Origin of the sequence: Bacillus norwichensis, assembly GCF_014836955.1 — a bacterium.
GTDB classification, from domain to species: Bacteria; Bacillota; Bacilli; order Bacillales; family Bacillaceae_C; genus Siminovitchia; species Siminovitchia norwichensis.
The window spans coordinates 1-54,013 of the sequence record NZ_JACSPV010000013.1 but is presented as its reverse complement, the minus strand read 5'-3'; the positions used below and the strand labels follow the sequence as shown (position 1 = coordinate 54,013).

Genomic DNA, 54,013 nt, shown 5'->3' with positions numbered 1-54,013 from the left:
TCTTCAGATTCAAGAAATACTCCCAACTTATTGTAGATACTCTTCAGATTCAAGAAATACTCCCAACTTATCGCAGATACTCTTCAGAATTCAGAAATACTCTCCACTTTCCAAATTTCCCCTCGATCTCACTTTTCTTTTATACAACGCGTATAAAAACGATTCCTACATTATGATAAATTGGATAATGAAATCGCTGTCAACTTATTGTTACTATATAAGTGTGTTTTTGATACGGATAGTGAACTTTAGTGTAAGGGCTTTCCGAAGTTTTGAAAAAAAGCAAAGGGTGTTGTAAAAATGGGACAGTTTATGGATAGTTTAGTTTCGACGTTCAGCGGTTTTATGCAAGCCGCCTTAGTTACTCTGCAAATTACGATTGTTTCTTTAATCTTAGCGAGCATCATCGGGTTGTTCGTTGCATTGATGAAACTATCCAATAAGAAAATCCTTTCCTGGATTGCGAATCTTTATATAGGGGTTATTCGCGGAACGCCGTTGATTGTTCAAATCATGTGGCTCTATTTCGGAATTACGCAAGTTGTTGTGTTATCTGCATTTTGGGCTGGAGCCATCGCGCTCGCTATTCATAGTGGGGCGTATATTGCGGAAATTTTCAGGGGAGCTATACAATCAATTGACAAAGGGCAGATGGAGGCAGCTGAATCTCTAGGTATGACGAGGAAGCAGGCGATGAGAAGGATTATTTTTCCACAGGCACTCAAGCGCTCCATTCCCTCTCTTGGGAATCAGTTTATTATCGGTTTGAAAGACTCTTCACTTGTCGCTTTCATTGGTATTACAGAGATTTTCAACCTTTCTATGAGCCAAGCCGCTGCCACCTTCAGACAGTTGGAATTTTATACAATTGCAGGGATTTATTATTTGGTTCTGATCGTCATTTTCACACTTATTACAAACAAAATTGAAAAACGGCTGGACACAGGGAGAGTATAAGATGATAAAAGTAAAAAATTTGCATAAATATTTCTTGGATTTACATGTGCTAAAAGGGATAGATTTAGAGATTAAAAACAAAGAGGTTGTTGTTATTCTTGGGGCGAGTGGGTCAGGTAAAAGTACTCTCCTTCGGTGTTTGAATTATTTGGAGGTAAAAGACGAAGGAGAACTCTGGTTTGAGGATATAAAGGTAGATCCCACAAACACTAAACTGAACAAAGTAAGAGAGGACATTGGTATGGTGTTTCAGCATTTCAATCTGTTTCCTCATAAGACAGTGATTGAAAATATCATTGAGGCTCCGATCATTGTTCGAAGGATGGAAAGGGAAAAGGCGATTCAGCAAGGGATGGAACTGTTGAAAAAAGTCGGCTTGGCTGACAAGGCTCATGTGTATCCAGAAAAGCTCTCCGGTGGGCAGAAACAAAGAGTAGCAATCGCTCGCTCATTGGCTATGAATCCGCGGGTGCTATTATTTGATGAACCGACATCTGCGTTAGATCCTGAATTGGTTGGGGAAGTATTGACTGTTATGAAGGAACTTGCTCAAGAAGGCATGACGATGGTAGTTGTGACGCACGAAATGGGCTTTGCCCGCGAGGTGGCCGATCGAATTGTTTTTCTGGATAACGGAGTCATCGCCGAAGAAAGCACTCCTGAGCAATTTTTTACAAACCCACAAAGCGAGAAAGCCAGACAATTCTTAGGAAAAGTTTTATAAAAATAGGGGGAATCAAGATGAAAAAATCAATTTATGTAATGTTGGTGGGGCTAATTTTTATGACTCTTCTAGCTGCGTGTGGGTCAAAGGGCAAAGAAACATCGTCAGGTGAAGGGAAAAAAGGAGAGGACTTTGTCTTTGCATCAAGCGGCCTCTATCCGCCGTTCAACTATTCTGATAATAATAAATTGGCCGGTTTTGATGTGGAAATTGGTACTGCGATTGCAGAAGAATTAGGAATGAATCCTCAACCTGTAAAGAATCCATGGCAAACAATCATCGCTGCTTTGCAGACGGACAAGTTTGATGCCATCATCGGAAGTATGGCCATAACGGATGAAAGATTGAAGGAAGTCAATTTTACTGATCCTTACTATGAATCGGGTGCGCAAATTTTCGTGAGTGAAGACAATGATTCTATTAAAAGTGCGGATGACTTGAAAGGCAAAACAATCGGTGTCGTTGTTTCCAGTACGTTTGAGGAAAATGCCAAAGAATATACAGACGATGTAAAAACATACGACAGTGACGTGACCGCACTGCAAGATTTGATGGTTAAAGGGCGCTTGGATGCTGTGCTTACTGACCAACTCGTTGGAATGTACGCCATCAAAGAGAACAACTTGAAGATCAAAAAAGTTGGTGAACCAATTTACTTGGATCAAATGGGAATAGCTATCAGGAAAGAAGATGAAAAACTGCTGGAAGATGTGAATAAAGCTTTGAAAACACTTAAAGAAAATGGAAAATACGGTGAAATCAGCGAGAAATACTTTGGAGAAGATATTTCAAAGTAAGAACTATAGTCTGGCCCCCTCCTGACGAGAGAAAGAGAGTGCTTGTTTATCCTAGCGCTTATGCACTCGACAGGTTGAGGGCGTGACAACTTGCGCCCGTCGGAGTCGATGGTGGCTTATTGTAAGAAAGCAGCTTAATTCAATCAATGTCTTGTGAACATACCTTAAGTAAACTTCACGCGGCCTTGCGACAACATAAATTCCTGAATAAGCTATCCTTTGGGGTATTCAGTGAACTTGCCGCTGGATGTTACAGCTTTAAAAAGAGCCATCACGGCTCTTTTTTCAATATGTTCACTAATTTATATGCCATAACACCGAGCTGAAGTTTTAGCAGGTCTTCTGTGGATTTGATATCCAGACCTGTACGGATTTCAATCTGATTCAGTCTATATCTTAATGTATGTCGGTGAATATACAATTCTTCCGCAGCTTTTTGAATGCTTTGGTTATTCTTGAAATAACTGTCCAGCGTTTCGATTAAATCAATTTCTTTATTACTAAGCAAACCGCTCATGTGTTGCTCATAAATGGACATTAAAGAAATCCCCGAGCGTTCCATTTCTAACAGCAAGTCGTACATTCCCAGATCATCGTAATGTACAATATTTACATTTTTGCTGACTAAATCACTCAATTTTACTGCGTAATGAGCTTCCTGCGCACTTTTTCCCAATTCATCCACCTGTTTGTAATCTTTTCCAATCCCTATAATCAAATCCACGTTTGGAAAATAGTACGTCCAATTTTTTAATAAATCCTTCGCGAGACTAATGGAATGTTTATATGTTTCTTCTTTGGTTTCCCCTATGACATTTGTCAAAAAGATAATGGAATTTAATTTTGTTTGAATCAAATGTTGCTTTTTTTTCTGACCTAGAATTTGATCAGTCAAATGGTACAGCCTGTCTGTCAAATTGACGTCAATTTTTTCAGGGTGTTTAAAAGTCAGATGAAAAACGGACTGATTTAAAGTGAGGTCATAACCAAGCTTCAATCCGTGGTCAATGATGATTCTTTCATTTATATAATTTTTATTGAATATGTCCTCGATAAAATTGCTTTGAATCCGTAATTGGGTTTCTTCGATCGCCTGTTTTTTCAAAAATTCCATAGCATAGATGGGGGCAGCCTGCTCTATGGCGATATCGTCAAGCTCCTGCCAATCGGACTCCGGTTTCGTCATGACAATCCAGCCATAACACGATTGCTTCGCGATGATAGGATAAACAGTGGAAATGTGATTTTTAAACGTAAAATTCACTTTAGATTCTCTTTTTAAGCTAGCAATAAGGTGTTTCGAGATGTCAATTTCGTCGCCATTGACTGGGTTCCATGTCAAATTGTCGTTATCGCTTGAATAAATGGTGTCGTAAAACTCATTAAAGATGACAATATGCGAGCTCGTCAGTTGGGCCAACCTCTCGGTCACTTCCGTTAAACTTTGGTCATTTAGTATAAGATTCGTCAATTCACGATGAATGTTTTCCGCCTGCTCAAGCAGATGCATCTGGTTGTTTACAATTTGTTCCAGTATCGCTTTGGTGATTTCGGAAAAATTGATGTCTGTTGGAATTTCAATCAACGGGAGATCATTTTCGTTGGCTAATTCAATGAAGCTAGCCGGAATTTCCTTCATATAAAAACTTGTATAGATGGCGATTCCCGACAGCAGTTTGGATTTTAGCAGCTGATGGAATACCTCAAGCTTCTCCTCGTTTTCCGATAATCCAAACCCTGTCGTAATCAAAAATTCCCCGGGCTGCAATCGGCCGATATCTTCCAGAACTTCAACAATGGTCACCCATTTTATACTGTTTTCGCCCCCTCGCTGGCCTGCTACCAATCTTGTTTTTTTCATGACTGGCAATTGAAGTGCGTTATGAATGCTGATAGCTATTTTAAGCAACCCCTTTTATACACAAAGTACAATGAATGCCGTTGTTTTTTGCATTTTGGTCGAATAGAACGGCATCTCTGTGTCGGCTATAATTTTCTTATACACATAATAACATTTTTATAGAGTAAACGCTTACGAAAATTGAGGTGGATATCATGACAAGAACATATCTCATTAAACCTGTTTTGGATTATAAATATCCCGTTATTACGCATGGTGAGGGGATCTATCTATATGACGAAAAAGGGAAGCAGTATATTGATGGTTCTTCCGGGGCCGTAACAGCCAGTATTGGACATGGTGTACAAGAAGTCATTGATGTGATGGCAGAGCAGTCCAAGAAAGTTTCCTTTGTTTATCGCTCGCAGTTTACAACTGAGGCAGCAGAGCAGCTGGCGAAAAAAATCAGTGAAATATCACCTGGTGATCTAAACTGGTCTTTTTTTGTGAACAGTGGTTCCGAGGCGACAGAAACTGCTATGAAAATTGCTATCCAGTATTGGCAAGAAAAAGGAATGAAAACAAAAAATAAAATCATCTCCAGATGGATGAGCTACCACGGAATTACAATGGGTGCTTTATCGATGTCCGGGCATATCCAGCGACGGGAACGCTTTGAACCCATGCTTGAAAACTATCCTTCTCTTTCAGCACCTTACTATTACCGGGATGCAGATCAGAGAACAATAGAGGAATGCGACGATTTTTATGCCCAAGAATTGGAGAAAGAGATTTTGAGAATAGGAAAAGATCATATCGCTGCATTCATCGCAGAGCCGATGGTTGGAGCAGCGGGAGGGGCATTGACTCCTTCAGATGGGTACTTCCAGAAAATGAAAGCCGTCTGCGATCGGTATGACATTTTATTCATTGCGGATGAGGTCATGACCGGGGTGGGAAGAACCGGGAAAATGTTCGCCATGGAGCATTTTAATGTGATACCTGACATTATAGCTACAGGAAAAGGAATGAGTGCCGGCTATACACCAATGGCGGCAGCAATCGTAAGCGAAAAAGTGATGGAGCCGATTTTGAAAGGATCCAAGATTGTCATGAGCGGCCATACTTTCAGTGCGAACCCACAATCTGCCGCCACATGCTTGGCTGTATTGAATTATATCGAGAAAAATAACGTCGTCGAAAACTCAGCGGTGAACGGAGCTTATTTAAAAGAAAAAATTCGCGAACTCGCTGAAGAAAGTGAGATCATTGGCGATGTCCGCGGAAAGGGCTTATTCGTAGGTGTCGAGTTTGTCAAAGACAAGTTGACGAAAAAATCGTTTGATCGGGCATTGGATGTTGTCAGTAGAATTGTTCAGGCGAATTTCGAAGAAGGCCTTCTTGTCTATCCGGCAAACGCGGGGACGGATGGATTAATCGGCGATGCTGTTATCTTGTCACCTCCACTTACTATTACAAAAGAAGAAGTGGATGAACTGGTCAGAAGGTTTGCGGTGGCACTTAGAAAAGTTGAGAGAGAACTTTCGAAGAATGGATGAGGGGAAGCGCGCTAGAAGCGGCCAGTATTCTCGTAAGTTGACCAGAAAATCGGAAAATTGGATAGTATTTTTGAAATATGGACAGTAAACCGGAAAAGTGGCAAGTATTTTCGAACATTGGCTAGTAAATCCAATGAATCGGAAAGTATATCTTGAAATCGGACAGTAAATTAGAAAAGTGGCAAGTATTTCTTAAAAGTGGACAGAAAATCGAGAAATTGGCCAGTGAATCAGAAATTCGGACAGTAAATCATGGAATCGGAAAGTATTTCTGAAAGTTGGCCAGTAAATCGGAAAATCGGATAGTAAATCGAAAACTTGGCTAGTATTCCTAGAAAGTTGGACAGTAAATCAGGAAAGTTAAGAGTGTTTCAGGAATGTACAGAGTAGATTCGAAAAAATTAATAGCATTTTTAGGAAGTAAAGGTAAATCCGGAAATCCCCAAGCTTTTTTGAAAATGGAACCTATTCCAGGAAAGCAAATTGTTTTTCAAAAGCATAGATATGAGGAGCGTTGGTAATGGCAAAGGTAAGATCAGTTCAAGAAGCAGTTAAATATATAAAAAGCGGTTCAACTTTGATGGTCGGCGGTTTCGGGGGGATCGGGAATCCGCCGACCTTAATCAAAACAATCTTGGAACGCGATATCAACGAATTGACTTTGATTTGTAATGACGCAGGGTTTCCTCATATTGGGATCGGCCAGCTCGTTACGGAGGGAAGGGCGGCGAAGCTTGTCGCATCTCATATTGGCTCTAATCCCAATGCTGGCAAATTCATGCATGAAGAAAAATTGAATATCGAGTTTTCGCCTCAGGGAACGTTAGTCGAACGGATCAGGGCTGGCGGTGTGGGGTTAGGCGGCATTTTAACTGATATTGGCGTGGATGGGCTAGTTGCAGAAGGCAAGGAAACAGTTGTTGTTGAAGGGAAAACTTTTCTGATTGAAAAGCCGCTTACAGCTGATGTTTCCATCGTATATGCGAAAAAAGCTGACGAGTTTGGAAATTTAATTTTTGATAAGAGTGCTAGGAATACAAATCCATTGGTAGCGATGGCTGGAAAAATCACTATCGCGGAAGCGGATGAAATTGTACCGGTTGGCGAGCTGGATCCTGAAGAAGTCGTTACACCGGGTGCGTTTGTAGATATTGTTGTAAAAAGTGAAGGGGTGAACTGGACATGGGCATGGGAGTAAGTGTACGCGAAGCCATTGCAAAGAGGGCTGCGGAAGAAATTAAGGATGGAATGGTTGTCAATCTCGGAATCGGCATTCCTACTTTGGTTGCCAACTATATTTCTCCGAATGTTAATGTTATGTTCCATGCTGAAAATGGTGTTCTGGGTACGGGTCCGTCTCCGTTAAAAGGTGCGGAAGATGCTAATTTATGCAATGCAGGCGGAATTCCGATAACTGTTGTGCCGGGTGCTTCCTATTTTGACAGTACCCTTGCATTTGGAATCATTCGCCGCGGGTTGTTGGACGTGACAATTTTAGGAGCGTTTGAGGTGAGTGAAAACGGCGATTTAGCAAATTGGATTGTTCCAGGAAAAATCGTGTCAGGAATGGGCGGCGCGGTTGACTTGGCGCAAAAAGCCAAAAAGGTGATCGTACTGATGAATCATACGGACAAACATGGCAATCCGAAGATTGTACAAAAATGCACCTTGCCTCTTACTGCAGAGAAATGTGTCAATCTGATTATTACAGACATGGCCGTCATCGAGGTCACTGAACAAGGATTAAGTTTAATAGAAGTGAAAGACCCGTACACAGTTGAAGATGTAATCAATGCTACAGGAGCGGAACTTCATGTTCCTGATTATGTAAAATAGCGCATTATGTGCGGAGAGACAGTAGCGAAAATTAAAAAATGCAACTTCCCGCATTGAAATGAGATGGGTAAAAATTGTAATGGGGGGTTATCCACGTAAGAAATGTAGCGACAATTACAAAATGACAGCTTCCCACATTGAAAGCAATTAACAAAAAATCGGAATAGTGAGGGATCCACTGGTTGAATGGAACAGCTATTAAAAAGTGGCACCCTCTCTAAAAATGAAATTACCAAAAATCAAATAGAGCGAACCAAAAAAATGGTTGTTAGGTGAATAAAAAAGGAGGTTTTACGATGCAGGATGCAGTGATCGTGGCTGGTGTCAGAACGGCGGTTGGTGCCTTTGGCAAATCATTAAAAAACGTAGAGGCCGCAGAGCTGGGGAAACAAGTTTTAGAACAATTAATGGAAAAAACAAGTTTACCTAAAAGCAGTGTAGAAGAAGTGATCTTCGGACACGGGTATGTGCATGGCGGCGGGTTAAATTCAGCCAGAATCGCGTCACAGAAGGCGGGATTCTCTGAGGAAACACCGGCTTATGTTGTCATCAAAGCATGTGGTTCAAGCCTGAAAGCCATCACAAATGCGACTGCCGCTATTCAAACAGAGCAGAACGAAGTGATTGTTGTCGGCGGAACGGAGAGCATGAGTAATGTTCCTTACATTGTCAAGAACCGCTGGGGTTCCAAGTTTGGTAATGTTGTCATGGCAGATGCGCTGATGGCAGATGGCCTAGTTTGTTCGCTTGGGAATGAACATATGGGTATAACAGCTGAACGATTAGCTGAACAATATCAAATTTCACGAGAAGAACAGGATCAATTTGCTTATGACAGCCATGTGAAGGCAGCGAAGGCGATCCAGGAAAATAAATTTTCGGATGAGATTGTCCCCGTTGAATTCCTGACAAGGGAAGGGAAACAACTTTTTACAGCAGATGAAAGTGTAAGGGCATCCATCGACAAGGAAAAACTGGCGACCTTAAGGCCGGTCTTTAAAAAGGATGGTTTCGTAACGGCAGGGAATGCGTGTCCGATGAATGATGGGGCTGCGGCATTGTTGATGATGTCCGCTAAACGCGCTGAACAAGAGGGTCTCAAGCCGCTCGTCAAAGTAAAAGCATATGCAAGTGCCGGTGTGAACCATTCGATCATGGGGATTGGACCAGTTCCAGCGACAAAAAAAGCGTTGGAAAAAGCGGGATTAACGCTCGATGATATCGGTTTGATTGAATTGAACGAAGCTTTTGCTGCCCAAGCGCTAGCTGTGATCAAGGAGCTCGGTTTGGATGACAGCCGCGTGAATGTTAACGGAGGAGCGATCGCGCTCGGTCACCCTGTTGGTGCAACTGGTGCCAAATTGAGTGTTACACTTATCCATGAGATGATCCGCTCGAAAACGAAATATGGATTGGTGACTATGTGCATGGCCGGAGGTATGGGAATTTCGGTAATCTATGAAAATATGACTTTGTGAAGGTGGTAAATCATGATAGTTAAAGAGAGGATTAATCGATGGATTGATGACAATAGACAAGCACATATAGAATTTTTACAAAAATTGGTTCAACTTGCGAGCACTCAAGGAAATGAAAAAGAAGTTCAGGAAAACGTCGCCCAATTTTTAACCAATCTTAATGTAGATGTTGATGTCTGGGAATTGGATGGTGAAAGATTGCAGAAGCATCCTTATTTCTATTCGAATCGTGTAACGTTTGAGAACAGCCCGAATGTGGTGGGCGTTTTAAAAGGAAGCGGCGGAGGAAAGTCGATCATACTAAATGGACATGTGGATGTAGTACCTGAAGGTGACCACGAACAATGGGATAATGGACCATTCAGCGGGGAAATCGTGAACGGAAAAATGTACGGTCGGGGCGCGACTGACATGAAAGGAGGCAATGCTTCCTTGATGATTGTCCTTGATGCGATCAAATCCTTGGGAATCCGTTTAAAAGGCGACGTCATTTTTCAAAGCGTTGTGGAAGAAGAGAGCGGCGGTGCTGGAACCTTGGATACAATTCTTAAAGGGTACAAAGCGGATGCAGCGATCATTCCGGAACCGACCAATATGAAAATTTTTCCGAAACAGCAGGGGTCCAAGTGGTTCCGACTCATTGTGACAGGAAGAACGGCACATGGCGGCACAAGATATCACGGGGTCAGCGCGATTGATAAAACGTTTATCGTCACTGAACATGTGAAGGAATTAGAAAAAATAAGAAACGATCGAATTACGGACCCGTTATACGACAATATTCCGATTCCTGTCCCTATTAATATAGGTGCTATCAAAGGCGGGGACTGGCCATCATCCGTTCCAGACATCGTCGAACTGGAAGGGCGCATTGGAATTGCGCCTAACGAGACAATGGAAGAAGTTCAAGCGGAAATGGAAATATGGCTGATAAGGCTGGCGGAGAAGGATGAATGGTTTAAAGAACATCCTGTTGAAGTCGAGTGGTTCGGGGCGAGGTGGGTCCCTGGAGAAATCAAAACAGACCATCCATTGATGAACTCATTGATCAACAATTTTAAAGAAGTGGCTGGGGAAGAGCCTGTGATTGAGGCAGCACCTTGGGGTACAGACGGCGGGCTTCTATCACAGGTCGGAGACACACCGAGCGTGGTTTTCGGTCCAGGAATCACGAATCTCGCGCATTTTCCAAACGAAGCCATTGAGGTAGAAAAGATATTTGAAGCGGCGAAAATCATTGCGGCGACGATTATAGATTGGTGTGAACTTGATAAGGATTATGAAAAAACTGTCAGGAGGTAAATCCTGGCAGATTTTTTCATTGGAGATATATGTGATCTTGCCTACTGAGAGAAAATACGATCCGAGTTTGGTATTGATGATCCGGCACAGGGTTGCAATAATTGTGGGTCTAGTCTAATTTTTGAGACTTGCATAAATGGTCCAGAACGGAGTGAGCATAATCTGTAATTAGCAGATATGATTTAAGCTATAGGAAAAAATGATCGTGACTTTCATGAATTGAGCACAATCCGTAATGATCTAGTTAGATCTGACTCAGAAAATGTGCTCCGTGATTGGTATAAAAGATCTTTCATGGATTGAGTATCCTCAGTAATTGGGAAGATACAATTCAACTCAGGAAAAAATAGTCTGCGTCCAGCATGGAATGATCTGTATATGTCCCGCAAACGGGGACAGGTGCATAATAATTTCCTGAGATGAACAACCTGTTCAAAATCCGAAGAATTTATCTTTCATAGTCTATACTAAAATAGTAATTTCCACTGGACAAACTATAGTTAATCATGCATAATAATGCATTGGTATGGATTTTTAAAAATTATTCTGGCATAGGTTTTTTTATATGAAAGGTGAGATACATGAGTTATCAAGCTAAAGGAACTTCTTCCCAGAATAGGCCTGTATCATTGAGGTCCTATTCTTTTGTCCAATATTTGAAATTTATCATTCCCTCTCTTATAGGTATTTATTTGTTCATGCTTCCAGTAAAAACAGAAGATGGAATTACGATTCCCGTTGCATTTTTAGCAGGTGAGATCAACAATTTATTCGTTGATTATGTTCCCGTTGCAGCAACTTGGCTAATGATTTTATCCGTTTTGGTGTCCGTTATTTCACGGGTTTTTAAACCGGCAGTTATCATGAAAAACTCCTTTCTTCATACGGTTTTTCATGTGTCTAATGGTTGGCTCGTGACTCGGATTTTGGGGACTATTTTCTCTGTGATATCAGTATTTAAAGTAGGGCCTGAATGGATTGGCAATGAAAATACGGGTGGGTTGCTCGCGTATGATTTGATTCCGGTTTTATTTACAACCTTTTTGTTGGCTGGATTTTTCTTGCCGTTATTGCTAAATTTCGGCCTGCTTGAATTGTTTGGTGCTTTACTGGCTAAGGTTATGCGTCCATTATTTAAAATTCCCGGCCGATCTTCGCTGGATTGTCTCGCTTCTTGGGTAGGCGACGGTACAATCGGAGTGCTGCTCACTTCCAAGCAATACGAAGGAGGCTACTATACAAAGCGTGAAGCTGCTGTCATTGCGACAACATTTTCAGTCGTTTCAATCACTTTTACTATTGTAGTAAACCAATATTTGCATCTGGAAGATTATTTTCTCGAATATTATGCAACGATTGTGATTGCAGGCTTGGCGGCTGCTATTATTATGCCAAGAATACCACCTTTATCTAGAAAACCAGATACAGGATATGAACATACGCATTTAAAAGTTGAAGAAGGAATTCCTTCTAATACGAACCCGCTTCAATGGGGAATCAGCGAAGCTGTTTTACAAGCGAATAAAAATAAAAATGTATCATCCATTATTAAAGAAGGTTTTAGGAACGTAATTGAAATGTGGCTTGGTGTCATACCTGTGGTCATGGCGATCGGAACGGTCGGTGTGGTTATCGCTGAATACACGCCAGTGTTCAAATATTTAGGAATGCCGTTTATCCCGATTCTTTCTATACTGCAGGTTCCGGAAGCTGCTGCTGCTTCACAGACCATGATCATCGGCTTTGCGGATATGTTTTTACCAGCGATTATTGGAAGTGGCATAGAAAGTGATATGACACGTTTTGTTATCGGCTGTGTTTCGGTTACTCAGCTTGTCTATTTATCTGAAATGGGTGGATTGCTGCTCGGTTCCAAACTGCCTGTTCATCTAAAAGATTTGATTTTGATCTTTTTGTTAAGGACAGCTATCACGCTGCCAATTGTTGTGCTCATTGCGCATTGGATTTTCTAAAATGAGGATCTGCCTTTGGAGGCAAAGAAATTTGATAAAAGCCTTTTAGCTAACGAGATGGTTTAGCTAAAAGGCTTTTTTATGGATCAAATCTTTGTATTTGACTTTTTTGCTCGTTCCTCCAGTTTGGTCTTTGGTTCCTGGTTGGCAATATCTTCAGTCATTCCTTGCGGATTCACACTTGTAACGACTCTTTTGTTGCTTTGCACATTATCATTGCGCTTCATAATTACACCTCCAGTTCATATTGTTCGGCCAATCTGGAATTTTATTCTTATGTGACATAGGTTTTGATAAACTGTACTTAAGTGACTTTTACATGAAGGATGTGAACATATGAAAGTGATAGTAGTTGGATCAGGAATTGTAGGAGCTAGTTCAGCATATCATCTGGTAAAAAAAAGCGTTGAGGTGACAGTCATTGATCAAGATCATGAGGGGCAGGCCACAAGAGCGGGAGCCGGGATTATTTGCCCTTGGTTAGAGGAGCAACCGGAACGGTATGTGCTTTACAAAGCTGGGGCATGTTACTATCCGTCACTCGTTTCAATGTTAAAAGAAGATGGTGAAACCAATCTAAGCTATGCCCGAGTAGGAGCTTTGGCTGTTAGCGATCAAAAAGAAGAGCTGGCTAGGATTGAGCAGAAAATCGAACAGCGGAAAGTGGATTGTCCAGAAGTCGGAGAGTTGCGGAGGTTATCCGCTCAAGAAGCACAAAAGCTTTTCCCGCTATTAAGAAATGATTTAGAAGCCGTTTATATTGAGGGAGCAGCCCGCGTTGATGGAATTTTATTGAGAGATGCCTTGAAAAGAGGAGCCGAAAAGCATGGTGCCCAGTTTCTATCCGGCGAAGCTAGTCTCGAAGTAAAAGAAGGAAAGATAACTGGTGTTCGTGTGAATGATGAATTCAGTTCCGCGGATGCAGTGATTATTGCCGCAGGCTCATGGATGTCCAATTTGCTTGAACCACTAGGCTTAGACATCACTGTGGAGCCACAGCGAGGCCAGATTGTACATATGCGGATTCCGGAAAAGGATACATCTGAATGGCCGGTGATTATCCCGCAGAGCAGTCATTATTTGGTTTCATTCGATGAATCTCGCGTCGTTGCAGGCGCAACGAGAGAAACAGGTTCTGGATTTGATTACCGTATGACGGCAGGCGGCGTAAAGGAAGTGCTTGACGAGGCTCTGTCAGTTGCCCCTGGACTTTCAGACGGTACAGTGGAGGACATCCGTATTGGATTTAGGCCATTTGGCAAAGACGGCTTGCCGTTACTTGGAGAGGTTTCGTCTATAAAAGGACTGATTATCGCAAACGGATTGGGTTCATCAGGCTTAACCATGGGGCCATATGCTGGGATGATCACAGCAAAAGTTGCATTGGGCGAAGAACTAGAAATGGATATCTCAGCGTACGATCCGATGAGACCCGTTACGGAAAAAATATATTAAATTCTCATTTAAGGCAGGGTTCAGTTTGATGAACCCTGCCTTAAATGGCGTCTGGATAATGGGAAATACGTGATCTAAGAAAGACGGAATACTGTCTAAAAAAGTAAAATACAATCCGAGAAGGATGGAACACTGTCTAGGAAATTAAGATACTATCCATATAATCAGAATACTGTCCGAGAAAAGCAAATACTGTCCAGATAGTCGGAATTACTGTCCAGACAGACGAAATCCTGAGCCGCTCACTCAAAAAAAAGTGTCGGCCCCCGCCGACACTTTTTCTACAGAGCTAATGGTCCCGCAGCTTTGACTCTTACAAGAATAGCATTTCCCGGCATGTAGGCCAATGGGAAGTCCTCTAATTGGATGATATCCACTTTTTCGGGGTCTGCCCCCGCATCAATAGCCTCTTGAATAGCTTCGTTTCGTGCTTCTTTTATTACTTTTTGGTAGTCTTGCTCTTCTAAAGAATAAATTCGTTCGACGGTTCCGCTTATGTCTCCAAGTGCAGCTCCAATTGCATTGGCCACAGAAGCGTGCTCTGGACGGATAACTCTGCTGGCGCCTTTCAGTGATTCTGGCATTAATGCAGCACCTCCGCCGACGAGGACGACGGGCAAATCTTCTGCACTGGTTTTCATGCGATCAATGGCATTTTCGACCATTGTAATGAAGTCGCGGTAGATATCTGAACATGGAACTTCGTTCAATCTAGTTGGATCAGTGCCTTCGATTTCCATGAATCCCGCACCAATGGCCACGTCTGTTGCGGTCAATTCTTCTCCTCCGAAAACAATCGCCTTCTCTGTGAGCTGGTATCCAACGCTTTCCGGACCGATTTTCCATGAATTCTCATCTAAATATACCCGCGTTCCCCCACCAAAACCGATAGAGTAGATGTCTGGCATGCGGTAGTTTGTACGAACGCCGCCGACTTCTACAGCGATAGATGTCTGCCTAGGGAAGCTGTTGGCCAGCACGCCAATATCCGTTGTCGTTCCCCCGATATCTACTACGATGGCATCAGGCTCTTGGGATAAGTGTGCGGCACCACGGATAGAGTTGGTTGGTCCGCATGCAATCGTATAAATAGGGTATTTTTGCGCATAGCTGTTTGTCATCAAGGTTCCGTCATTTTGTCCAAGATAGATGTGCGCGTTGATTCCTTCATCTTTCAGGGCACGTTCGAAATCCTGGGCTACTCGATTGATTACAGTCATCAAGGCTGCGTTTAAAATCGTCGCATTTTCGCGTTCAATCAAGCCGATTGTTCCAATTTCACTTGATAGAGACACTGGAATCCCAGGAAGTTCCTTCTCAAAGAAAGCCGCGACTTCTTTTTCCTGGTCGCTCAAAACTGGGGAAAAGACGCCTGAAATTGCGATAGAATCTACTTTTCCACGGAAAAGCTCCGCAGTTTTCTTCAATTCTGTATAATCCAAATCAGCAATAGGGGATCCGTTATATTCATAGCCGCCGTGAATTAACACGCTTTCCGCTTGAACTTTTGCTACCAGATCCTCAGGCCAGCCCAACATGGGAGGGACGGTCGATCCCGAAGGTAGACAGATACGGACGATTCCAACCTTGTCCAGCGATTTTCGTTCAACAATCGCATTTGTACAGTGCGTTGTTCCCAATGTCGCGACTTGAATATCTGCCACATCCACACTTGTTTCTGTAAGCAGCTTTTTAATTGATTGCTGAATTCCAGTAAATACATCTTTCGTAGTTGCCGATTTCGTGCTTCCGATGACTTGATTATCATGATCAAGAATAACGCCATCTGTATTTGTTCCGCCTACATCAATTCCAAGTCTAATCATTTGCACGCTGCTCCTTTACTAATGTTTCCAATGGAATGTAGTCATATGGGTATTTGAAATAACGGGGTCCCGCCGTTTTGATCCCTATGTCTGTCCGCCACTTTTCGTTTGCAGGAAAGGCGACAATCGCGACCCTAGCTCCATATTTTAAACCTTCCGTGGTAATAGGCATCCCTGTTTCTTCATCCAATACAGCAATGAGATCCGGTGCCATGGCTACAGGTTTTCCTTCAACTTCTGCGAGCAAGTGCTCGTTTTGGAAGTGTAGTTTACAGCCCTTTCCCTGGAAAAAGTCGATTCCATCAAAGTTTGCTTCTCCTCTTGTAAAGCCACCCTCAATCTTTCTTTGGATGAGCATCGCTTTTCCTTTAAAAAGAAGATAGCCATTCAGTTTATCGACCATTTGTGTGATGGGATGAACCTCATGCCGCTGTTCTTTTAATAAAGCTCCAATTTCCTGAGCCAATGATAGAGTTCCTGGAATGACGCTTTCTTTTGCTTGTTTTCCGGTAATTCCATAATCACAGACAATGGAGGATCCCCCCATTGAAATGGTCACATTACGTGACAATTTTTCACTCCAGTATCCGTCAGCAGGTTCGATTGTTACGATATTTCCCTGTTCATCGCCAATGGTGACGAGCTCAGGTTTCAGTCCATCCAAATGGAAGGTTACCATCTGTGCTTCTGGGAATGCACGTCCCATTGCATCACCGTCCAGAATGGGAATATTATTCATGGCAGCAACAGCCACAGGTATGAGCGAGTTTACGCCTCCGATCTCAATCGGCATTACGACATCTGTTTTCCTGCCGCACGCATTTTCAAAAGCTTTCAGAGGTGCCTCCAATTGCTCAAATGAAGGGATTTTTTCTACAAGCACGCTCGGTGAACCCATCCCTGATGCGGGAAGTACCCATTGATCGTCGGTAAGTTCATCAAGTGTGATTACCTGAACTGGCCCATATTTTTTAATAGCGGACAGTGCCATCATTTTTCCAATATAAGGATCACCGCCGCCGCCTGTTCCAAGGACAGTCGCGCCGACTGCAATATGTTCAATATCTTCTTCTGTTAACCATCTCATTGAATTACGCTCCTTTTCTTGAATAAAGCAATGAATAATGCCTGGAATATGAAAGCAATGAGGAAGCTGTCCAGAGACGAAATGGTGGTCAATGTGAACAGCTCGAGGCCGATTGGCCCTTCCATAGTTAACCAACTGATAAGGGTTCCGAGCGCCCACGCTGTCAGTGCAAGCCATTTGAATGCCTGGTCATTGTCTTCATTGAAAAGCTTTATGCCTCCCACATAATAAGCAGCTGTATATACACCGCCGATTGGCGCGATAAACATTGTCATAATTGTTAAGAAATTAATGAAATAATCATAAATGCCAAGTACAGCAAGCAATGTTCCGATAATCCCGGCAATAAGAGTTAGGAATACTTTGCTTTTTTTCGTAAAAATAACGGAAAGACTCAGCCCGGAAGAATAAGCATTGCTTGTATTTGTTGTCCACTGGGCCAAAATCAGAACTAAGATTCCCGGAATTCCCAATCCGACTGTGATCATGATTGTTGTCAGACTGCTTTCATCCATTAGGCGCGATAGAATCATCGCAATGATGATCATGAAGCTGTTTCCAAAGAAAAACCCGAAGAAAGAAGCAAGAACGGCATCTTTTTTCGTACGTGCCCATCTGGAAATGTCAGGTGAGATCGTTGCGCCCACAACGAAAATGCTAATAACAAGAGAGATGGCCATGCCGAAAGTAAAAGTATTCTCGACAGGTGCATGCAGAGCACTTGTACCATATTTATTAAGCGCCAGTCCAACTGCTAGAAAGACAAGAATGAGAAGTAATGGAACAGACCAAGAACTTAATTTTTCAATGGCTTTATATCCGATGACGGCAGTTGTCATCATCAATATTCCGCCAATGGCAGCCAGCAGTGGAACGGGCAGTTGTATACCTAACGCTCCATCGATTGCGGCATACGCATTTTCGGCAAAAAATCCAGCTTGAACACCGAACCAGCCGATTAAAGAAACGGCAATAAAAAGGGATACAAGCTTCGCTCCCGAAATTCCGAAAGTAAATCTTGATATCATGGAGGTTGATAGTCCTGTTACTGCACCAACATAGGCGCAGAATGCCGCCAATACACCCAAAATGACAGAGCCGATAATAACGGCCCATAAAGCATCATTAAATGCCATACCTTTTCCCAATTCAGCCCCGAAAAGCATGGCTGATAAATCAATTCCTACCGCGATCCAGACGAGGCTGATTGAAAACCAAGCCTTTCTTTCACTCATAGGGACGACTTCTCTTGCATAATCGTTCGTCATTCTTCAATTCCTCCCAGTAAAACTTTCATGATGTAAAGAGCCTCGTCTATTTGTTGCTTCAGTTCCTGTTCGTTATACAGCTTGATTTCCCAAAATATCCCATCCAATATGACTGAAAATTGTTTAATTAATTTTTGTGAATGGGCCTCGTCAATTTCCGGTTTGTCTCGGCGGATTAATTCCAATAATGACTCATTCATCCATTTATCGAATGTTTGAATGTGTTCCAATAAAGTTTGATGAATCTCTTCTGGTGGTGAAGTGACTAAAGAAATGTAGACATTCGTCTCTGCCTCATGTTTTTTGTGATAATTAACTGTCCCTTTCAGAAGGGCTTCAAATATAGAAAGAATCGGTTCATCATGAACGTCTTCCAGAATTTGCTTCATTTGGCCGAGATGATCTTTCAGAAGATTTTGGAAAGCGTCTAAAAACAGTGACTCCTTATTTTTATAAAAAAAGTAGATAGAAGCAGGCTTGATACCGACTTCTTTGGCAATGTTCCGCATCGTAGCTCCATGATAACTGTATAGAGAATACTGATTGATAGCGGCTCGTAAAATTTTTTCTTTTGTCAAAAAATTCACCACCTAACAAATGTTAGGTTAAGAATATATTACTTTTGAGCGAAAATCAAGAGGGGGTGGGTGGATATAGATTTACGATATTTTTTTTAGACATGGGAAATATAAAATAGTATTCATGGTCTAAAATGGCTGGCTTAGACATGGAAAATTCTCTTTCAGTCATTGAAAACGGTATCTGTTTTTCCATTTTGATATACTTTTTTTTATATATTTTTTTATCATGAAGCAAGGAGAGATTATGAGTGTCAGATTCTAATGAGGGTTCGGCTTTAACGCGAACAAAATTGACCCTGCTGGAGGGGATTGCCTTAATAGTGGGGGCCAATATTGGAGCGGGAGTTTTGAGTTTGGCCTATGGTACCAAAAATGCTGGATGGCCTGTATTGGTATTTTGGGTCGTTGTCGCCGGAGTGCTTACAACGATTTCCATGTTATATGTAGCAGAAACGACGCTTAGGACGAATAAGGCCCTTCAACTAAGTGGTTTGGCTGAAAAATATGTTGGGAATTTAGGGTCATGGCTTATCTTTTTATCAGTGGCTGTAAATGCTTTAGGGGCATTGGTCGCTTATACTTCTGGAAGCGGTCAAATTTTGGCAGAATTATTTGGAATACCGAATATGCTTGGAAGTTTTTTATTTTTCATCCCAGCGGTTGGAGTCATTTGGCTGGGGTTGAAAGCTGCTGGTGTAGCTGAAAAATTTATTACGTTCGGCATGTTGTTCTTGGTTGTTCTTTTAGTTGTGGCGTCCATCATAGGACCGGGATTGAAAGTAGAATATCTTACTTTTTATAATCCGAAGTTTGCGATTCCGGTATTTAGTTTGACTGTATTTTCCTTCTTGGCTCAATACATTGTTCCTGAATTATCTCGCGGATACTCAAAAGAAGACATTAAGAACTTACCAAAAGCAATTTCTATTGGCATGCTGATTACTGGAGTTTTATTGGCACTAGTTCCGATGGCGGCATTGGGATTAACAGGACCTGATAAGGTAACGGAAGTTGTTACAATCGCCTGGGCAGATGCGTTGGGAAGCTGGGCGTTTTTTACAGCAAACGGATTTGCATTACTGGCTATGCTGACATCATTCTGGGCATTGGGACAAAGCTATTTTACAAATATTATTGACCGTTTTAAATTTCCTTCAGAAACTGATAAAAAATATCGTGGTATTGCGTTAGCTATTGTGGCGGTACCTCCGTTTATTCTTGCATACAGTGGATTTGTTGGATTCGTCGACGCCTTGTCAATTGCGGGTGCGTTTGCGGGAATCATGATGGCGATTGTGCCAGTCATGATGCTGAATAAATCACGGAAGCTCCAAGAAAGGGAGCCGGAGTGGACCTGCGGAAAATTGTCACATCCCATTATCCAAACACTGATTATCGTTTTATATACAGGGGCAGGGCTTTACACGCTGCTCGGTATCTTTAATGTCCTACCGAAAGGCTGGTAAATAGGCGGATGCGCATTTTTCGCAAAGATAGAACAATTACTCACTTCTCAGCTTATATGAAACCGGTTCATACGATTGAGCTTGGTGAGACGGTGATAATCGAAACCCATGATTGCTACGGCGGACAGATTACGGATGAAAGTGTCTTGCGGCCGGATATTGATTTGTCTGTGATGAACCAATCGACGGGCCCATTTTATGTAAATGAACTAAAAGCTGGGGATGTTCTTGCGATCGATATTTTGGATATTGAGTTGGAGCAGTCCGGTGTGATGGTGATGTCACAAGGGCTCGGCGTGTTGGGGGATTTGGTGGATGAGCCTACAACAAAAATCATTCCAGTGAAAAACAGACAGATTTTGTTTGACGATAGACTGGTTTTTCCGACGGCACCGATGATTGGGGTCATTGGTGTTGCTCCACGTGAGGGCTCTGTTCATTGTGCTGTGCCTGGCGATCATGGCGGAAACATGGATACGAAAGACATCGGAATTGGCAGCAAAGTCTATTTTCCAGTTTTCCAAGATGGCGGATTGTTCGCTTTAGGCGATTTGCATGCCTCTATGGGGGACGGGGAAATGGATGGAACCGGTGTTGAGATTGGTGGAAAGGTAAAGCTGAAGGTGACTAAAAAGGAAGGCCTTCAACTAATCGCTCCGGTTGTTGAAACGCGAGATGCCTTTATGTTTATTTCATCAGCGAAGACCATGCATGCGGCTATTCGTCGTGGAGCCGAAATTGTAGTGGATCATTTGCAGCGGGAGCTGTCACTGGAATTTGGGGAAGCATATCGTCTGTTGACTATGCTTTGCGATCTGAAGATTAGCCAAATCGTGAACGAGCTTGTTACTGTTAGAGTGGCGGTTCCAAAGGAACTGTTCAGGGACAGAACGGCTGTGGTGATCTGACACCTAGACTTATAATTCGTTGCTCAATCTAAACCACGTTCCAATTGTTAGACATAGTTTAACAATTGGAATGTGGTTTTTTATGTATTTACCTTTATTCAACAGAAGCCCCACATTTCTGTAAGTGGTGAGATGAATGCATATTGGTATTCCATTTCGGTCGGGGCTCAAATTCCAAAGCCTCCTGCGGATGTCCCAGATTTTATCGAGTTGAGCTCGATAAAATCTGGGAGCAAGCATGCTAAGTGCATTTGATTTGGATTCAATTTAGTTTGTCATAAAATGATGGAAGTCAGAATTCACAGTGTTTTACAGCTGCTAGGTAACTTCATTAAAGTTTCATAAGAAAGTTGGGTTTTCCTTAGGGGGAAAATGAAAAGTGCGGAACTTTCAAAGGGTTTTGACTGCGGAAAATTAAATTTTTGCCAGAACGGTGATTAGCCCGAGAGGCTACTTCTGATTAATGTGGAGGTACCCGGGAATAAAATGAGCGCGCTTCCAGAAAGGATTTCAGAATGGAAGGTTTCACCGAATTGGCTAATCAGTACAGACCGATGATTTATCACATTATTCATTCGCTAAACATTTACAAAAATGAAGATGAATTTTTTCAAATCGCCCTCATTGCGTTATGGGAGGCGCAACAAAGATTTAATCCAGAGAAAGGGAAGTTCAGCACATTTGCTTATTCCTATATGAAGGGCCGGATGATGACGGAGATGACGAGGCAGTCGAAGGCTGAGGAAGTGAATGTTTACCCGGACGAGGTCTTTTGGGAGATGAAAAAGGATGATCATGAGGAGAAGCCGCTGGAGCTTGATGCGTTACTCTCATATTGTGATGGTTTGACGGACAAACAGAAGCAGTGGGTTATCTATACGTTTTATTTCGGGCTGTCCGTTCGGGAGATTGCCGAAAAAGAGAAAGTCTCACAATCAGCTATAAAAAAATGGCGGACAGGAGCGATAGAAAAAATGAGGGGGAATATTCACACAGATATGTATTAGAATTCAGATTCTCTTTCCTCTCCCACTTTCGGGAGAGGAATATTGATTGTGCAGAAAATGTGCAGATTTATCATGTAACATTTAAAAAGTTTAGGAAAAAAAACACATTAAAAAGTAATTATGGCGCTATATGGTATAATGAGTGTGATAAAAGTAATAGATACTTCGGATCAAAAGATCCTGCTTACTTCGCTAAATTTGTTTTGATGAATGTCACGTTTTAAGCGATGTACGAAAGAAAATAAAAATTAGAAAATTCAAATAAATAAACAAGGATGAAATATATGGATACGTCGTTTATCCCTCATGAAGACATAATTGAAGAAAAATACATGAGTCGTTTCTTCCAGGTATTAACGGCAAGTATTGATCGTACGAGAATGGCAGTTTCCGTCATCTTTTTATCAGTTGTTGATATCCGGGATCAGAAGGAAGAAGACATTACAGTATTTTTAGAAAATAAAATTCGACAAAGTGATGTGCTTTGTCATTTTGAAGCTCCATTTCAATGGGGCTTGATTTTGTCCCAAAGCGGTGAAGAGGAAGCATGTGCATTCCTCAATCGTTTATTTTCCGATATGAGCTTGCAGGACGATCTCTCTTTCTCGGCAAGTATTGTTGAGATTGGAAATAGCGATGCAGCTTTCGACAAGGTCGTCGAAAAAGGACGAGAATCATTGAAACTTGCCTTGCAAACTGGACCTGGGCATATTGAATATGTCAAAGATTTTAAGAAGAAGAGTCTGGTGCACCTCAAGTTGAGTATTTTAGAGGAAAATGATATTTTGCGAAATGTCATTCAAACATCATTGGAAGATTTAAAAATAGACGGATTTCAACTGGAAATTAGAACGTTTCAAGACGGATATGACTTTCTCAATTCCGACTGGTATTTATCGAGTCATCCGCACGTACTGATTATGAACGATATCTTGCCGAGGAAAAATGGACTGGAGGTTTTACATACAGTTCGCCACTTGCCTAATAATAAAAAATTTATCGTGTTTATGATGACCCAAAGGAATTCGGAGGAAGATATGGTCTACGCTTATGAAAGTGGCGTTGACCAATATCTGGTTAAACCTTTTAGCCTGCGGCTTTTTGAGGCACAGATTAAAAGGGTGTTTGAAAGGTTCTGGTCATGATGGACATCATTATCGACTGTTTAATATGGGTGATTGTTTTCTTTTTAGTGTTGCTCATCGGTTTTGGGCTCTATTTGGCATCTGAACGGATGAAAGAAGTATCACGGTTACGGAAAATAGATAGATACATAGAGGAGAAACAACATAAATGGTATCGGTATTTCAAGAGTGAGGAGCCCTTTTCAGATGAGCTGATTCCTAAACATAAGCATGAAATTGAAGGGATTGAAAAGATCTTTCTTACCTATTTGAAAAACATTTCCAGTACAGAGATACAAGACAAAATCGGTGATTTTTCCAATCAGTACCTAATGGACTATTATCAAAGACTCCTTGATAGCAGGAAATGGAGTCAAAGAATGAATGCTTTGTATCGGGTTGCCGACTTTCAATTATATCGTCTGCTCGATAAATATCGGGAGATGGGAAAAAGGAAACTAACTCATGAAGAGAGCTTTCAATTACTGAAAATATTTTCTATGTTTGAACCTGATGTATTTGTTGAGAAAATCATAACGAATACTATGAAACTATCTGAATTTGAGTATAAAAAGCTCTTAACAGGAATCGAGCCGAACACTCGCCAGCGATTGATGAATTGTTTTGACCAATTACCACCCGCTTGTCAATATTCCTTGATTGATACGATCGGAAAGAAAAGGAATATGGATTACATTCCTTTTCTTGAAGCCCAATTGGGTCAGAATGATGCTGAAATTAGAATTCGGTCTTTAAAAGCGTTGCATGAAATTGGGATCATTGTGAATTTAGATCGATATATTCCATTTGTCTCTTCAGATATTTGGGAAGAACGTCTAATGGCAGCGAAATTACTGCAAAATGTGCCGTTGAAAGGTTCGCTCTCCTATTTAGAAAAGCTGTTGGAGGATGAATCATGGCTTGTCCGTACTCAAGCAGCCCAAGCAATCGAAAAATAAGGAGATGAAAGGTCAATCCACGAAACGATGTTGAGTGAGGATTGCAAGTCATATGAGAGTTATACTTGAAGGATTAATCGCATTTTTTGGCGGGCTGATTTTCATTTATATGGCAGTCGTCATTCTGGTTTACAGCACTATGCTGGTATTGGCGCTCATTCATTTAAGAAAACAGTACATGATAGATAAAAGTGAATTTGCGGAGGATTACGTCCATGCCATGCATTGGAAGCCTGTCTCCATTATCATTCCGGTTTATAACGAAGAAGCCGGTATTATTGACAGTATTCATTCGCTGTTAAATCTCCGTTATCCACAGACGGAACTCATTATTGTCAATGATGGGTCAACTGATCATACCCAGCTGTTGGCTATCGAGAAATTTCGCATGATCCCCGTTCAAATGGACATGTTAGAACAGGTTCCAACAAAGCCTATTAAACAAATCTATCGGTCGGAAATTCATCCGAATTTATTGTTGATTGACAAAGAGAACGGTGGAAAAGCGGATGCTCTTAATGTTGGGATCAATGCTTCGCGCTTCCCCTATTTTTGCTCCATTGACGGTGATTCAATTTTAGAAGAAAGTTCCCTTTTAAGCGTGATGAAACCCATCATGAAGTCAAATGGAGATGTAATTGCGGCCGGCGGTAATATAAGAATCGCCAATGGACTTGATATTCAGTTAGGGGCTGTTTTTCAGACGGACTTATCGAAAAATGCTTTAGTTGTTATACAAATAGTGGAATATTTAAGAGCTTTCCTAATGGGGAGAATTGCATTAAGCCAATTCAATTTGGTTCTTATTATTTCTGGAGCATTTAGTGTGTTCTCCAAAAAATGGGTAATTGAAGCAGGAGGATACAATACAAACACTGTTGGTGAAGACATGGAATTAGTTGTCAGGCTGCATCGGCTGATTAAAGAAAAAAAAGAGAAGAAGAGGATCGAGTTTGTGCCTGAACCCGTGTGCTGGACAGAAGCCCCTCAAACCCTCTCCGTATTAAGAAAGCAAAGAAGAAGATGGCAGCAAGGTCTGGTACAAAGTTTATGGACACATAAAAAAATGACATTCAATCCGAAATACGGAGGAATTGGACTGATTTCGTTTCCGTATTTTTGGCTGATTGAAGGTCTGGGCCCTATCATTGAATTAGGGGGATATGTATATGTTCTCATAGCTTTCTTTTTGGGAGATATTTACTACGAATTTGCATTATTGCTTATTTTACTTTTTATTTTGTATGGAACAGTCTTTTCTGTGGCCTCCATTTTGCTTGAAGCATGGAGTATGAATACCTATCCTAAACTGAAAGATGTAGCTCGGCTGATGATTATGTCTTTGACAGAAGTTTTCTGGTATAAACCTTTGACACTCATTTGGAGATTTGAAGGGTTTATCCACTTTTTACGCGGAAAAGAAGACTGGGGACAAATGAAAAGGGTAGGTCTCTCGAAGAAAGGAACTTCAGAATGAAACGCATTTATATAGCCGGACTGTTTTTCATCCTAGCTCTAGCTTTGCCTATTATTCTTTGGTTGATAGAGCCTGGAAAAGGGCTTCGAGTAGCTATTATTGATAAAACTGTTCCAAATGAAACTTATCGAGAGCACCTCGGAATTACATGGCTTTTAAAACATTTGAAAATTACTGACGAGAACAAGAGTATATCCGAACCTGTGAGTAATTATTTTGGATTCCAGCCGGACCACAGTAAGGAAAGTTACCAAATTCGTCAGCTTCCTGATGATTATGATCCATATGATGTGATTTATTTGGCGGATACATATGGTGTTTACGAAGAAGATTTGCCATGGATTGAAAAGTCCAGAGAGGGCTCACGGTCGGGAAAAGTATATGGTGGACTTGAGGAAGAAGAGTGGAAGGCGATCACTGATCGGTTAAATAAGAAAAAGAAAAGTCTGCTGGTTGCAGAGTTTAATACATTTGCCTCGCCAACAAGTGAATCAGTTCGAAAAAGTGTCACCGATTATTTGGGGGTCGACTGGTCAGGCTGGACTGGTCGGTATTTTGATGAATTGGATCCGAGTAAAAATGAAGAAATTCCTCAATGGATACTGGATGAGTTCAAAGATTCATGGACCTACAGTGGATCCGGGATTATTTTGGTCAATGACCTAGATTATCAAGTCATCGTATTGGAGAAAGAAAAGCATTTACAAAAAGATGGTATCAGCCTTTCATTTACGGCAGAGGGAAAAAAACAGTTTGGGTTTAAAGCGAGCCCTGATTATCAATATTGGTTTGATATTGTGACGCCGAAAGAAGGCACGACAGTTCTGGCAAATTATGAATGGAAACTCACGGATGAAGGAAATCAAATACTTGAAAAAAATGGGATTCCAGCTGAATTTGCAGCTGTCTCAAAAAGTGAACATGGAGAATCTTTAAGCTACTATTTTGCGGGTGATTTCAATGATGTAACGGATGTTCCCCGTTTCTACCAAATGAAAGGCTTAAAGCAAATATATAAGGTAGCTCAAAAGTTTTCCGACCAGGCTTTTTATTGGTCTACTTATCTTCCAATGATGACATCCATTTTAGAGCAGTTCGAGGAGTCACCAAAAATGGAGAAAAAGATACGTTCCAATAACCTTCAATATAATGCAAGAATTAAAGAGGATGCTTTTGAGGTGATGCAGGATGGCAAGTGGACTCCGCTCACGATTAAAGGTGTCAATATCGGAATGGGGAAACCTGGTACCTTCCCTGGTGAAGCCGCTATAACAGAAGAGGAATATTATAGATGGCTCGAGCAGATTGGAAAAATGAATGCCAATACGATTCGTATATATACCCTGCATCCTCCCGGTTTTTATAATGCGTTGAAGCGTTACAACGACCAACATGAAGAGAAAATATATGTCCTGCATGGTGTTTGGATTAATGAAGAAAAACTAGAAGAATCATTGGACGCTTTTGAAAAGGAAAATCTGAAGGATTTTCAGAAAGAAATGAAAACCATCGTTGATGTCATTCATGGCAATAAAATAGTGGAACAGAAGGCAGGGCATGCATCAGGAGCATACCGGGCGGATATATCGGAATATGTCATTGGCTGGGTATTGGGAATTGAGTGGTATCCTTTCATGGTTGAAAACACGAATGAAAAATATCCTGACAAGGGTGATTATGATGGAAAATACTTCGAAACAAAAAATGGTAAAGCGTTTGAATATTGGCTTGCACAGCAGATGGATTTCATCACTAAGTACGAAGTGAAGCAGTATCATTGGATGCGGCCGATGAGCTTTACCAATTGGGTAACAACGGACATCTTGGAGCACCCTTCCGATTCTACTGGTCAGGAGGATATCGTCAGTGTCGATCCAAATGTTATTTATACAAAAAAAGAAACAAAGCTGACAGACCAATTTGCCTCCTATCATATATACCCGTATTATCCCGATTTCTTAAACTATGATGAAAAGTATCAAACATATATAGACCATCGTGGAAAAAACAATAACTACGCCGGGTATTTGGCAGAATTGCATGCTGCTCATCGGCTCCCTATTTTAGTGGCGGAATTCGGTGTGCCAAGTTCACGGGGATTAACCCATGAAAATCCATTTGGATGGAATCAGGGATTTTTATCCGAGAAGCAGCAAGGGGAAATCATTCGGCACTTGTTTGAGGATATTATGGAAGAAAAGCTGTTGGGCGGGCTGATTTTTACATGGCAGGATGAATGGTTCAAGCGGACTTGGAATACAATGGACTATGATAATCCAGACAGACGGCCATTTTGGTCGAATGCTCAAACCAACGAAGAACAATTTGGCTTGCTCAGTTTTGACCGCCATAAAATCCTGGTGGATGGAAAAATAGATGAGTGGAAGAAAGAGGCGCTTTATAAGAAAGATAAAGGTAGCTTGAAAGCATTATATGTGGATCATGATGAACGATATTTATACATCCGGCTGGAGCGTCACAAGAACTTCAAGGGAGATCCCCTTATTTTGTTGGATGTCATCCCGAAACAGGGGAATACGTTTATCAAAGGAAACGATGATGTCCGCTTTTCCAATGGGATTGATTTTATTGTTGACCTCAGTAAAAAGGAATCTCGAATTAAAGTGGATGCATATTACGACTTCTTTACCTATCAATACGAGCATATCTTGAAGCTAATAAAAACGGACGGGGAGCCTCCTTCCAAGAACAGCGGAGAATTTTCACCGATTAAATATGCTCTGAATAAAGAGTACTATCTTCCTGATCAAAAAAAGACAATCCCGTTTAGTTCATATGAAACCGGAAAACTAAGGGAAGGGAACGGCAACCCTGTTTCCGATAAGTATGATTCATTGGCAGACTACTTTATAAATGACGAGGGAACCATAGAGATAAGAATTCCATGGTTGCTTATCCAGTCAAAAGATCCGAGCCAAAAAGAATTCACGGGAGATATTTATAAAGACGGGATGGAAGCAAGTGCATTCGTTGATCAAATTTATATAGGAGCTTTAGATATTGATGCGGAAGGAAATCCACAGGATTCATTCCCATTCATTGAAAACAAAGTTCTGAAGGAAATGGCAGGCTACACGTGGAAAAGTTGGAATGAGCCTGCATCAAAAGAACGCTTGAAACAATCGTATTACATTGTGGAAGAGGCCTTCTCAAAATACTAGTTATTCTCAGAAGCTCGGAAAGTCGATCTCAGATTTTCCGAGCTTTTGTGTACTCTTCCTATTTTAGCAAGGGTGAATTCTCAATTAGAAAGGGGGAATTGAAAAAATGACTTTAGACGGAGTACTGCTTTGTGTGGAATGAATGAGTATCCTTTCATCAGTTCCTTTGGACTATTTTAATTCGTAATTGCATTTTTAAATTCAATCGCTGTATATCACTGTAAATCCTTACCTTTTATTCAAAGAGGAAAGGATATTTTTTTTGTATTCATTAGGATGATTGACTTAGAACGAAGGTATTATCTCCTGGAAACTGTATAGAAATTGTATAGGTTTGAAAAGAAGTTGAATAGAGAAGCTTGTTACAATTGCTGGAAAAGTGGAGTAAATAGGTGAATTGCGCTGGTTTATAGCGAAATATGTAGAATTTTTTCCGAATGATTTCATGCCTCTTTTATTCGTTTCACTCTATTCAAAATAAAGGCTTATTTCTAGTTTTATTGATTAACGAGAGGAGGTGATATGAATTTAACGAGAGGAGGTGATATGAATTATATGTAGATTTGCTTATGTTAGGCAGCACATTTTGAAAATGAAGGGAGGGCTTATGCACGATCAGGGTAAAGCTGATGGTTGTTTTTTAGTCACAACAAAATTTTTTACTATTTAGATGATGGCTATCTAGATCCGATAGTAACTGGAGGTGGGAATATTGAGTACTTCAAAGATAGTAACCAACAGATTGAAACGAAAGTTTAAGAGATACATAGTCTTTCTTGCAATGATTTTGGTTACTCTTAATGGAATGGTTCCTGCTTCATTGTCAGTTCAAGCTGTGGAAAAGACTGACATGAAAGAGTTGGAACAGCCAATTATCTCAAAAGATGTTGATGGTGAAGAAAGTAAAGAAATCCAACTGGAAACAGACTATCAATACAACATAAACATTCAGCTTCCCGAAGATGTAACTGGATATGAGTTTATCGAAATATCGGATGATTTCGATAAAAGGTTAGCTGTTCAGGATACAGCAGTCTTGATCGGCGAGGAAATTGATGATCGTGTTACTGCAACTGTAGATGGTCAGAAAGTTTCCTTAGAATTGAAGGATGAGCAAGTAAAAGAATTTGCTGGAAAAAAATTGACTCTGCAAATCACAGCCCAAGTGAGGGAAGAAGATGCGACTAATGAAGCAATTGAAAACGTCGCTCAATTTGTGATAAACAGCAACATTATCCTGGAAACGAACCCGGCGATTGTGATCCCAGTAGATTCGAAGAAAGAAAATCAGGAAGCTGACCTTTCGGCAGAATCAGACGAAGAGGATCAAGAGACGCCAAATGAAGCAGTAGAAGAAGAAAAGGATAATGAACCTGAAGAGAAAGTCGAAGCAGATGTTCAGGACATTCAGACTAATAATCAAGCTTCCGCCAAGAAGGAATCTATTGCTCCTTTAAATCAAGTACAAGCAGCAGATGGTATTACCATTAACGATACTGATTCTTATTCGATCACTAATATAGACGGTGAAAAGTACATCATCCAATATGATGGGACTAATCCGTCTGCACCTCCCAAAGGAAAAGTCAAACTTGATAACGCTAATATAAATAACTCATTAGCCTTAGGCAAAAATGAAGATGTTTTTTATGCCAATGCAGGTGCAAATTTATATAGAATACATCCCAATGGTAAAACTGAGCTCATAACAAGTTTAGAAGGGACCACACTGGCAGGTGCAATATCACCAGATGGTACAAAGTATGTTTATTTCTTGCTGAAAAATGGACAAATATACATTTCATCTGTCGACTTAGTCACAAAAGAAAAGAACAGCGTGCCTATCCAAGACAAATCTGGATTCGCAAGTTTTGGCGGAGGAGATTTAGCTTTTGATGCAGATGGAAACCTCTGGTTTTCAAGATGGAGCGATGATCCAGTAGAATCTGTTTTAGCGAAAGTGGATGTAGAAGAGGGCATATTAGAAAGTGTTATTCCGATTGTTGCAGATAATGGTGAAAAATTCACAAGGTCTGGAGCGCTGAGCTTTTTACCGAATGGCAAATTTTTATTACTAGGTGCGTATGAAATTGTAAGTGATATTAATGAAAATGTCTTTTATCTATTTGAACTCGATCCTGCAACGGGGATTGCAACAGAATTGACGGAAAACTACACGGGAACGACAGATTTTGCTTCGCGAGTATATCCTTCGATTAAGCCTGACTTAGTAATTGAAAAAAAGAATGACCCTTCTGATGAGGTCTTTCCGGGAGATACTATCACTTATACGTTGAAGGTAACAAACACCGGAACTTTAGCATCGACCATGACGAAAGTATATGACGAATTGCCTGAAGGTACTTCGTATGTACCGGGCACAACTACATTGAATGGTGAGAAAGTAGCAGATGTTGCTGGGGCAAGTCCTATTTTTACAGGGATGCCGATTGGTTCATCTGGTGAATCCCTTGAGGGAGTATTATACGCGGGAGAAGAGAATGCGGCAGTTGTTACGTTTCAAGTGAAAGTGAATGAAGATGTGCAGCCTGGAACAGAGGTTAGTAACACAGCTACAGCCGGTGGAGACAGCATAGCAGAGATTCCTTCCAATGAAGTAATAAATAAGGTGGTAGAAGCCCCGGATTCTCCAGACGCTTGCGCGGCACCAGTGGCTCTGATTAATGGTAGTTTTGAGGAACCACCATTTTCACCTAATGATACGCGATTGAAAAAGCAGAGAGGTTGGTTTGATGCTCCGCAAGGTGCTGTCCCTGGGTGGAAAACTACCGATGGATCGGGTTTATTCGAAATAATGAATAAATCTTTGGGAGATGAAATTCCATCTGGTGATCCATATGAAGCTTTGAAGGTTACTCCAGCACATGGGCAACAGTTCGCGGAATTGAACAGCCGTGAAGCGGCACAGCTTTATCAAGATGTAGATACGACACCAGGCCAAACGATTTATTGGCGTTTGGCCCACAAAGGCCGTGTTGGCCAAGATACAATGGCGTTAAAGATAGATTCAGCCACTGTTGATCCAAAAAACTTGAAAACTATTGAAACAATGACGAGTGGTAAAGATGAATGGAAATACTATTCTGGTTCATATGTTGTTCCAGCAGGACAAACAGTAACTCGCTTTGGTTTTGAAGCTATTTCCAGTGCAAATGGATCAACTGCAGCAGGAAATTTCCTAGATGATATCTTCTTAGGTACTGAACCTTGTGTGACAGCTGAGAAATCTGTAAGCCCTGAAGGGGATGTATTTGCAGGTGATGAATTAACATATGAGATGACCATTAAAAATTCAGGCGGAGACATTGCGGCAAATACGACCATTGAAGACGCAATTCCAGAAGGTACAGAATATGTACCTGGATCAATGAAAATTTTAAACGGTCCCAAAGCGGGCGACTTAACAGATGTGGAAGATAATGATGCCGGTCATTTTAACGGTGAAAAAGTCATCTTTAAAATAGGTGATTTACCGAACACAACCACATTACCTGACGGAATGACTGTTCAATTTAAAGTGATAGCTTTGTCCGATCATGCAGGAAAAGATGTGGACAACAAAGCACAGGTTAAATATAAAGATTTGCTAAAAAATGAAGATGAAGAAATTGAAACAAATGAAACGAAAACACCGATTAAGTATAGGGTTCCTGTCCTGAAATCGGAGAAATCAGCAGAGATCAAAGAGAAGGCTGAAGGTAATACAGACAAGGAAAATCCGGAAGTCGGCGATACTCTTCTTTACACAATCAAGACGCAGAACACTATTAAAAACAGTGTTGTGAAGAACTTAGTGATTTCGGATGAAATACCGGAAGGTCTCGAGTATGTAACGGGCAGTTTGAAAGTAGAAGATAAGTCTGTTACTGATGAAATAGACGATGACAACGGCCATGCGGTCGATGGCAAGCTCTCAGGTCAATTTGGTGATATCAAAGGTATGGACTGGCATACCTTGACTTTTGAAGTCAAAGTCAAGACAGGTCAAGCAGGCCAAGATATTAAAAACATTGCCACTGTAGATGGTGACAATATAGATAAGCCAGATGAGCCGGAAGAAGAAGTGAAGATTTATCCGCGTGGACCCCAATTAGAGTCGGAAAAGTCAGCGGTGAACGCTGAAAAAGGCAAAGAGACATTCGAAGTGGGCGACACGATTGTTTACACAATCAAGACGCACAATAAAGTATCTGATAGCTTGATAGAAAATCTATCCATCACAGATACACTCCCAGCTGGTCTTGAATATGTCGCAGACAGCTTGAAAGTGAGTCATGAAGGTAATGGGGAGTTTAAAGCTGGTGCTGTCACAGCGAATTTCGGTGATGTAAAAGATACGGAGTGGCGTACGGTCACATTCGAGGCAAAAATCTTGTCTGGTCAAGCTGGTAAAGAGCTTAAAAACATTGCCACTGTAGATGGTGATAATGTAGACAAGCCGGATGAGCCAGAAGAAAAAGTGATTATTGATCCGAAGGCTCCTGTTCTGAAATCTGAAAAATCAGCGAAGCTTGAAACGAAAGCAGAGGGTAATACAGATAAGGACAACCCTGAAGTGGGGGATACACTTCTTTATACAATCAGGACTCAAAACACGATCGAAGACAGTCTTGTGAATAATCTAGTCATTTCGGATGAAATACCGGCGGGCCTTGAGTATGTAGCGGGCAGTTTGAAAGTAGACGGTGCGTCTGTTACTGACGAAAAAGACAATGACAACGGTCATGCGGTCGATGGCAAGCTTTCAGGTCAACTTGGTGATATTAAAGACACTGATTGGCACACACTTGAATTTCTGGTGAAAGTTAAAGCAGGTCAAGCAGGCCAAGATATTAAAAATATTGCCTTCGTTGATGGAGACAATATAGATGAGCCAGATGAGCCGGAAGAAGAAGTGAAGATTTATCCGCGTGAACCGGAACTAGAGTCGAAAAAATTCGCGGTGAACGCTGAAAAAGGTAAAGAGAAATACGAAGTGGGCGACACGATTGTTTATACAATCGAAACGCGCAACAAAGTGTCTGATAGCGTAGTAGAAAACTTAACAATCACCGACACACTTCCAGTGGGACTAGAATATGTCGCAGACAGCTTGAAAGTGAGTCATGAAGGTAGTGGGGAGTTTAAAGCTGGTGCTGTCACAGCGAACTTTGGTGATGTAAAAGATACGGATTGGCGTACGGTCACATTCGAGGCAAAAATCTTGTCTGGTCAAGCTGGTAAAGAGCTTAAAAACATTGCCACTGTAGATGGTGATAATGTAGACAAGCCGGATGAGCCAGAAGAGAAAGTGATAGTTGATCCAAAGGATCCGGATCTCCAATCGGAGAAATCTGTGAAGCTGGAAGCGAAAGCAGAGGGCAATACAGATAAGGACAACCCTGAAGTGGGGGATACGCTCCTTTACACAATTAGGACTCAAAACACGATCGAAGACAGCCTTGTGAATAATTTAGTGATTTCGGATGAAATACCGGAAGGCCTTGAGTATGTAATAGGTAGCTTGCGAGTAGATGGCGAATCTGTTACGGATGTTAAAGATGGTGACAACGGTTATATCGTTGATGGTAAAGTTACTGGGCAATTTGGCGATATTAAAGATACGAAGTGGCATACACTTGAATTTCTGGTGAAAGTCGAAGCAGGTCAAGCAGGCCAAGATATTAAAAATATTGCCTTCGTTGATGGAGACAATATAGATGAGCCAGATGAGCCGGAAGAGGAAGTAAAAATTTATCCGCGTGAACCGAAATTAGAGTCAGAAAAAAACGCGATAAACGCCGAAAAAGACAAAGAGACATTCGAAGTGGGCGACACGATTGTTTATACAATCAAGACGCGCAACAAAGTATCTGATAGCGTAGTAGAAAACTTAACGATCACCGATGTACTTCCAGCCGGTCTAGAGTATGTCACAGACAGCTTAAAAGCCAGTCATGAAGGTAGCGGGGAGTTTAAAGATGGAACTATCACGGTGGGCTTCGGTGATGTAAAAGATACAGAGTGGCGTACGGTCACCTTCGAAGCGACAATCAAGTCCGGTCAATCAGGTAAAGAGCTTAAAAACATTGCCACTGTAGATGGTGATAATGTAGACAAGCCGGATGAGCCAGAAGAGAAAGTGATAGTCGATCCAAAGGATCCGGATCTCCAATCGGAGAAATCTGTGAAGCTGGAAGCAAAAACGGACGGCAATACAGATAAGGAGAACCCTGAAGTAGGAGATACGCTTCTCTACACGATTAAGACTAGAAATATTATTGAAGACAGCCTTGTGAAAAACTTAGTGATTTCGGATGAAATACCGGAAGGACTTGAGTATGAAGCGGACAGCTTGAAAGTTGATGGTCAATCAGTCACAGATGCCAAAGACGAAGATAATGGACATGCGGTCGATGGCAAACTTTCAGGCCAATTTGGTGACATCAAGGACACTGAGTGGCATACACTTGAATTCCTGGTGAAAGTCAAGGAAGGCCAGGCAGGCAAGGATATTAAAAACATTGCCACCGTAGATGGTGACAATATAGATGAGCCAGATAAGCCGGAAGAAGAAGTGAAAGTTTATCCACGAGTACCAAAGCTTGAATCAGAGAAGTCAGCTGAGAACGCTGAAAAAGGCAAAGAAAAATACGAGGTGGGCGACACGATTGTTTATACAATCAAGACGCGCAACAAAGTATCTGATAGCTTGATAGAAAATCTATCCATTACTGATACACTTCCAGCTGGACTTGAATATGTCGAAGACAGCTTGAAAGTCAGTCATGAAGGTAGCGGGGAGTTTAAAGCTGGTGCTATCACAGCGAATTTCGGTGATGTGAAAGGTACGGAATGGCGTACGGTCACCTTCGAAGCGAAAATCAAGTCCGGTCAATCAGGTAAAGAGCTTAAAAACATTGCTACTGTAGATGGTGATAATGTAGACAAGCCGGATGAGCCAGAAGAGAAAGTGATAGTCGATCCGAAGGGTCCTGTACTGAAATCCGAAAAATCTGCGAAGCTGGAAGCAAAAGCAGAAGGCAACACAGATAAGGACCATCCGGAAGTCGGCGATACCCTTCTCTACACAATCAAGACAAAGAACACAATAGAAGACAGTCTAGTGAAAAATTTAGTGATTTCGGATGAGATACCGGAAGGACTTGAATATGTAACAGACAGTTTGAAAGTTGATGGCCAATCTGCTACTGATACAAAAGACGACGACAAAGGTTATGCAGTAAATGGTAAAATCATTGGTCTATTTGGTGACATCAAGGATACAAACTGGCATACAGTAGAATTCCTTGTAAAAGTTAAACCCGGCCAAGCAGGCAAAGACATTCAAAATATTGCCGTAGTTGGCGGAGACAATATTGATAAACCAGACAAACCAGAAGAAGAAGTGGAAATTTATCCACGCCACTCAGTTCTAGAATCTGAGAAATCAGCGGTGAACGCTGAAAAAGGCAAAGAAAAATACGAAGTGGGCGACACGATTGTTTATACAATCAAAACCCGTAACAAAATCACTGATAGCCTAGTGAAAAACCTATCGATTACAGATAAATTACCAGCAGGCTTGGAATATGTAGACGGTAGTTTGAAAGTAAGCCACAAAGGTACAGGTGAGTTCAAAGACGGTACAATCACAGCGAACTTCGGAGATGTGAAGGATACGGAATGGCGCACAGTCACATTCGAAGCAAAAGTTAAGTCGGGTCAATCTGAAAAAACGATCGAAAACATTGCCACAGTAACTGGAGATAATATTGATGAACCAGATAAGCCAAGCGAGAAAGTAATAGTCGATCCGAAAACTCCAGCTTTCGAATCTGAAAAGACGGCGGCTAACGCTGAAAAAGGGAAAACGAAATTCGAAGTGGGAGATACCGTTGTTTACACTATCAAGGCCCGCAACAAAGAATCAGATAGTTTAGTTAAAAACTTGACGATTACAGACAAACTTCCAGCAGGCTTGGAATACGTGGCAGACAGTCTAAAAGTGAGCGATGAAGGTAGCGGTGAGTTCAAAGACGGTACAATTGCAGCGAACTTCGGAGATGTGAAGGATGCAGAGTGGAGAACTGTTACATTCGAAGCAACCATCCAATCCGATCAATTTGGGAACACCATTAAAAATATCGCCACTGTAAGCAGTGATCATGGACCAGATCCAAATCAACCGGAAGCGAAAATCTCTATTGAGCCAAAGGATCCAGAACCAGCTCCGGAACAGGGCAACAAACCGGAAACACCTTCCTCTGATACGACGGATAAAGGAGGGGGCAAAAAATTGCCGAATACCGCTACAAACCTATTTAATTATGGTCTAATTGGTATTTTCGCAATCCTGGTCGGATTACTAGTTCTAAGAAGGAGAAAGCCCAAGGATGGTTAATCTGGGTCAAGGAACATGAGTACAATTGAAAATAAACTTCTTGCTTAGTTGGAACTGATAAGTAAGGGTGCTGGTGATGAAGGTAAACTAGAGGAAAAACTCTATCCACTGTGTTGTTAGCAATTTTGAGAAGGGCTTTGAAAAAAGCCCTCTCTCTTTGAACAGAATGTAAAGCTTGAAAATCATAATAGTGAAGGGTGCTATTTGCATTGCATACGGTAGATTGAAAATGAACTCGGTATCAAAGTGGCGAAGAATAGTAGAAAAAGATAAAAAAGATTCCGTCTCAGCCATAGCGAAAGGTTTTGTAGAAAAACACATTGCTGTTGTAGTTAGAAACAAACCATAAATTTCTTCAGATCATTGTGTTGATGAGTTACATGGATTTAATGAGGGGGTAATTCTAGTTTGACAGCAATTCTTATAGACCATGATTTATTAGCGCTTAATGTATTGGAAGAAAAGCTAATACAAAATGGGAAGATTGAAGTTATTGGAAAGTATACGAATCCCTATCAAGGTTTGGTAGAAAGTGTGAAAAATCAACCAGCTGTCGTTTTTCTTGAAATTGAATTTGATGGAATTAGCGGAATTGAACTGGCCAAACAAATTCAAAAAGAACTTCCAGATACCAAGATTGTTTTCGTTACAAGCAATGATCGTTACGCTGTAGATGCATTTGAATTAATGGCTGCTGATTATATTATGAAACCGGTTCAGGTAAAACGACTATCAGAAACAATCAATCGCCTGTTGGAATTAACAAGTAAAAAAACCGAGTCTTTTCCGATGGTATCCTGCTTTCATACTATCCATTTTATATACTACGGAAATGATATCGAAGAAATTGAAGTGAAATGGAGAACAGCCAAAACCAAAGAATTGTTTGCTTATCTGATACATCACCGGAACCAATCTATACGCAAAGATGTTCTTCTGGAACTTTTTTGGAACCAGGAGGATTTGAAAAGTGGTTATTCACAATTGTATACAGCTATATATCATATTAGAAGAATGTTGAAATCAATCGGCTTCAATATTACGATCAACAGTTTGGAAAACAGTTACAGGCTGGAGTTAAATGATGTCTTGCTGGATGTAGATGTATGGGAAAAGGGGATGGAGGGAGAAACACGATATATAACAAGAAGCAGATTTTTAAAGCAAAGGAAAATTCTTGATTTATATAAAGGGGATTTTGTCGGTGAAGAAGATTATTCTTGGGCGGAGAATGAGCGGAAGCGATTGAGAGCACTTTGGTTAAGTCATGTCAAAAAAATGGCGGATTATATGATTTATAATGAAAATCGTTACGAAGCAATTGCTCTTTATCTGCGCGTGCAAAAAATTCTTCCGTATCAGGAAGATAGTTATATCATATTGATGCAACTATACGATGCACTTGGGGATCGTTATTCAGTTCAAGAGCAATACGAGAAGTTGAAAAGTATGCTTAAGGAAGAGTACGACACGATCCCAGATAAATCCATTCAACAGTGGTTTCAGCAACGGAGAGTGAGGCAAATCAATAATAGCAGCATTCGCGCAAAGAGGCACTTGACATTAGAATATAAGTGATTGGGCTGTTGATTGGAGTGTGATCCTAGGAAAATCAATAAGGGAAATCCACGACCATATATCATTTCGGGGCGAGAGAGCTCCTGTAAATATCGTTTGAATGTAGTCACAATGTTCGAAAATAAGCTTGTAAATTTTTTGCATAGGATTTGCTAGTAAATCTGATGAAAATATTGAAAAAAAGATAAATACTCGCTATAGAGATAAGCAGGGTTTAATCCTAGAAAAAGGGGGCTTAAGCTTTTGAATGTCTGCATTGACAAGGAAGGTTATGCCTCTTATTCCATTTTCTTTTTCTTGCCTGAGGAGCTAGGATATAATTGGTATGATCAGAAGCGAAAGGGGAAATGAAGGACGTGAACTCTGTCCATTCTTTGGAAGAAATTCAAACAACAATCAATGAGAATAAGCTGACTCTACTATATATTTCCAGACCTGATTGTTCTGTTTGCCACGGGCTGCTGCCGCAGGTTGAGGAACTTCTGGAGGAATTTCCGTCAGTTGCTTCTATACACGCAGACGCGGATAGAATCCCCGAAATAGCAGGAGAATATTCAATTTTTACAGTCCCTGTTGTCCTTGTGTTTGTTGAAGGAAAAGAGCTGATCAGAAAAGCAAGATTTGTCCCGATAGGAGAACTGAGGGAACAGTTAGAAAGGTTCGCTGAATTTATTCAATAAAAAGGCTGTCCTGCGTGAAGTGGGGCAGCTATTTATGTTCTTTGTTTTAAAAATCTCCAAATTTTTGGAAATAGCCATGATCTTAGATGTTTTGCTCATTAAAAAGTCCTCTTAACTTTCGGAAAAGGCTCTGACCGCTCCAGCTAACCTTGACAGTACTCAACCTATTGGTAATACTCAATTTAGATGGAAACTCCTGTTGCAGGGGTTTTTCTTAAAGAGTAAGAAAGTATAAATTTCGATGACGTACAGGAAGTACTAGTGCAAGCGAAGCGACAGGATGTCGTGCCCTGAGCCTGCCGACGTATAGGAAGTACTAGTGCCACCGAAGCCACAGGATGTGGCGGTCTGAGGCGGCTAGGCGCTATCGGCTCGAGGTCACAAGTCGCAAGGAAGCTTATTCGAGGAAGTCTTGTTCAGCTCGTCGCAAAGCTACAAGAAGCATATTCAAAGATGCTTCTCACGGTGTAATTAAGTTAGCAGCTTTGCTGTGGTGGCTGAGGGGCTGCCTCCTCGCAATTTACCTTGTGCTTGTCGCCTAAAGCTGCGCGCCTTGCAATTTTCTTGTATTTAGAGGTGAGAATGTGTCTGAAAACGAGCGCGTGGCCAATAAAAAAACTATTTTTCCGCATACATATGCTTTTTTGTTTTCAATATTGCTGATTGCCTGGATTGCGACTTATTTTATAACGCCTGGGGAGTTTCAAAGGGAGACCAATAAAGAAACAGGCCAGACTACGGTTATTGAAGGAACCTATCGGATTATTGATTCGAATCCCACTCACTTATTTGAGGTGTTCAAGGCGATTCCATTAGGAATGGAAAATGCAGCGAATATCATTTTCTATATATTTATTGTTGGCGGGGTTTTTGGGATCATTCGGGTAACAGGTGTGATTGAAGCGGCGATTGACCAACTCATGGTAAGGATGGAAGGAAGGGAAAGGCTCTTGGTTCCCGGTTTTATGCTTCTTTTTTCCATTGGAGGTTTCAGCTTCGGCATGGCAGAGGAAACGATCATTTTCGTACCAATCGGAATGGCCGTTGCTAGAGCTGCTGGGTTTGACGCGGTGGTCGGAACAGCTATGGTCACTCTAGGGGCCGCGAGCGGTTTTATCGGAGGGATGTTAAACCCGTTTACTATTGGAGTAGCGCAGGAAATAGCGGAGGTACCCCTATTTTCGGGGCTTGCCTTTCGTCTTTCAGTTTATGTTGTTGTTCTGTTGTTCGCAATTTGGTATGTTGCCCGTTATGCATCCAAAGTAAAAGAAAATCCTTCCCGCAGTGTTATTTTTGATATTGAAAAAAACAGCACAATTTCGGCTTCAATTCCCCAAATCAGTGATCGGCATTATCTTGTTATTTCAGTGGTGGGAATTGGTCTTTTCATCAATATATACGGTGTAATGAAATGGGAGTGGTTTTTGACTGAATTAACGGCTTCTTTCATTATTATGGGTATTGCTGCGGGAGTGGTTGGCAGGCTATCTTTTTATAAAATTTTCGATTCATTTGTAGAAGGTGCAAAAGCCATGACGTTCGGTGCTTTAATGGTCGGATTTGCAAGAGCTATTGTCATTGTTCTAGAAGAAGGGCATATCATTGATACCCTCATTTATTCATTGACTCACTTAATTGAGGGACTGCCGCAGACGTATACAGCCATCTGCATGTTTTTTGCACAGACCTTCTTGAATTTTTTCATACCGGCTGGGCCAGCTCAGGCGGCAACAACTATGCCGGTCATGGTGCCCATTTCGGACTTAACTGGAGTGAGCCGGCAGGTAACGGTACTGGCGTTTCAATATGGTGACGCGATCACAAATTCAATCATTCCAACTTCCTCAGTACTGATGGGATATTTGGCGGTTGCTGGTATACCCTATGAGCGGTGGGTCCGATTTGTTTGGAAACTTATTCTCGGGTGGATAGTGATTGCTGTTGCTGCACTTATCATTGCAGTCATAGTTGGATTACAGTAAGGGAACGACTCTATTTTGTCTTATTGCAAACCAATCAATTTCCTTTTACGCCATAAAGAATGCACCCGACTCCCATGAAAATCCAAATGAATTTTCCAAAGGATATCCTGTCGGCGATACTATAAATCCCGATTGCAGTTGTAAGAATTAGGATGAGCGGCCCGATAAGTGCAAGTGAACTATTGATAATAATGGCTTTCTCCACGGCATTGAAACGGATCATAAGAAAGGCGGCAAATACTTCGATTCCGCCGGACAGCAGTCTTAATAAAGCCATACCCACTACAGCTTTTTCTAAAAAAGTGAACATCCGATTTCCTCCCATGGCTCGTACTAACTCCCATTATATGAATCGGATGGTAAAAAAATTAAAATTAATGGGCAGCGGAAGAAATTGAAAGCCGCTGCCCTTGAAAATTATGATTGTCTTACGTCCGTGGGGCCGCTAAATTGAGTTCGCTCCATCCATAAATGGAAGAAGTACTCCGCGATAGTCAGGACTACGGCCGTTAGCAAAGATTCTCCTAGTGCTTCATCATATCCAAATAGATTAAGCCCTCCCCAGATGACAAGCAGAGAAAGGATAAAATCGCTGATGGTAGCGGAAGTATTTCCCATTCTCGGCAAGAGCATTAAATCTCCTAGAAAATACGAAATCAACGCCAGGGCGATACCAAGCAATGTGGAATGTACAAAAGATACATGATTAAACAGGGATAGAATCACCCATACAATCGGCAGGGTAAAAATCGCTTTTCTAAGCAGGGCCTGGCCGTGGTTTATGTTTTGATCCAATTTTATACGCCTCCTTCTTTCATTAGAGTGGTGATTTATCATCATTTTATACCTCTCGTTTATTTGTGCGGTGAAGCTCTCTTTTTAGCTTCATTCAGCAGAAGCTTCCCACTTCTGTAAGTGTTGAGCTGAATGCGTGTTGGAATTCCATTCAGTGGGGGGGCAACTCACCTCCTGTTGAATAAAGTTACGTCAAAATGGATTTGATAATATATTCTTAAACAGTCATAAGTCTTTTCACATACTATGATGAAAAAGGACGGAGGGAGTATATGCCATATTGGATTGATGTATCGACAAAAACGCATAGATTGAGTCTTTATCAAGACAACAAACTGGTGAAAACCTATCCTGTTGCCATAGGAAAGATGTTGACGCCGACTCCAACAGGAACGTATACAATTGTGAATAAGCAGCTGAATCCGGGTGGTCCGTTTGGGGCGTTCTGGATGGGGCTTTCGAAACCTCATTACGGAATCCATGGTACGAATAATCCTTCATCTATTGGAAAAAATGTATCACACGGTTGTATCCGAATGCACAACCATGATGTATTGGAACTGTCCTCAATAGTCTCGGTCGGAACGAAAGTCGTCATTCATAACTGAAGTGAAAAATCTTCAGAATTAAAGTGATGAGTGGAAAAAAGTGTTTCGTGGACAGCAATCTAAGTTTGAATGGTTAATATTGGAAGTTAATAGTGTTTGCTTGAATCTGGCAGTAAATCTTAAAGCCGGAAAGTATTTGTTTATGTTTGGATAGCAAATCTTAAACCTTGATAATATTTGTTAATTTTGGCCAGCAAATCTTAGATTCAGAAAATATTGCCTAAGTTCGGATAGTAATTCAAAAATCTGGATAGTATCCCTTTAATCAGGAGAGTAATCCGAAAAACTTAATCGTTACTCAAAGTTAAGACAGTAATTACCCGGCTATTTTTCCAAATCCAGAAAATCATTATTGGAGAATCTGGCTAATGTCCCCCTAAAGTTAGACCATTTGTTTCAAACCATCCAGTGTTAAAACAAAATTGGATAGGGCAAACATTGTTTAAAAAACGGAAAACCCTCATTTCATCGGGCTTTCCGTTTTCTCATTAGTTTTCCTGCAAGTCCTGACAATATTCTCTTATGAGCTTGGCTGCCTGTGTCTGGCTGATTTGGAGATCACCCGCAACCTTGCGTGAGCTTCGATTCACTTTATATGAGGCTCTGATTGTTTCTCTTTTTGCCTGCTCGACGGCTTCGTTAAGAGAGGATGGGGTTGTTTTTTCGATTTGTCGTTTTCCGTGAGTGTAGATACCTTCTGGAAGATCTTCAATCCCGATGACATCCTCGCTTGTAATGACAAGCTTTTCAATGAGATTCTCAAGCTGTCGCACATTTCCGGACCATGAAAAGTAAGTCAGCCATTCGAGACACTCTTCTGAAATTAATTTGTTCACTTCGTACATACGGTTGAATTTATATAGAAAGTTGTATGTGAGCGGAACGATATCATCAGGTCTTTCCCGCAATGGCGGCATGTGAATGTCGACAACGTTCAGGCGATAGTACAAATCTTCGCGAAATGTTTTGTTTGCGACCATGTCAGCCAGGTTTTTGTTGGTTGCTGCGATGATGCGGACGTTGACTTTCTTTTCTTTATTTCCCCCAATAGGAATGAATTTTTTATCCTGAATGACTTGTAGCATTTTAGCCTGCAGCGGTAAGGGCATGTCTCCAATTTCGTCCAGGAAGAGTGTGCCGCCATCCACACTTTCGATCAGTCCTTTTTTTCCGGACCTGCTGGCGTTGGTAAAAGCACCAGCGGTATATCCGAATAGCTCGGACTCCATTAGTTCGGCTGGGATAGCAGCGCAATTAATCGTCAGGAATGGTCCATTTTTTCTTTTGCTGTTTTCGTGGATATATTGGGCAAGTACACTTTTTCCAGTACCGGATTCGCCTAGTATGAGAATGGTGGAATTTGCCAGTGCCACTTTTTGGGAGAATTTCAACACATTTTTCATTTTTTCGTTGTTTGTAATGATAGCGAAAGGACTATCAGGCTGTTCCACTGTATCTAGATTTTCCTCTCTTGCTTTAATGATTTTATAGCTTTGCATTTCCCTTGCTGTTGTGACAACCAATTCTACTTCATTTACTTCATTTAATATAGGAACGGCGGATGTGAGCAGTTCTGCTCCAAGTATTGTTTTTTGTTTCATAACAAAAGGCTCTTTTTTGTTGAAAATTTCGGGGAAAATGGATGGAGCCCAATATCCGTTCTCAACAAGTTCTACGCTTTTCTTGCCTAAGACATCCTCTTTATCCAATCCATAATGCTTTTTACAGGCATCATTTACATAGATGATTTTCATGTTTTTATCAAGGACAAAAATTTCATCTGAGGAATAATCCAATATTTTGACGAGTGTATCAAGGTCGAAATCTAAGTTGGACATGTCCATATTAACGGCCTCCTTAAAAATTATAATCTGAGTTTGGAAAAACTCGCACTGAGCATAAAAATGTTCGAAAAATTATTTTCGTGTTTTTTTTATGAATAACCGCGCGAACTCTCACTTATTTGAAGTTGGCACGGTTTTTGCGAGATATGAGATTATAGAGAGCAATTAAGATTGCCGCAACAAAAGGAGTAACAATTTGCAAGGGATGAACTTGCATTAACTAAATATAGATGAATTGTTTTGAATTGTAAATATAAGTTGTTTTAGAAAGAGGAGGCCATTAAAACATGTTAGATGGTAATCAGATAACAGATATTACAATTATCGGCGGTGGTCCTGTAGGGCTATTTACCGCCTTTTATGCCGGCATGCGGCAGGCTTCGGTAAAAATCATCGAAAGCCTACCACAATTGGGTGGACAACTGGCGGCCCTTTACCCGGAAAAGTATATTTATGACATTGCCGGCTTTCCAAAAGTGAGGGCCCAGGAACTCATCAACAATTTGACTGAACAAATGAATCAGTTCGAAGTACAAACATGTCTTGGGGAGACAGTGGGAAATGTCGTTAAAGAAGCAAACGGTCAATTTAAAATAATCACGAATAAAGGGATCCATTATTCAAAGTCAATTATTGTTACTGCAGGAAACGGTGCATTCCAGCCTCGCAAGCTGAAATTGGAAGGGGAAGAAAGGTTTGAGGAAACGAACTTGCATTATTCCATTCAAAGCCTGGCGCCGTTTGAAGGCAGAAGGGTCGTCGTTTTTGGCGGCGGAGATTCAGCGGTCGACTGGGCGATGATGCTTGAACCAATTGCAGAGAAAGTGACGATTGTTCACCGTAGAGATCGGTTCCGTGCCCATGAACACAGTGTTGAATTACTTCAGCAATCAAAGGTGGAAATTTTAACACCATATGTGCCTGTTGAGCTTATCGGCGATGAAAGAGTAAAGAAAGTGATCGTCCAAGAAGCAAAGGGTGAAGCGAGTGTCGAGCTGGAAGTAGACGAAGTACTCGTAAACTATGGCTTTATCTCTTCTTTAGGACCAATCAAGGATTGGGGATTGGACATCGAAAAGAACTCCATTCTAGTGAACTCCAAAATGGAGACAAATATTGAAGGGATCTATGCGGTTGGTGATATTTGCACATACAATGGAAAAGTAAAACTGATCGCCACCGGGTTCGGAGAAGCACCGGTCGCAGTCAGCAATGCGAAGGTCTATTTAGATCCGAATGCGAAGCTACAAACGGTTCATAGTACGAGCCTGATGGAAGAAAAGAAGACATCTAGAGTATAAAGGAGAGTTATAGATATGGCTTTATATGTAAAAGTTGACCAGGATACCTGTATCGGTTGCGGAGCATGCGGGGAGGTAGCACCTGAAATCTTCGATTATAACGAGGAAGGTGTTTCATTCAGTCTGTTGGATTTGAACGTTGGTGCTGTTCCGGTACCGGAAAATTTGGTTGAAGATTTGGAAGATGCACGAGACGAATGTCCAACAAGCTCAATCATGGTGGAAGAGGAGCCGTTCGCAGACCCTTCATTAGAAGAAGAGGCTGTTTGATAAATGTTTAAGAAATTTGTACCTCGATATTCTGATTTTAAAAAAGAAACTGTTCGTCTTTTGAAGCTACTATCCAGTTTTGGAACTCGATCCAGCATCATCATGTGAGTGCATTGGCACTCTGTGAACACAAATGAACTCGTTTTCATTTTTATAAAACCTTGTGCTTATAAGCTTTTGCCTACCTAAGAAGTTGGTACAGATTTTGCAATTATAAAATACAAGAGTGTTGAGAAGAGAAGGGAGTTTTTTTAATGGCTACAACGACACACACTTTGGAGTACACCCTCCCCTATAAAAATTATGTTGATCCAAAAATTTTTGAGGAAGAGAAAAAAGAGATTTTCCGTAGCAGCTGGGTTTTGGCAGGGCATACTAGCCAAGTTGAAAAAATCGGTGATTTCTTCACTTTTGATATTGCTGACCAGCCGTTGATCATCAGTAGAGACAAAAATAATGAAATCCATGCGTTTTATAATATTTGTCCTCATAGGGGCTCAAAAGTGGAAAAAAGTGAGTCCGGAAATAAAAGGGTTTTCATGTGCCAATATCATGGCTGGACATTCCAATTGGATGGAAAACTGAATAAGGCTCCCAACTTTGACACGAATGAGTTGGGCAAACACAGCTGTATGACGAAGGTGAGCCTGGAAATATATAAAGGAATGATTTTCATCAACCTTGACCCGGAAGCTAAGCCAATGGCTGAAACCCTCGGAGAATTCGTAAAAGATATTGAAAAATACACATTTCTTGAATCGTTGAAAAAAGTACGTGTGACAACAAGGATCATTGATGCGAACTGGAAAGCAGTTGTGGACAATTATCTGGAGTGTGACCACTGTAAAATTGCTCACCCAGAATTTTCCAAAACGTTTGATATGAAAAATTACTATATCGATCTGCATGACAACTTTTCATGCCAATACTCCAAGATGACTAGTAAGACGGATGAAGAGCGTGCAGAACATGCAAATTTCTATTGGGTATGGCCCAACTTGATGGTCAGCATTTATCCAGGAAAAGATGGAAATATGACGACTAGTCAAATTTTACCACTAGCTCCCGATAAATCCCTGGCTATTTACAGCTACTATTTTAAATCTGACGAAATCTCTGAGGAGAACGAAGAGTTAATCAGATTTGTGGATCAGGTCCGCCGGGAAGATTTTGATCTTGTAGAATTACTACAAAAAGGGTTCGATACGCAGGCATTTGAAAGAGGAATCTATTCACCGACCGAATACGCCATTAAATATTTCCATCAGCGTTATCGAGAGAAAATGAAAGTGGATTAAAAATTACGGCAGGACTCCTTTCTTGGTGAAGGGAGTTCATGCATTTACATGTTGTTATGATATGGTTAGTTTTATATCTATTTTTGATAAAGAGTTTTGTAACTACATCTTAGGAGGAATCAGAATGTCTAAACCATATTTAGTTGTGGAATGGAATGATACAGAAACTGATGCAAAAGGTTGGATGGTTGTTCACAATTTTGTAAAAGGCTATACCGGTGGCGGTACAAGGATGCATCCTACGGTGACAAAGGAGGAAGTTGAAAGGCTTGCAGAAGCAATGGCTTATAAATATGTTGCCAGCGAGTCTGAAACTACAGGGGGCTGTAAAGCAGGAATCTCATACGATTATAAAGCTCCTGATGCATACGACGTATTAAGAAGGTTCATGATCGCGATGATGCCTTATGTTGATAATGGTGTTTCTCTTGGGAGTGATCTTGGAACAAAGTATGAAGATGTTTTGGGAATTTTCCGTGAATTTGGCATCGATATACCACTGACACAATCCATGAAGAAGGATCCGGCTATCCTTCAAGGAATCAAGGATTATGATGAGCTTTTAACAAAGAGAATTGACGGCCTGCTTGTCAATGATGTCGTAACTGGATATGGCGTTGCTTTTTCAGCAGATGAAGCATGGAAATATAAGAAGGGACAGGAAGGTGCGAAGGTAGTCATCCAAGGGTTTGGCTGTGTTGGTGCAAGTTGTGCGTTGAAGCTGTCTCAACTGGGTTATAAAGTGGTCGGAATCTCGGATGCCAATTTGCTTGTAACATGTGAAGAAGGATTAGATGTCCCAAAACTAATTGAGCATAAAAATGTGTACGGTGAAATGGATAAGGCCTTTTTTGAATCTCATTATAAGATCAGACCAAATTCTGAATGGCTTGATGTTGCCAGCGATATTTTGATCCCTTGTGCTTTGGAAGATGTTATTAACGGGTCCAACGCAGATAAGGTAGAAGCGAGCTTGCTTGTGGAAGCGGCGAATATTCCTGTTTCTGCTGAAGGTGACGAAATCCTTAAAGAAAAAAACGTTGATATCGTTAACGATTTCGTTGCAAACCTGGGAGCGATTCGAGCTTACGATGCCGTAATTTTCGGGCTTGTAAAAGCAGAGCCACAAGCTGTTATTGATGATATCGAAAGACTCTGTAGAAAAAATGTGTTCCGTTTGTTTACAGAAGCCAAAAAGCAAAACCGATATCAAAGAGATGTGGCTTATGACATTTTTGAACCTATAAAAAGCGATTCATTGGAATATACGTCACCGTGTCCAACAGCAGCTGTGCAATAAATAAAGACCAAGCGGAAAAGTGCATCTAGCCATTGACCGCCTGGTTAAAAAAGAAAGCGCTATAATCATTGAAGTGGGGGAATTGGATGCAAGAGCAGGGGAATCAGCCAAAAGAATTGAAACGTTCAATGAAAAGTCGGCATTTATTTATGATGTCAATCGGCGGGGTTATTGGAACAGGGTTATTCTTAGGATCAGGCTATGCAATTGGAGAAGCTGGTCCTGCAGGAGCGATCACCGCATATTTGTTTGGCGGTCTGGTTATGTATTTGGTCATGGTTTGTCTAGGGGAGTTGTCAGTGGTCATGCCAGTATCGGGGTCATTTCAAGCCCATGCTGAAAAATGTATCGGTCCTGCAACTGGATTCATGATTGGGTGGACATACTGGCTGAGTTGGGCTATTTATGTTGGTCTTGAATTTATCGCGGCGGGATTGTTAATGGCTAGGTGGTTTCCGGATGTGCCGGTATGGGTGTGGTGTACAGTTTTCGCCTTGCTCCTTTTCGGTATTAATGCTTTGACAACGAGAAGCTTTGCGGAGACGGAGTATTGGTTTTCAGCTGTTAAAGTTGTTGCTGTGCTCTTCTTTATCGTCATTGGCGGAGCGGCCATCTTTGGGCTTGTTCCAATCAAAGGAGAATCAGCACCATTCCTTTCAAATTTTTTCAGTGAGGGATTGTTTCCAACCGGGTTCACAGGAGTTTTTGTTTCAATGATGACAGTCGTGTATGCTTTTATGGGTTCGGAGATCATGGGTGTCGCAGCGGGTGAAACAGAGGAGCCGGATAAGAATATACCAAAAGCAATTCGAAGCATCATTATTCGGATTTTAGTTTTCTATGTATTGGCAACCTTTGTTCTATCAGCCATCGTTCCATGGAAAGAAGCTGGAGTGCTGGAGAGTCCATTTGTAACCGTATTCGATATGATCGGTATTCCTTTTGCGGCGGACATTATGAACTTTGTTATCTTGACCGCAATTTTATCAGTCGGAAATACAGGATTATTCGCCTGTACAAGGATACTTTTCTCGCTTTCACAAAGCGGACAGGCTCCGCCGGTGTTTGGAAAAGTAAATAAGCGTGGAGTGCCGATGAATGCACTGCTAGTTACCCTCGTATTTGCATTATTGTCCCTGCTGACAAGTGTCATCGCAGAGGAAACATTGTTCGTAGTACTTTTGGCGATTAGCGGAGTTGGAGGCGTTGTTACATGGATGGCAATTGCCTGGGCGCAATATTGTTTCCGCAAGCAATACATCGCTAAAGGTGGAAAATTGGCGGACTTGGCATTCAAAGTTCCTTTCTTCCCTCTTGTCCCAATCCTTTGTCTGCTTATGTGTGTTGGAATCGTTATATTCACCGCATTCGATCCAACTCAAAGGACATCACTATATATTGGTTTCGGCTTCGTAGTACTTTGTTACGTGTTCTACTATTTTAAATTTACCAGAAATAAAGTAGATTCGGCTGTCTTAGGGCAAACAGATAAAATAATTTAAGTTTTTTAAAATCGTAGATTCCGTAGCTCTGGCCGAGGTATCTTGATCGATGTCGGCGGTAGCGGAAGTCTTTTTTCAGCAAAAGAATTTGAGCATTAAAGTTTTACAGTGGGAACTTGACATAAAAATTGCGTTTATAATGAGAGAGTGAAGAGGAGAAGTATTTTTATAAATCAAAGGCTAATGGAAGTCGACAGTAATTGCTATATACATTTTTATAAAACATCTTTGGGAGGATCACAATGGATAATCAAGTAGAACATACAGTATTAGGACTCAAAAATAACCAAACTGAATACACAGTTGCAGATGCACTTGTGGAAGAGCTTGTGGATGCAGGTGTAGAGGTTATCTTCGGTATCGTTAGTATTCATAATATGCCAATCTATGATGCAATGCTTCGTAATGGAAAGATCCGCATGGCGACTGCCCGAGGAGAAAGCGGCGCGGTTAATATGGCGGATGCATATTCGAGAGCGACTGGTAAGTTGGGCGTTGTGTTGACAAGTACGGGAGCTGGTGCAGGAAATGGTGCGGGTTCATTAACGGAAACGTGGAATTCCGGCACACCACTTCTTCATATTACAGGTGAAGCTGATTCCAACTATATCGGAACGGACCAACGCTATATTCATGAATGTAAAGATCAATTGAAAATGATGGATGGGGCAAACAAAGCCGCTTATCTATTAAAACGACCGAAATTGATCACACCATTCATGCGAAAAGCAATCAAAGAGGCTCAGACTGTGCCAACAGGGCCTGTTACTGTTCAGATCCCAACGAATTTCCAAGCGATGATTATTCCAAAAAATCAATTGGTCGAAGTGCAAACAGTGGAGAATCCAGAAGCGAAAGTCACTCTCCCAGCAGAAATCATTGAAACAATTGCGTCAGCCAAAAGACCTGTTATTTGGGTTGGAGATGGAGTGGTTCATTCAGGTGCTTCTGAGGAGCTCTTGTCTTTAGTGGGAAAAATTCAACCTGCCGTTGTAACAAGTGAATCCGCAAAAGGGGCTATTCCTGAAGAACACCCGCTTTGTATAGGAAATTTTGCGTGGTTCCCCCGATTTGAGGAACTCTTAAGCAAGTCAGATTTACTCATTAGCATCGGAGTGCGTTTCCGAGGTGGAGAAACAAATGGTTGGACATCTCCCGTGCCTGAAAATCATATCAATATTGATTTGAATCCAACTGCGTTTAACCGCAATTTTGATACGCTATACGGATTGGTAGGCGATGCTAAAGCTGTTTTACATGAAATCAACAAGGAATTGGCAAAAAAGAAAATCAATCCTGATATAAGTTATGTGGAAGAAGTAAAAGCTTGTCGCCAGGGTGTTCGCGATGATCTTTGCAGCACAATAGAGCCTTATGGAGATATCGCTTCAATCATGAATGACCAGCTTCTTGAGAATACGATCCTTGTAACTGACGTGACAATACCTGGTTATACTTGGGCAAATAAACTGGTCGACGTTCACGAGCCAAGAAATTATCTTTATATGACTGGCGGAGGAATTGGACAAGGCCTGCCAATGGCAATTGGTGCCAAAATGGGTCAGCCTGAAAAACCAGTTGTGCTTGTTGCAGGTGATGGTGGGTTCATGGTGAACGCAGGTGAGATGATTACTGCAGTACAGGAAGATACACCCATTATTGTCTTGTTGTTCGATGATGGAGGATACGGAATTCTAAAATATTACCAAGAGGCAGCATATGGCAGAAAGACGGCTGTTGATTTGAAAAATCCAGATTTCGTCATGATGGCACAATCCATGGGCTTCGAATCGGAAAAAGTAACATCCGTCGAAGGGTTTGAAAAAGGATTGGCCAATGCTATTGCTAGTAAAAAACCTTATATGGTTGTTGTGGATGTACATGCCATTGGAATTCTTCATTATGAAGATTCCGACGAATATATCCGTTCTTTCCGACCACATGGAGGATAATGGTAACTGGCGCTCATACGGGGACTGGAGTGAGCACGGCTTTGCCAATTTTATTTTAAAAGAAATATTACCAAAGCTGCGAATTAGGGAGGCATCAGGGGTATGACACAAAACTTGAAACTATATATCAACGGGGAATGGGTGGATTCAAGCAATCCGGAAATGCAAGACATTCTAAATCCTGCAAATCAGGAAGTCATTGCCAAAGCCCCGAAAGCAACGAAGGAAGAGACTAAAGAAGCGATTAAAATCGCCAAAAAAGCATTTGAAAGCGGCGTTTGGTCCGACCGCACTCCACAGGAAAGAGCAGAAGTATTGCTTCAAATTGCGGTGAAAATGGAAGAAAACTTAGACGAGCTTGCGCAACTTGAAATGAGAAACAACGGTAAGACTTTGAGGGAGGCACGGTCGGATGCTGCGGATGCAGCCAACACTTTCCGTTATTATGCGGGGCTTCTCAATCATCCCGATGGCGTTACGTACCAAGCAACTGGGGATTTGCAAACAATGATTGTCAAAGAGCCGATGGGGGTTGCTGGGCTGATTGTTCCATGGAACTTCCCTTTGTTGATGAGCGTTTGGAAAATTGCTCCTGCACTTGCGGCAGGAAATTCCATTATTTTAAAACCTGCTGAAATTACCCCGATAACGGCTGTTAAGGTATTTGAACTGATGGATCAGACTGATTTGCCAAAAGGGGTCGCCTATTTATTGATGGGATCTGGTTCGATTGTGGGCCAAGTAATCGCTGAAAGTGATGATGTGGATATCGTTTCCTTTACAGGAAGTACGGGAGTTGGCCGGAACATCATGCAGGCAGCCACAGGCAATTTGAAGAAAGTCTCTTTAGAACTTGGAGGAAAATCGCCGAACATCATTTTTGATGATGCAGATTTGGAAACAGCTGTTGATTACGCTTTATTTGGCATTTTTATGGGGGCTGGGCAGGTTTGCTCATCTGGCAGCCGTATCTTTGTGCAAGAAGGTGTTTATGAAGAATTTATTGAAAAATATGTGGAAAGAGCAAAGAGGATTAAAGTCGGTCTAGGGAATGAAGAGAGTTCTCAAATGGGAGCAATTGTCAGCGAAAAACACATGGAAAGCATTTTGGAATATATCCAGATTGGAAAAGAGGAGGGCGCCCATCTTGCATGTGGCGGCAACCGAATTCTGCGGGACGGCTTGGAGAAAGGATTTTTTATCGAGCCAACTGTCTTCACGGATGTAACAAGTGATATGAGGATTGTACGGGAGGAGATTTTTGGCCCTGTTGTCGTCATTCAAAAATTTAAAGATGAGGCTGAAGCAATCCGTATTGCGAACGATACGGAATTTGGCTTGGCAGGTGCAGTGTTCTCGAAAGATCAAAACAGAGCTATGCGCATTATCAAGAAAGTTCGCGCGGGAATTACTTGGGTGAACGCTTATCACCTGACAAACGTTCAGGCTCCGTGGGGTGGCTACAAACAAAGTGGAATTGGAAGAAGCCTTGGAACATTTGGCTTGGATGAATATCAAGAGACGAAACAAATCAATATCAATTTGGATCCGAAACCGATCCATTTCTTTGAATAAGATGAAAGTCGGTCCATTGGGCTGACTTTTTTAATTATAAAGGTTCTATACTGAATGTGGTGGTCTCCCTTACTGCTAAGCAGTTGGGAGCACATCTGAAAAAACAAAAAAATACACC

The 54,013-nt window shown here is 41.3% G+C and carries 38 protein-coding genes; 29 read left to right on the top strand and 9 right to left on the bottom strand.

Annotated features, from left to right (window positions below):
- Positions 1–300 precede the first annotated feature (300 nt).
- Genes H9631_RS09745 through H9631_RS09735 form a run of 3 tightly spaced genes read left to right on the top strand, consistent with a single transcriptional unit; the run spans position 301 to position 2,478 of the window.
- Entirely contained in the window at positions 301–957 is a 657-nt protein-coding gene (locus H9631_RS09745) for an amino acid ABC transporter permease (RefSeq protein ID WP_191812248.1), read from the top strand.
- Between the two features lies 1 nt (position 958).
- A complete protein-coding gene (locus H9631_RS09740; RefSeq protein WP_191812247.1) occupies positions 959–1,681 on the top strand; it encodes an amino acid ABC transporter ATP-binding protein in 723 nt (240 codons plus the stop codon).
- 17 nt (positions 1,682–1,698) lie between these two features.
- Positions 1,699–2,478 (top strand): ABC transporter substrate-binding protein, encoded by a 780-nt coding sequence (locus H9631_RS09735; protein ID WP_191812245.1) that lies wholly within the window; start codon positions 1,699–1,701, stop codon positions 2,476–2,478.
- 271 nt (positions 2,479–2,749) lie between these two features.
- Here the strand turns inward: H9631_RS09735 and H9631_RS09730 are convergent, their stop codons facing one another.
- Complete coding sequence (locus H9631_RS09730) at positions 2,750–4,387, bottom strand: PucR family transcriptional regulator (protein ID WP_191812243.1); 1,638 nt, start codon at positions 4,385–4,387, stop codon at positions 2,750–2,752.
- Between the two features lie 146 nt (positions 4,388–4,533).
- On the opposite strand from H9631_RS09730, the gene H9631_RS09725 reads away from it, so the two are divergent.
- From H9631_RS09725 to H9631_RS09700, 6 genes are all read left to right on the top strand, one after another.
- Positions 4,534–5,877, top strand: a complete 1,344-nt coding sequence (locus tag H9631_RS09725; protein WP_191812242.1) for an aspartate aminotransferase family protein — start codon at positions 4,534–4,536, stop codon at positions 5,875–5,877.
- A gap of 520 nt (positions 5,878–6,397) precedes the next feature.
- Positions 6,398–7,075 carry a CoA transferase subunit A gene (locus H9631_RS09720; RefSeq protein ID WP_191812240.1) on the top strand — a complete coding sequence of 226 codons (678 nt, stop codon included), beginning with the start codon at positions 6,398–6,400 and terminating at the stop codon, positions 7,073–7,075.
- On the top strand, positions 7,060–7,713 hold the full coding sequence (locus H9631_RS09715) for a 3-oxoacid CoA-transferase subunit B (RefSeq protein ID WP_191812238.1): 654 nt from the start codon (positions 7,060–7,062) through the stop codon (positions 7,711–7,713). Before H9631_RS09720 ends, H9631_RS09715 begins: the two co-directional genes overlap by 16 nt.
- Before the next feature lie 296 nt (positions 7,714–8,009).
- Complete coding sequence (locus tag H9631_RS09710) at positions 8,010–9,191, top strand: thiolase family protein (RefSeq protein ID WP_191812236.1); 1,182 nt, start codon at positions 8,010–8,012, stop codon at positions 9,189–9,191.
- Between the two features lie 12 nt (positions 9,192–9,203).
- Positions 9,204–10,493, top strand: coding sequence for a peptidase (locus H9631_RS09705; RefSeq protein WP_191812234.1), 1,290 nt, complete (start codon positions 9,204–9,206; stop codon positions 10,491–10,493).
- Between the two features lie 581 nt (positions 10,494–11,074).
- Positions 11,075–12,466, top strand: a complete 1,392-nt coding sequence (locus H9631_RS09700; RefSeq protein WP_191812233.1) for a YjiH family protein — start codon at positions 11,075–11,077, stop codon at positions 12,464–12,466.
- An 86-nt stretch (positions 12,467–12,552) separates the two neighbouring features.
- Here the strand turns inward: H9631_RS09700 and sspL are convergent, their stop codons facing one another.
- Positions 12,553–12,693 carry a small, acid-soluble spore protein L gene (sspL, locus tag H9631_RS09695; RefSeq protein ID WP_191812231.1) on the bottom strand — a complete coding sequence of 47 codons (141 nt, stop codon included), beginning with the start codon at positions 12,691–12,693 and terminating at the stop codon, positions 12,553–12,555.
- 109 nt (positions 12,694–12,802) lie between these two features.
- Between sspL and H9631_RS09690 the strand changes: the two genes are divergently transcribed.
- Positions 12,803–13,921, top strand: a complete 1,119-nt coding sequence (locus tag H9631_RS09690; protein ID WP_191812229.1) for an NAD(P)/FAD-dependent oxidoreductase — start codon at positions 12,803–12,805, stop codon at positions 13,919–13,921.
- Positions 13,922–14,202: 281 nt separating this feature from the next.
- Here H9631_RS09690 and H9631_RS09685 read toward each other — a convergent pair whose 3' ends face one another.
- Genes H9631_RS09685 through H9631_RS09670 form a run of 4 tightly spaced genes read right to left on the bottom strand, consistent with a single transcriptional unit; the run spans position 14,203 to position 18,680 of the window.
- Positions 14,203–15,747: a hydantoinase/oxoprolinase N-terminal domain-containing protein gene (locus H9631_RS09685; RefSeq protein ID WP_191812227.1), complete on the bottom strand. Its 1,545-nt coding sequence runs from the start codon at positions 15,745–15,747 to the stop codon at positions 14,203–14,205.
- On the bottom strand, positions 15,740–16,834 hold the full coding sequence (locus H9631_RS09680) for a DUF917 domain-containing protein (RefSeq protein ID WP_191812225.1): 1,095 nt from the start codon (positions 16,832–16,834) through the stop codon (positions 15,740–15,742). Before H9631_RS09680 ends, H9631_RS09685 begins: the two co-directional genes overlap by 8 nt.
- Positions 16,831–18,102: a cytosine permease gene (locus H9631_RS09675; protein ID WP_191812223.1), complete on the bottom strand. Its 1,272-nt coding sequence runs from the start codon at positions 18,100–18,102 to the stop codon at positions 16,831–16,833. Before H9631_RS09675 ends, H9631_RS09680 begins: the two co-directional genes overlap by 4 nt.
- Entirely contained in the window at positions 18,099–18,680 is a 582-nt protein-coding gene (locus tag H9631_RS09670; protein ID WP_191812222.1) for a TetR/AcrR family transcriptional regulator, read from the bottom strand. The genes H9631_RS09675 and H9631_RS09670 overlap by 4 nt, the downstream gene beginning before the upstream one ends.
- Positions 18,681–18,931: 251 nt before the next feature.
- On the opposite strand from H9631_RS09670, the gene H9631_RS09665 reads away from it, so the two are divergent.
- The 11 genes from H9631_RS09665 (at position 18,932) to H9631_RS09615 (ending at position 41,450) form a co-directional block, all read left to right on the top strand.
- On the top strand, positions 18,932–20,149 hold the full coding sequence (locus tag H9631_RS09665) for an aromatic amino acid transport family protein (RefSeq protein WP_191812220.1): 1,218 nt from the start codon (positions 18,932–18,934) through the stop codon (positions 20,147–20,149).
- Positions 20,150–20,157: 8 nt separating this feature from the next.
- Positions 20,158–21,057 (top strand): acetamidase/formamidase family protein, encoded by a 900-nt coding sequence (locus H9631_RS09660; protein WP_191812218.1) that lies wholly within the window; start codon positions 20,158–20,160, stop codon positions 21,055–21,057.
- Positions 21,058–21,572: 515 nt separating this feature from the next.
- Complete coding sequence (locus H9631_RS09655) at positions 21,573–22,064, top strand: sigma-70 family RNA polymerase sigma factor (protein ID WP_191812216.1); 492 nt, start codon at positions 21,573–21,575, stop codon at positions 22,062–22,064.
- A 284-nt stretch (positions 22,065–22,348) separates the two neighbouring features.
- A complete protein-coding gene (locus H9631_RS09650; protein ID WP_191812214.1) occupies positions 22,349–23,209 on the top strand; it encodes a response regulator transcription factor in 861 nt (286 codons plus the stop codon).
- Positions 23,206–24,147, top strand: coding sequence for a HEAT repeat domain-containing protein (locus tag H9631_RS09645; protein WP_191812212.1), 942 nt, complete (start codon positions 23,206–23,208; stop codon positions 24,145–24,147). The genes H9631_RS09650 and H9631_RS09645 overlap by 4 nt, the downstream gene beginning before the upstream one ends.
- A 52-nt stretch (positions 24,148–24,199) precedes the next feature.
- Entirely contained in the window at positions 24,200–25,624 is a 1,425-nt protein-coding gene (locus tag H9631_RS09640; RefSeq protein WP_191812210.1) for a glycosyltransferase family 2 protein, read from the top strand.
- Entirely contained in the window at positions 25,621–28,806 is a 3,186-nt protein-coding gene (locus H9631_RS09635; protein ID WP_191812208.1) for a hypothetical protein, read from the top strand. The genes H9631_RS09640 and H9631_RS09635 overlap by 4 nt, the downstream gene beginning before the upstream one ends.
- A 712-nt stretch (positions 28,807–29,518) precedes the next feature.
- Positions 29,519–37,210, top strand: a complete 7,692-nt coding sequence (locus tag H9631_RS09630) for an isopeptide-forming domain-containing fimbrial protein (RefSeq protein WP_191812206.1) — start codon at positions 29,519–29,521, stop codon at positions 37,208–37,210.
- A 408-nt stretch (positions 37,211–37,618) separates the two neighbouring features.
- Entirely contained in the window at positions 37,619–38,788 is a 1,170-nt protein-coding gene (locus tag H9631_RS09625) for a response regulator (RefSeq protein ID WP_191812204.1), read from the top strand.
- Between the two features lie 347 nt (positions 38,789–39,135).
- Positions 39,136–39,468 carry a thioredoxin family protein gene (locus H9631_RS09620; RefSeq protein WP_225220962.1) on the top strand — a complete coding sequence of 111 codons (333 nt, stop codon included), beginning with the start codon at positions 39,136–39,138 and terminating at the stop codon, positions 39,466–39,468.
- 584 nt (positions 39,469–40,052) lie between these two features.
- Positions 40,053–41,450: a YfcC family protein gene (locus H9631_RS09615; RefSeq protein WP_191812203.1), complete on the top strand. Its 1,398-nt coding sequence runs from the start codon at positions 40,053–40,055 to the stop codon at positions 41,448–41,450.
- Between the two features lie 34 nt (positions 41,451–41,484).
- On the opposite strand, the gene H9631_RS09610 is transcribed toward H9631_RS09615, so the two are convergent.
- Positions 41,485–41,760 (bottom strand): YqhV family protein, encoded by a 276-nt coding sequence (locus H9631_RS09610; protein WP_191812201.1) that lies wholly within the window; start codon positions 41,758–41,760, stop codon positions 41,485–41,487.
- Between the two features lie 107 nt (positions 41,761–41,867).
- On the bottom strand, positions 41,868–42,245 hold the full coding sequence (locus tag H9631_RS09605; RefSeq protein ID WP_191812199.1) for a DUF2512 family protein: 378 nt from the start codon (positions 42,243–42,245) through the stop codon (positions 41,868–41,870).
- Positions 42,246–42,517: 272 nt separating this feature from the next.
- On the opposite strand from H9631_RS09605, the gene H9631_RS09600 reads away from it, so the two are divergent.
- Entirely contained in the window at positions 42,518–42,853 is a 336-nt protein-coding gene (locus H9631_RS09600) for a L,D-transpeptidase (RefSeq protein ID WP_191812197.1), read from the top strand.
- Between the two features lie 488 nt (positions 42,854–43,341).
- Here the strand turns inward: H9631_RS09600 and H9631_RS09595 are convergent, their stop codons facing one another.
- Complete coding sequence (locus tag H9631_RS09595) at positions 43,342–44,697, bottom strand: sigma-54 interaction domain-containing protein (RefSeq protein WP_191812196.1); 1,356 nt, start codon at positions 44,695–44,697, stop codon at positions 43,342–43,344.
- Between the two features lie 287 nt (positions 44,698–44,984).
- Between H9631_RS09595 and H9631_RS09590 the strand changes: the two genes are divergently transcribed.
- The 7 genes from H9631_RS09590 (at position 44,985) to H9631_RS09560 (ending at position 53,895) form a co-directional block, all read left to right on the top strand.
- Positions 44,985–45,998 carry an NAD(P)/FAD-dependent oxidoreductase gene (locus tag H9631_RS09590; protein ID WP_191812194.1) on the top strand — a complete coding sequence of 338 codons (1,014 nt, stop codon included), beginning with the start codon at positions 44,985–44,987 and terminating at the stop codon, positions 45,996–45,998.
- Between the two features lie 15 nt (positions 45,999–46,013).
- Positions 46,014–46,268: a ferredoxin gene (locus H9631_RS09585; protein WP_191812192.1), complete on the top strand. Its 255-nt coding sequence runs from the start codon at positions 46,014–46,016 to the stop codon at positions 46,266–46,268.
- Between the two features lie 254 nt (positions 46,269–46,522).
- Entirely contained in the window at positions 46,523–47,566 is a 1,044-nt protein-coding gene (locus H9631_RS09580; protein WP_191812190.1) for an aromatic ring-hydroxylating oxygenase subunit alpha, read from the top strand.
- Between the two features lie 124 nt (positions 47,567–47,690).
- Entirely contained in the window at positions 47,691–48,866 is a 1,176-nt protein-coding gene (locus H9631_RS09575) for a Glu/Leu/Phe/Val family dehydrogenase (RefSeq protein ID WP_191812188.1), read from the top strand.
- An 86-nt stretch (positions 48,867–48,952) separates the two neighbouring features.
- Positions 48,953–50,368, top strand: a complete 1,416-nt coding sequence (locus tag H9631_RS09570; protein WP_191812186.1) for an amino acid permease — start codon at positions 48,953–48,955, stop codon at positions 50,366–50,368.
- Positions 50,369–50,610: 242 nt separating this feature from the next.
- Positions 50,611–52,320, top strand: a complete 1,710-nt coding sequence (locus H9631_RS09565) for a thiamine pyrophosphate-binding protein (protein WP_191812184.1) — start codon at positions 50,611–50,613, stop codon at positions 52,318–52,320.
- A 102-nt stretch (positions 52,321–52,422) separates the two neighbouring features.
- Positions 52,423–53,895 (top strand): aldehyde dehydrogenase family protein, encoded by a 1,473-nt coding sequence (locus tag H9631_RS09560; RefSeq protein WP_191812182.1) that lies wholly within the window; start codon positions 52,423–52,425, stop codon positions 53,893–53,895.
- Positions 53,896–54,013 lie beyond the last annotated feature (118 nt).

Bases quoted from the DNA above. Each gene is read 5' to 3' on its own strand.
- H9631_RS09745 (WP_191812248.1), top strand. From the start codon at position 301: ATGGGACAGTTTATGGATAGTTTAGTTTCGACGTTCAGCGGTTTTATG.
- H9631_RS09740 (WP_191812247.1), top strand. From the start codon at position 959: ATGATAAAAGTAAAAAATTTGCATAAATATTTCTTGGATTTACATGTG.
- H9631_RS09735 (WP_191812245.1), top strand. From the start codon at position 1,699: ATGAAAAAATCAATTTATGTAATGTTGGTGGGGCTAATTTTTATGACT.
- H9631_RS09725 (WP_191812242.1), top strand. From the start codon at position 4,534: ATGACAAGAACATATCTCATTAAACCTGTTTTGGATTATAAATATCCC.
- H9631_RS09720 (WP_191812240.1), top strand. From the start codon at position 6,398: ATGGCAAAGGTAAGATCAGTTCAAGAAGCAGTTAAATATATAAAAAGC.
- H9631_RS09715 (WP_191812238.1), top strand. From the start codon at position 7,060: ATGGGCATGGGAGTAAGTGTACGCGAAGCCATTGCAAAGAGGGCTGCG.
- H9631_RS09710 (WP_191812236.1), top strand. From the start codon at position 8,010: ATGCAGGATGCAGTGATCGTGGCTGGTGTCAGAACGGCGGTTGGTGCC.
- H9631_RS09705 (WP_191812234.1), top strand. From the start codon at position 9,204: ATGATAGTTAAAGAGAGGATTAATCGATGGATTGATGACAATAGACAA.
- H9631_RS09700 (WP_191812233.1), top strand. From the start codon at position 11,075: ATGAGTTATCAAGCTAAAGGAACTTCTTCCCAGAATAGGCCTGTATCA.
- sspL (WP_191812231.1), bottom strand. From the start codon at position 12,693: ATGAAGCGCAATGATAATGTGCAAAGCAACAAAAGAGTCGTTACAAGT.
- H9631_RS09690 (WP_191812229.1), top strand. From the start codon at position 12,803: ATGAAAGTGATAGTAGTTGGATCAGGAATTGTAGGAGCTAGTTCAGCA.
- H9631_RS09685 (WP_191812227.1), bottom strand. From the start codon at position 15,747: ATGATTAGACTTGGAATTGATGTAGGCGGAACAAATACAGATGGCGTT.
- H9631_RS09680 (WP_191812225.1), bottom strand. From the start codon at position 16,834: ATGAGATGGTTAACAGAAGAAGATATTGAACATATTGCAGTCGGCGCG.
- H9631_RS09675 (WP_191812223.1), bottom strand. From the start codon at position 18,102: ATGACGAACGATTATGCAAGAGAAGTCGTCCCTATGAGTGAAAGAAAG.
- H9631_RS09660 (WP_191812218.1), top strand. From the start codon at position 20,158: ATGCGCATTTTTCGCAAAGATAGAACAATTACTCACTTCTCAGCTTAT.
- H9631_RS09655 (WP_191812216.1), top strand. From the start codon at position 21,573: ATGGAAGGTTTCACCGAATTGGCTAATCAGTACAGACCGATGATTTAT.
- H9631_RS09650 (WP_191812214.1), top strand. From the start codon at position 22,349: ATGGATACGTCGTTTATCCCTCATGAAGACATAATTGAAGAAAAATAC.
- H9631_RS09645 (WP_191812212.1), top strand. From the start codon at position 23,206: ATGATGGACATCATTATCGACTGTTTAATATGGGTGATTGTTTTCTTT.
- H9631_RS09640 (WP_191812210.1), top strand. From the start codon at position 24,200: ATGAGAGTTATACTTGAAGGATTAATCGCATTTTTTGGCGGGCTGATT.
- H9631_RS09635 (WP_191812208.1), top strand. From the start codon at position 25,621: ATGAAACGCATTTATATAGCCGGACTGTTTTTCATCCTAGCTCTAGCT.
- H9631_RS09620 (WP_225220962.1), top strand. From the start codon at position 39,136: ATGAAGGACGTGAACTCTGTCCATTCTTTGGAAGAAATTCAAACAACA.
- H9631_RS09610 (WP_191812201.1), bottom strand. From the start codon at position 41,760: ATGTTCACTTTTTTAGAAAAAGCTGTAGTGGGTATGGCTTTATTAAGA.
- H9631_RS09600 (WP_191812197.1), top strand. From the start codon at position 42,518: ATGCCATATTGGATTGATGTATCGACAAAAACGCATAGATTGAGTCTT.
- H9631_RS09595 (WP_191812196.1), bottom strand. From the start codon at position 44,697: ATGGACATGTCCAACTTAGATTTCGACCTTGATACACTCGTCAAAATA.
- H9631_RS09590 (WP_191812194.1), top strand. From the start codon at position 44,985: ATGTTAGATGGTAATCAGATAACAGATATTACAATTATCGGCGGTGGT.
- H9631_RS09585 (WP_191812192.1), top strand. From the start codon at position 46,014: ATGGCTTTATATGTAAAAGTTGACCAGGATACCTGTATCGGTTGCGGA.
- H9631_RS09580 (WP_191812190.1), top strand. From the start codon at position 46,523: ATGGCTACAACGACACACACTTTGGAGTACACCCTCCCCTATAAAAAT.
- H9631_RS09575 (WP_191812188.1), top strand. From the start codon at position 47,691: ATGTCTAAACCATATTTAGTTGTGGAATGGAATGATACAGAAACTGAT.
- H9631_RS09570 (WP_191812186.1), top strand. From the start codon at position 48,953: ATGCAAGAGCAGGGGAATCAGCCAAAAGAATTGAAACGTTCAATGAAA.
- H9631_RS09565 (WP_191812184.1), top strand. From the start codon at position 50,611: ATGGATAATCAAGTAGAACATACAGTATTAGGACTCAAAAATAACCAA.
- H9631_RS09560 (WP_191812182.1), top strand. From the start codon at position 52,423: ATGACACAAAACTTGAAACTATATATCAACGGGGAATGGGTGGATTCA.